The sequence below is a fragment of the Sphingobacterium sp. HJSM2_6 genome, assembly GCF_049316305.1.
GTDB lineage: Bacteria > Bacteroidota > Bacteroidia > Sphingobacteriales > Sphingobacteriaceae > Sphingobacterium.
Genome location: NZ_JBMOXB010000007.1, coordinates 57,672 through 115,342 on the forward strand (window position 1 = coordinate 57,672; position 57,671 = coordinate 115,342).

Sequence of the window (57,671 nt, forward strand, 5' to 3'; positions counted from 1 at the left end):
TTCGAAGGTTTTCAACGGTACCTATTGAGCGACCAACCAGAAGCACCCTATTATTTTGCCATGATGAAGAAATGGAATAAGGTGGATAGACCGTTATTGCTACATGTTCCTCATCATCCGAATATAGATTTGACGACCTTAGAACTTGTAGAAGGATATACTTTGGTAGATACGCGAAGTAAGTCCGAATTCGCTAAAGGTCATGTGAAAAACTCCATAAATATTCAGCACAATAATGGACTGGCGAATTGGGCAGGATGGATGCTCTCCTATGATGAAAAGTTGATTCTGTTGGTAGAGGATGGTGAGCAAGAAGCTGTAACTAGAAAGTTGATGCGTATTGGGATGGATAATATCGTGGGTTTTGTAACGTCTATTGCTGCGGTAAAGGATTTGGAAATGAGTCAATTGTTGGATGCTGATAGAGTGGAAGAGTGGAAAAAAGACCCTGACACAATGCTGCTGGACGTGCGAAGTGTATCTGAATTTAAGAATAATCATATTCTAGGAGCTAAACATCAATTTGTTGGTTCGCTAGTCAAGAATCTGCCAGCGGAATGGAGAAATAAACGAATTATAGTATACTGTCAATCTGGAGATCGTGCTACGATAGCCTACTCATATTTGAAAAAACATGGTTTTCATAATCTCTATAATTATTCAGAAAGTTTTACGGATTGGTTGAATAAGGGGAAAGCCATAGCAAATTAATTGCTGTTTTTTTTAAGGATATTGTGCGAAGAATCATGAACGCATGATATCCTAATTGGTTTCTTATTCCCTTAATTTAAAATGCTGTATAGGATGGGGTGGCTACCTAATAGAAACGCAATCTGATAATAGGAGATGTTTTTCTTTTGGAAAGCTTCTTTTAAAGCAGATATTGCTTTGGATTTGGCGAAATAAACGGTGCTGGCTGTTGTTCCTAATTCTTCACATATTTCATGTGTTTCTTTGCCTTCAAAAAAAGATAGTTCAAATATTTTTGCTTGCTGCGCAGGTAGTCTTTCAATTTCTATGGCGATTAATTCGATTAATTCGGTATAGATGATTTTCGTAAGAATATCTGTTTCTTTCCATTCTAATTCTTCTAAATGTAAATCATCGTGAGCGAGGCGATTTCTACTTTGTTTCAGAAAATCTATGGATTTATGTTTGCAGACTACGTATAGAAATGATTTAATAGCATCTGCTTGCAGCATATCAGTTCGCTTTTCCCAAAGTTTAACAAAAGCATCTGAAACAATTTCTGTAGCAATTTGGTTGTCTTTCACTATTTTAAATGTAAAAAAGTGTAAGGCTTGGCTATGTACTTTCATGAAGAAGCATAATGCTTTTTCATTTCCTGCCTTCAAATCGACAACTTGTGAAGCTAACAAATCTGCAGTAATAGCCATAAGTAAATGCTAATTGGTTAACGTAAATTTAATATTAATTAAATGAATTAGGAAGTGTTTCTTGTTTTATTTTAGCTTAATTGATTATTAAAAATCAATTTTTTTAATATTTAATGGAAAGCTGAAATTTCTTTGTATTTATTGTCATTTTCAATCACTTAGCTTCCAATAATTGTTTACTGTTTATACCGTTTGATTTTGCAATTTATTTAAGAAAAATTAAAGAAAGCGTTTAGGGAAACCCTAAACGCTTTCATGTTCTTTTTTAAAATTAATCGGTAGAACGGAATGCCCAAAACCAGGCAGTACCCCAAGCACCGACACCAGTTTCTGGATAGGCTAATACTAACTCATTGCCGTTTATTACAATGATATCGTAAGCGTATACAGGCCCATTTCCTTCATTTGGCGATTTTCCGCATAATACAGTTACACCTTTTGTTGTCAATTTACCTATAGACCATTGGTCACCATTTTCCATATTTAGCTTTTTGGTCATATCAAAAGAAAATGTCCCCACTTCCGTAGTTCCGTCTGCTTTGATCTTCGTTAATTTAGCTCCTCTAAGTGAAAGCGTCATTTTAGCGCCCACACCTTCATTGGCAGCTTGGCCATGAATATCATTTTCCTTTAAGGTCCACCATGCAGGACCTAAACTTCCCAAGTAGCCTCCATTACCCCATACAGCAGGTTTTGTTTCATCCCATTTCCATGTTCTTTCGGACCCATTGGTAAGAAATCCCCATTCAGGTGGTACTGGAAAGGTAAGTTCATCAATAGTGACTTTGACACTTTTGCTGATTTTACTACCATCTGCATTTAAGCCAGTGAAAATAATTTCATTTTCACCCGTTGATACCATGAGTACGGTGTCGGATTTGCGTTGAGAAACCCCAACACCATAATCCCAGGAAGATAATACCTGACTTTTGTTATCAACAATAATTTTATTACTTCGTTTTCCATTAACCATTAAAGGGGTCGCAGAAAGTTCTAATTGCTCTGCTGTAATGGCAGAACCTAACTCCATTCTATCTTCTATAGGTTCACAACCAAAGGAAAATAGGGAAGTAGCTATGACGATTAAATTAAATAACTTTTTCATTTCTAATGCTTTAATTACCAACCTGGATATTCATTAACTGGTTCACCCCATCCTTTATTTTGGGTTAACAATCCCGCTGAGAGTGCAATTTCAGATGCAGGAATAGGCCAAAAACCTCCGGTAGCTTCAAAACGTGCTTTGTAGCCTCCGCCGAATGCCTTCATTTTGGTGTCTAATCCTTTATTTTTTATAGAAACACCTTCTTGATTGGCTAAAGCGGTAGAAGCATCTCCCCAACGCATTAAATCAAAATAACGAACGCCTTCAAAAGCAAGCTCCCAACGTCTCTCCCGTTTTAATGCATTTAAGGAATAAGCTACTGGATTTAATTTTGCTCTTGAACGAACACGGGTCAAGTTTGTAGCAGTTTCTGTCAGTTCCGCATGCATTAATAAAACATCTGCGAAACGAATTAACACTAAATCTTGGGTATGGGCTAGTTGATAATCTGCTGGTGCTTTATCAGTTAAAACAGCATAAGATGGAATCAATTTTCCTTCACTGTAAGCCGTGATAGGAATATACTTTTTCTGCCATAATCCAGTTTCTTCCATTTGGCTATCGGCGCCATATATATAACCGGTCAAATCCGTATCTGCATTTAGAATAGATCCAGTGCGTCGGATATCGGTAGGCTCAGCAGTACGCCATTCTTCCCAAAGGTTGCTATTTACAGGTCCTGCACCCCAGCCTTGTCCAAATGGGAAGGTGTTGTCTTGACCGTTATTGGATCTTAGTCCGGAATGCAAATTCATTTGATTGGTATAACCCAACATATATTGGTCTCCCCAATCGGCAAGTGTTCCGAATTTTACTGCAAATACTATTTCTTTATTGCCATCACCTGCCCATGATAAATTATTGTCCTTGGCATAGTCATAATCTTCCTTGGTATAGGTATTGCTGTATGGCCAAAGATTTCTGAAGTCTCCTATTAAATCATGACCACTATTTTGAATGCAATTTTCTAACGCTTGAACTACTTGGGCCTTGGTAAAGCTTCCACCAGAAGTTAAAGGCAATTCGGTCTTTTTATAGTAACCTGTGTAAAAAAGAAAAACCCTCGCTAATAAAGATTGCGCAGCCCATTTGGTCGCATGTCCAGAAGGTACCGATGAATAGGGGGTAGCAGGCATCAAATCGATAGCTGTTTTTAAATCCTCGGCTATCAATGCATAGGTTACGTCGGCAGGTGTTTTAGGCGTATTCACAACGATGGAACTCGTAATTAGTGGGACTTCTCCAAACATTTGCGATAACTCAAAATAATATAGGGCACGTAGGAAATGCACTTCGCCCAATAATTGATTTTTTTGTGCGTCTGAATCCCAGCCGCTTACTTTATTGAGGTTTTCTATCGCCGAATTTGCTCTATAAATACCTTTGTACCGCGCACTCCAAAATGGTAAAAATCGATCAGGTAAGGTGTTCATCAAATGATCTAGCCCTTGCATGTCTTTATCATTTTCGCCACCACCACCAAAACGGTCATCAGAAGCTAGTTCTGCCATATAGAAATGCGAATGCGGCGCATTGGTCATCGCTAAACTCAAGCTGTTATATATCCCTACCAGCATGGAGTTAGCATCTGCAACTGTTACTGGATAATTTCCTGTATTTTTTTTACTGAAACTTTCAGAATCTAAGAAGCTTTCGCAAGAACTTAGAAACCCAGCTGCCAATAATATTAATATCGTCTTTTTCATGTCGTCAACTAAAATTTAAGATTTAAACCAAACATTACCGTTCTAGGTTGAGGATAGAATCCTAAGTCAATTCCAGATACCCAGCTTTGATCATATCCATAGCCGATTTCTGGATCCATACCGCTATAATTCGTAAACGTGTATAAATTTTGTACTGTAGCATAAATACGCGTTTGACTAAATGGTGAGTTTTTCCACAATTTTTTGAGGTTATACCCAAGTGTAACATTCTGGATTTTTACAAAATTTCCATTTTCAATGTATAGGTCAGATATGTTTTGATAGTTACTGTGGCTACCATTGGTTAACCTAGGGTATTTATTTGAAGTACCTTCACCGTGCCAACGTTGAAAAACTTCAGTGGTATAATTTTGAAGCGGGCTATCGGCAAAGGAACGGTACGATTTTGCAATCTGATGCCCAAATGAGCCAATCGTGGTTACAGCTAAATCTATTCCTTTATACCCCAGACTAAAATTAAAACCTCCACTGAAATCAGGATGAGGATTTCCAATCATCACTTTGTCAGCATCTGTGATTGATCCATCGTTGTTTGTGTCTACAAATATGATGTCTCCAGGTTGTGCAGTTGCTAGTACTCCTACATTTCTACTTCTGTAATCATTGATTTGCTCTTGGTTTTGAAAGATTCCTTCCGTTTTATAACCGTAGAAATAACCAATTGGATATCCTTCTTGGGCACGGTACATTTCTTTTGTACCTTGACTTAAGACATCCGAAGCACCGTGAATAATGCCTTCCGAATTATCGATTTTCAGCACCTTGTTTTTATTATAGGCACCATTTAATCCAATGCTATAATCGAAATCACCTTTGGTATCCGCCCAATTAATCCCTAATTCAATACCCTTGTTTTCAACATCACCACCATTGATAAAAGGAGCACCAGTACCAAATATCGCTGGAATAGGAGCTACCACAAGCCAGTCTATGGTCGATTTTTTATACCAATCAAAAACTACCGCTAACTTATTATTGATGAATTTAGAATCAAAACCAATGTTTATTTGCTCGGATGTTTCCCATTTAATGTCTGGATTAGGCATAATATCAGGGTATCCACCTTTAATCAAGCTGTTTTTATTATTTCCAAAGTAATAACCTGCTTTATTACTGATATCAATCGTAGAAAGGTATTGGAATGGCTCGATGCTCGCATTACCATTTTGACCCCAGCTCGCTCTAACTTTCAAATAATTAATTTGAGGACTGCTTTTTAAGAATGATTCATTACTCAATACCCATCCTACGGAAGCTGAAGGGAAATAACCCCATCTATTTCCTTTAGCAAAGTTTGAGGAACCATCTGCTCTCAAGGTAACAGAAGCTAGGTAAGTTTCATTGTAATTGTAAATTGCACGACCGAAGAAAGAAGCTATAGACCCGATTGGCCAATGTACCCCATTCACTGTTTGATCTTTAGGGTCACCAGATCCATTGGATAACCAAGCTTTATCCCATTGATTTGGGAAAGTTGATAGGGTAGTCGATCCTCCAACACCTTCTCCTAATCCCCACTTTTCTACCGAATGACCCACCACTAAATCTAAGTTATGATTTGCCATAGGCTCTAATTGATAATTTAACGTATTTTCTAACACCCAGTTGTAGCCAAGGCTTTGATTTTGAGAAATATCATCAATAGCGTTGGTCACTGTAGTTGATAAATTATAAACAGGGGTATATTGCCTATACGAGGAAGCACTCAAGCGGTAACCGAAATTAGATTTAAAGATTAAATCTTTTATAGGTTGAATTTCAAGATAAGCATTCGCTGAAAGGTTATGATTTTTATTTAAGTTCAAACCTCTGCGGTAATTCATTTCAGCTAATGGGTTGGCGGTAGCACCGTCTAAATCCCAACCATCAGCAAGCTTACTTGGCTGATCATAGAAATCGCCAGCTTCGTTGTAGGCTGGTAACAATGGATTTCCAACCAGCATATTATGGATATCGTTCCAATAGATATTTCCAATACCTATACCTGATCGATTACCATAAGCATAAGAAAGGTTTTGTCCAAATTTGAGGATATTGAAGTCATCATTTTTCAAAATGATATGATCGGAGTTTAATCGGAAGGTATGTCTTTTAAAGTTTGGTTCAACAGGTACCCCGTAAATACCCTCTCTATTGGTAAAGGAATATCCCATTGAAAATTTGGAAATGTCTGATCCTCCCGTTAAATTCAATGAAGTATTATGTAGAATCGCATTATCATTATGTATTTCTTTTAACCAGTTGGTTCCATTCCAAGTACCATCCATTATTTGTTGGTATTGCTTCGGGATTTTTGTAGCCCAGTCATACGGCTGCGAACCTTCATTGAATAACCTTTCATCTTGAATCGCCATATATTCCTTGGCCGTTAATAAAGAAGGAAGTTTATAGGCATTTTGCACCCCTAAATAGCTGTCCAAGCTAAAAACCATTTTTCCAGATTTTCCTTGTTTAGTAGTAATCAACACGACACCATTAGCTGCGCGAGAACCGTAGATGGCTGAAGAGGCAGCATCTTTCAGGATGTCAATATTTTCGATATCCGCAGGATTTATCATGTTGATGTCTCCACCGGCGATTCCATCAATGACATAAAGCGGACTCGAATTACCAATTGTACCAAGCCCCCGAATAGTGACTTTAAAACTTTCACCAGGCATTCCTGAGCTTTGCGTAATTTGTACACCAGGAGCTTGACTTTGTAGTGCTTGTAACACATTTGGAGTACTCAATTTCTGTAAATCATCGCCTTTCACTTGGATAGTTGCACCTGTGCTTAGTTTTTTCTTTTGCGAACCGTATCCAATCACCACCACCTCATCCAAATCATCCAATCCTTGTTTTAAAATAACGGTAACATTATTTTGGCTGCCTACATAAACCTCCGATGCCTGATACCCGATATACGTAATATTCAGGGTCGGGTTTGCCACAGTAACAGCGATGCTGAAGTTTCCGTTTGTATCCGTAGAAGTTCCCGCATTGGTTCCTTTCACCTGTACGGATGCTCCTTGAATAGGTTCCCCATTGGCATCAGTCACTCGCCCCGTTATGGTGCGCGGTTGAATGGATTTTACCTCAACATTCATCAGCGTCCGCGTAGTTTTGGAGGTCGTTCTTTTTAAGATGATAGTCCCATCGGCAATCTCCCAAGTAATCGGCTTATCCACAAATAATGTTTCCAATGCCTTGGAAAGCGTTACATTTTTGATGTTTGCATTGATTTTCGTGTTTGCAATTTCCTTCCCAGTTAATAAAAAAGGAACTCCACTTTGTTTTTGAAGCGATTGCATAACCTTAACCAAGGGGGTATTGACCACTTGGACAGAAACCTGTTGTGCAAACCCATTAGCTGAAAGCTTTAGGATACTCAGGATGGTAAATAAAATGGTTAGTTTCATAATTAATACCCATTTTTTTAATTTAGGTATGACAGTTATACTGCCATAATCATTTTGTTGTATAAAAAACATAATTTTGTACAATTAGGATTTCATATTGATTAATGGTTCATTTTTAATAGTATGTCATTTGATTGACTTTGATCCTAATATATAGGCCGGACAGTAAGGTGAGAATTACTGTTCGGTTTTTTATTAGGATGTCCCGATTAGGTAGGGAATGCGTGTTTTAGTAAATGTTTCATAGCAGTTCATATTTAGTTTAGTTATGGTATAGCAATAAGTTGATTAGTGCCCTTTATGTTTTGAAGTTTAAATTTTATTCCGCTCTTCTCCAAAATTCGAAGAACTTCCCCTAAATTTTTATCTCGATCTATTTCACCATACAAATACGTTTTTGGGATATGCTGTTGTCGGTCAATCTCCAGATTGTACCATCTCGCCAAACTTTTCATCGCATCGTTCAGTGGAGTTTCAAAGAATAAAAACTTATTATCTTTCCAAGCCGTATACTGACTTACATCGACGGATTCTTGGGTTATTTTACCATCCTCATTGATCGATTGTTGATTGGGCTTTAAGCTGATACTTTGACCCGCCGTGTGTATATTAACAGAACCTTCTACGAGTGTCGTGATGGTTTTACTATCGTCTTGGTAAGCGGAAACATTAAATGCAGTACCTGTAACTTCTATATCTTGAAACTTATTGTGTACAATAAAAGGTACTTTTTTGTTTTTTAAAGTGCGTTTAGCCACCTCAAAATAAGCCTCTCCCTCTAAAGTGACTTCTCGTTTTTCTGCGTTGAACTGCAAAGGATAATCCAGTTTAGAAGCAGAATTTAACCATATTTGGCTACCATCTGCAAGGACGATATGATACTTACCGCCTTTAGGCACAACAATACTAGCGGTTAAATTTTTTAGTTCTTGTATATCCATATCCAAAACAGGGCTGCCATCAGCGTATGCTAATCCATCTTCTAGTGCAATACCATCTTGATCGGTTCTTAGCTGTATGGTTTTTCCATTGGAAAGTTTAAGATGCGCTTTATTACTTCCCGGTCGGATGGATGATAATTGGATAGCCTCATCCTGACTTACTAGCGGTTGTTTCAGCAAAAAGAAATAGGTTAACCCAGTCAATAGGATACATGCCGCACTGATGTATGGCCATCTGTATAATTTTTTAAATAGGGATTGTTTTTGTTGAAGTTTAAGTTTTTGAATAGTCTTACTTTCCAATTCATTTTGCCAAGCTTCGTTGGTATACCTTTTTTGTTCCAACCATTGCCAAGCATCTTCGAATACCTGATCCTTTTCAATTAGATTTTTGAAAAAGCTTTGGTTATCCGGATGTTCATCCAACCAACTATATAATTGAATACGTTGGTCGGGGTTTAATTTCCCCTCAATATATGCTTTAATAAGTTCAGCGACTTCTGTAGTAGATTTCATGCTGTTTATAATGGTCTTCGTGGAGTAAAACGATTGAAAATGGAAAACCTTAGTAAATTTTTAAAAATAATTTCGGGAGTATGAAATATGACACTAGATCAAATGCTTGGTTTGTTGCTGAGCTCTAGTGAATTACGGTTATTTAATGTTTAAACACGGTATTTTGAAGGTTAAACTATTTTTTTTCAATATACATGGGATAAAACAAAAATGTTAAAAAAATGTTAAATATTGCAGGATAGAGCAGGACAGTTTTCTCACATTCAAAAATTAGATTTGAATCATACCTTGTATAGACAATTAAATTATTTGCAGATCCCGAATATTATTTCTTAATAATTAACCGACATATTGCTTAGAAACTTAAACTATAAATAACCACATAACTTAACTAAATTTTTATGATTAGCATCAAATCAAGATTCATGCGAATGACTTGTTTGATGGGATTCCTTGCCTTAGTTTCTTTGGCTGTCAGTACGTCGTGTAAAGACGAATCTGATGAAGACAAAGTCTCTATTCCGCATGATTCTTCGAAGCCCGTCAAACTAGACCTAGTTTATCCAGATTCAGGAAAATATCTGGAAAAAGTGATGATTACAGGGAGCAATTTCGGAACAGATCCCAAACAAATTAGAGTATGGTTCAACGGCAGAAAAGCAGCGGTTGTTGGATCCACAGGAGATCGAATGTATGTATTAGCGCCAAGACTACCTGGTGATACCTGCAAGATTTCTGTCGCAGTAGGCAGTGATTCCATTGTTTATGACAAAGACTTTTATTACAAGACTTCAGTTACTGTAACCACTATAGCAGGGAATGGCAGTAGAGCAACCTATCGCGATGGCGATTTAACACAGTCTATTATTGCTGCACGCTACTTGTGTGTAGATAAGGAAGATAACGTGTTTATTATCAATCGTGTACCAGACATGTATCATGTTGCTCGTATAGATGAAGAAAATAATGAACTGATAACCGTTGCTAGGAATGTAGTCGCCAATGTGCCTGCAGCAGATCCAGAAACAGGAACCATCAGTTTTCCAACAGAAACGACAGTAGGATCCTATTATTCGTTAGATCCAAAAGAATTTTGGGGACCTAGAATCCGGGAGATGCGTTGGCCTGCAACTGGAGACCGACCTGAGCAAGGATGGAAACACTCCATGGTGTTCAACCCAACGGATGGATTTATTTATACCAGGTACTATTTTGGTCATATAGTTAAGATTAATCCAAGAACTTACGAGGTAGAGACCATCTACAAAACAGAGCAAGGAGATAGCTACGGTTTATCCTTTAATCCTAAAAATCCAAACGTATTGTACATTTCATTTTTTGGAAATTCCGGTGTTAATGCAAATAGCATAGCGAGTATAGACGTAACTGATCCGCAAAATACTTTTAAAAGATTGACCGGCTCAACCGCAGGTGGACATCGTGATGGAAAATTAGAAGTTGCTCAATTCCGCAATCCAGAACAAATATTCTGTGATGCAGATGGGAATATGTACATCGCTGATTCAGGAAACCATTGTATTCGCAGAGTTAATCCGGAAGGATTAGTGGAAACTGTCTTAGGAATGCCAGGAACAGCAGGATGGCGCGATGGAGGTAAAGAGGATGCCTTGTTTAATAACCCTTCAGGAATCGGAATTAGTTCGGATGGATCAGTCTATGTTGCTGACTTTGGGAATAACCGTATACGGAAGCTATCAATTAATTAATCATCCAAAAAACCTAAAAAATGAATTTAAAACGCAAGTTAATTGGGGTTCTATGGATGTTATTCATGGTGTTCTCAGTTTATGGACAAAATAATATTGAGGTTGCTGGTGTTGTTATCGATGAGGAGGAAAATCCAATTGCGAGTGTTACGATTTACATTCGCGATAAAGTGAGCATCGGTACAACCACAGGAGAAGACGGTAAATTTACCTTCAAAGCTTCTAAAGGCGATATGTTAATTTTTAAACATGTCGGCTACAAGGATATCGAATATTTAGTTACGGAAACAAAAACAGATCTAAGGGTACAATTTATAGAAAAGGCAGAAGCCATTGATGAAGTTGTAGTTGTAGGTTTGGGGCAGCAACGTAAAATTTCAAATGTTGCGGCCGTAACCAGTGTCGACGTTAAAACATTACAAACCCCTGCCGTGTCTATAGCCAATTTATTAGGTGGTCGTGCAGCGGGTGTGATATCGTTACAAGGGAGTGGTGAACCAGGAAAGAATATTTCTGAATTCTGGGTTCGCGGTATCGGAACCTTCGGGGCAAACTCCAGTGCATTGGTTTTAATTGATGGACTTGAGGGAAATATCAATTCCATTGACCCAGCAGATATCGAAAGTTTCTCGATTTTAAAAGATGCTTCTGCAACAGCCGTATACGGTGTGCGTGGTGCAAACGGTGTGGTATTAGTGACGACGAAACGCGGTCAATCGGGAAAATTGTCGATTACAGGTCGTGTAAACGCATCGGCGAATTTTTTACCGAGATTACCTAACTATTTACGTGCATTTGATTATGCCAACTTAGCGAATGAGGCACGTGAAGTAAGGGGAGAGTTACCCATATATTCCGGCGTTGAATTGGATATCATCAAAGATGGTTTAGATCCAGATATGTATCCGGATGTTTCTTGGCAAGACCAAGTGCTACGTGATAATGGACTTCGCAAAAGTTTCTATGCGAGTGCCAGAGGTGGAGCACAAATCGCCAGGTATTTCTTGAGTTTAGGGATGAGCGATGAAACTGCGGCTTATAATTTTGATAAAAACTCAGTGTATGCGAATAACGCTGGATATAAAACCTATAATTATCGTACAAATATTGACTTAGAATTATCGCCTACATCGACGTTATATTTCGGTACTGATGGCTATTTAGTGGTAAACAATTTACCAGGAGTGGCCAATACCGACTATATATGGTACGCACAGTCTAATATCAATCCATTATTGTTGCCTTTGCAGTATTCCAATGGACAGTTACCAGCTACTGCAAGTACTGGATCACTACGTTCACCATTGGTGATGATCAATCATATGGGTCGTCAATCCAACCAAGAGTTTAGAGGGAAATTTACATTGGCATTAGATCAAAAATTAGACTTCATCACCCCTGGACTAAAAATTAGAGGTCAAGGAGCTTATGACATAACCAGTTTTTTTTCAGAGCAACGTTTATTGAGCCCTGCGTTATTTCAAGCGGTTGGACGTGATCAAGAAGGCGAGTTAATTACAATTGAGCGTGCGCCTTCTACACCAACTTTTTACGGAAAAAACACCAGGCAATACCGTAAATACCATTTTGAAAGTACGTTAAACTATGAAAAGAAAATAGGTGAAGACCATCGTACTTCTGCTTTGGTATACTACTACTTAAGTGATTTGAAAGAATCTTGGAAAGCAATAAATAACCTATCCGCTATTCCAGTTCGCTACCAAGGGGTATCCAGTCGTGTTACTTATGGATTTAGAGATACTTACATGGTCGATGTGAACTTTGGGTATACAGGATCAGAAAACTTCCAACCAGGCAAGCAATATGGATTTTTCCCTTCTATTGCAGGAGGTTGGGTTCCGACCAATATGGATTTCTTTAAGGAAAATGTGCCTTGGGTAAGCTTCTTGAAATTCAGAGGATCTTATGGTATAGTAGGTAATGATCGTATTTCCAATGATCGTAGATTCCCATATTTAACCATGGTAAATAATTATGTCACTAGTCCATTTGGATCTACAGCACTTATGGAAGCTGTGAATGAGTATGTGATTGGTGCAGATAATTTGCAATGGGAGAAAGCGAAGAAAAGTAATATCGGTATGGAATTGAATCTGTTTAGTGACAAATTGAATTTTATTGTCGATTTATTTAATGATCAACGCGATGGAATTTTTATGCAACGAGTTCAGGTTCCAGAATATGCTGGATTAGTCACTATGCCTTTTGGAAATGTGGGCCGTATGAATAGTCGTGGAGCAGATGGAAGTGTTACTTTTAAACAAAAAGTTAATGAAGATGTGAATTTTACTTTAAGAGGAAATTTCACTTACTCTAAAAACAATGTTCAAAACTGGGAAGAAGCAAATCCAAAATATCCTTACCAAGAAGTTTCTGGATATCCATATGGATCAGTACGTGGTTATCAATCTTTAGGATTGTTTAAAAACTGGGATGATGTAAACAATAGCCCAGCACAGTTCGGTAAATTAATGCCTGGAGATATCAAATATCGTGATATCAATGGAGACGGGGTAATTAACACAGACGATCGTGTTCCATTATCCCAACGTTATTTTCCTTTGTTAATGTATGGATTTGGTGGAGAGGTGAATTACAAGAAATTTACGTTAGGTGTTTTATTTAAAGGTACTGGACAAACCGATTTCTATTATTCAGGAAATGGTATTGGAACAGGGTATGTGCCTTTTTACAATGGGGTAAATGGTAACGTATTGGATATTGTGAATGACCCAAGTAATCGTTGGATACCTAAGGAATATGCTATAGAGAAAGGTATAGACCCAAGTTTAGCTGAAAATCCAGATGCACGTTTTCCAAGGATGACGTATGGATTCAATACAAATAATGCTCAGTTATCTGATTTTTGGAGAGGGGATGCTCGTTATTTGCGTTTACAAGAAGTGAACTTAAACTATAATTTACGTTCAGATTTCCTTCAGCGATTAAAAATATCTTCTATAGATATGCAATTAGTTGCCAATAACCTCGTGATTTGGGACAAAGTGAAAATATTCGATCCAGAATTAGTGAATAGAAATGGGGAAGTTTATCCTGTGCCTACTTCGTTTATTTTCCAATTGTACCTTAATTTATAATAGCTGAAATCATGAAAAAATTTAATAAATATATATTTAGGGGAATATTATTCTCAGCAATAATAGGTTCCTTGAGCGTATCATCCTGTAAGAAGTTCCTGAGTGTGGATGATTATTTTAGTGATGAATTAAAACTTGATACTGTTTTTTCACAAACAAGACATGTAAAAGCATATTTATGGGGCACTACTGATTTATTGCCAGATGAAGGGGCAATGTATAAAGGAGGGAGTCCTGGGGTATTTGCTACGGATGAAGGGTTTACATCCTTCTTAACTTCAAGTAATTATCCAGGAATGAGCTTTGTATTAGGGGAGATTACTGCGGCAAATTTGTTAACATTGAATCGTTGGGGAAATTACTATCGTGTTATTCGCAAGTGTAATACCATCTTCAATCGAATCGACGAAGCAAAGGATATGGAAACTGCCGATCGATTTGAAATTTTGGGAAATGCCCGTTTCATTAGAGCATATGCATATTACAATATCCTAGTGGATTTCGGTCCGCCGATATTATTAGGCGATGAGATTATTGAGTCTAATGCAGCTCTAGAGGATTATGATCGTCCTAGAAGTACCTATGATGAAGCTGTAGAATATATTTGTAATGAATTGGAAGAAGCATCGAAATTCTTGCCTAGTTCTGTTTCATTAGTGGAGTTTGGATTACCTACCAAAGGTGCTGCCTATGGATTAATTGCACGTATTCGTTTATTACATGCGAGTCCATTGTACAATGGAGGAGATGCAGCTCGTTCATATTTTGGAACCTGGAAAAGATCTACGGATAATGTTAATTATGTTTCTCAAACATATGATGAGAAACGCTGGGCTGTAGCAGCTGCAGCGGCAAAGCGGATTATTGATTTAGGGGAAACTGGAATGTATAAATTACATACAGTTCCTGCAGATTCAGAGACACCAGCTTTACCTACAGGCGTAACTACAGATCCAGATTATTATAATTTATGGCCAAATGGTGCGGCTGGAATTGATCCCTTCCGCTCGTATTCAGAAATGTTCAATGGCGAATCGGTTTTACCGGTGAATCCTGAATATGTTTGGGGTAGAAGAAGTTCAGCTTTAGTAAGTGAAACTCAGGCTTCATTTCCGCAAAAGTTAGATGGTTGGAATGGTGCCAGTGTAACGCAAAAGGTTATTGATAATTATACAATGATTGATGGCCGTGATATCGCGAATTCAAGTCCTGATTATCCGTATACTGAAACAGGTTTTACTGGATCAGCAAAAATATTTTCAGGATATCGGTTGAATGCCAATGTGAGTAATATGTACAACAATAGAGAAGCTAGATTTTATGCATCTATTGGTTTCTCTGGTGCATTCTGGCCAATGACTTCCTCTACATCATCAGGCTATTACAATCAAACAATTGAATATTACTTTGATTCTCCAAATGGTAAGGGTTCGGTAAGTTCTCCAGTAGATTTCCCAATTACGGGTTATGTGATTAAGAAGTATATCCATCCTTCGGATGCATTTGGAGGAACGAATGCTAGACGTATGGATAAAGCGTTCCCTATCGTTCGTTACGCAGAAATTTTAATTTCCTATGCAGAAGCTTTAAACAATTTAACAGGTACGCATAGTGTAGAATTAGATGGTAACACCCATACATTTAGTCGGGATATGGTGCAGATAAGAAAAGCGTTTAACCCTATTCGTTATCGTGCTGGAATTCCAGGACTATCGGGTTCTGAAGATAAGGAAACAGTTCAACGTCTGATTGAAAAGGAACGTATGATCGAATTCTTATTTGAAAATAGAAGATATTATGATGTGCGTCGTTGGGGAATTATGGAGACGGTGGAAAGCGAACCTATTCGTGGTATGAATATAGAAGGATCGAGAGATGTATTTTTCAATCGCGTAATTCCAAATTCTTCGAGGATTGGTGCACGTATTGTCAATAAGCGTTTAGCCTTATTACCTATTCCACTTAATGAAGTTAGATTACTTCCTTCCTTAGATCAAAATCCAGGTTGGGACAATTAGAAACCATTTGAAAATTATCATGAAAAGAATAACAATAAATCAAATTCAGGTGAAAAAGTCTGTAATCTATACTTTGGGAATTCTCATTTCATCCCTGTCTTTTCAATCTTGTAAAGATGAAGAAGTATATGAGAAAGAACAATATAAAAATGTATTTGCCTTAATTAGTGAATCCGATAATGTAGCTCGAAAATTTCACAAATTAGGGTCGGAATCCATAGGTTATATATCGGCTTCTTTAGGAGGTACGGAACCTACAGATAAGGAAATCGTTGTCGATTTAATCGAGGATAACTCCTTGATAGATAGGTTCAATGTCACCAACTACGATACGGATGTCACTAAATATGTTAGGCCGATGCCAAGAGATAAATACGATATTGAAAGTTATCAGTTTAATATAGCTGCAGGTGAAATTGCAGGAAGATTACCAATTCGTATCCGTCCTGACGGATTGTCTCCAGATTCATCCTATTTTATCGCTTTACGCGTAAATTCCTTCTCGGCTTATGAGGCTAATCCTTTAAAAAGTTTCATTTTATATCGTATAAAAACTAAGAATTATTATGCCATATCCGATGGATCTACGATTTATGGAATGCGAGGAAAATATAGACAACAAGGATCTACCTCCGAATTGGAAATGCCTGGTAACAAAATTATGCATCCAATAACTGAAAATAGTATTCGTATTATGGCAGGAAATGAAGCGTACGCTTCAGATATCAATACCTTTAATCGTGCGGCAATTGAAGTAACGGTTGGAGAAGATAATAAGTTGACCATTACGCCATATAAAAATATTCAGGTTACGCAGATCAATGGAGATCCAGATTTTCCAAATGTGTTCAAAATAGAAGATGATGGCTTTAAAACGTATAAAACCTTTTTACTACGCTATAATTATGTGTCAGGGAATACAGTTGTAGAATTTAAAGAGGAATTAAGGTTAGAGTTTAAAGAGGAAGATGAAGTGGAAAATTAATTTTCCAAACTGTTCACAATCTAAAAAATATCGAATGAATAATTATATAATAAAGTACGGATTAGGAATCTTTCTCCTATTGACTTTGGTCAGTTGTGATGAATTTATTCGTACCGAGGTGGTTAAGGAGATTTATGTCAACAAATCCATCATTAATGGTTTTGTAGGCGATGAGGTAAATTTAGTAGCCAGTCCTACTGATGGGACGTATCAGTACACTTGGTCTTCTGAAGATCCAAGCGTAGCAACGGTAAGTGCAAATGGGCAAGTTAAAATAGTAGGTGAGGGATTTACCAATATTTTTGTTGCGTCTGAAGGGATTAGACAGAAAGTGGAAATATATGCAGTACATCGCATCGCGTTGACAGACATTATTTTGAGCGAAACGAAAGTAGAATTGATCCCTAATGCCAAAGCCATAATTAATGTGCAACGTGTCCCTGATAATGCAAACGATATTCCGAATGCATTGTGGACCTCGGATAATGCGAATGTGGCAACGGTAAATGAGAAAGGGGAGATAGTAGGCGTGTCTGAAGGAGTGACCAAAGTAAGGTATACGATTGGTGATATTGTTAAATTTATTGATGTACATGTATCTTACACGAAACCATTTAATGGACCTCACCTATTGAAAGAAGGAGGTGAAACGGTAATTGCAGCTGCAGATTTTGATATCGGTGGTCCAGGAAGAGCGTTTAATGATGATGCGGCAAATCCGATTAATGATGATAGCTACAGACGTAGTAAAGGTGATGCAGGCAGTTTTGCTGTAGAGATTGAAGGCAATGGTAATAATTTAGGGTTTGTAAACACTGGAGAGTGGTACCAATATACTATTCAAGTGGAAAATGCTGGGGTATATTTATACGATAGCCATTTATCTGCCAATGGCGTTGGTAGTTATTACATCGACGTGGATGGGGTAAATACAACAGGCTCAATTGATGTACCTAATAATGGCAGTTGGTCTAGTTGGCTATATAACCCTACTGCACCTAAAGAAATAAATTTGACAGCTGGTACACATAAAGTACGCTTTATGGTTACGGCATCAGGTTTTAATCTTAAGGCTCTAAGGTTCAGAAAAAAGTAACAGTAATTCCATAAATGATAAGAAGACGGACGCTTGAGGGTGTCCGTCTTTTTTTTTAAACTTTTCACAAAGCTATATATCTCCTTATATCAACCTTACTTTTCCATTATTTAACTAGGCTATATTTAGGTTTTAGTAGGCATATTGCTTGGATCTTGTTCGGAAGAATGCAAAAGAAATCCGTCGAATATCCAAGGCAGATCCAAAGGAGATCCGAAGGAGATGCTATCTTTTCTATACGAAATAAGGTATAGTCATTTAATTTCAAGTATGTTTAAGCGGTGATTGAAAAATGAATGTAAGGGTATGATAAACCTGTTTTTTAGTGTTGATTTGAACAGTCCCCATACAGGGAAGAATTCTTTAGCAATTAGGAGCGAAACCTTTTATGAAACTGTTAAACCATAATTTCACAAAACAAGAATTCTAATTTTATTGTTTAGTTAATATTAAATTGATGTAATATTAATGTAAAAATACAATTAAGCACATTGAGTTAATAATGTCTTAACATTGGGTTAATATTGTTTGGTGAATTTTGTCGATATGACAAAGAGCATATTTATACGATCATTTAAACTAAGTATTCTAGTCACATTACTATGCAGCTCTTGCAGTAGTAATAACAGCTCCATCAAGATGAAGGGCTCGGATACGGAAGTTAATTTAGCGGTTAATTTAGCCGAGCATTTTACCACTTTAGATCCTGCATTTAATATTGCTATTTCTGGTGGGGGTTCGGGATTAGGAATCACTTCCCTAATGAATGGACATGCAGATATCGCAAATTCCTCAAGACCATTATCGGAAGAAGAAAAACAACAGTTTAAGGATTTGGGGATTGCCATAAGAACCATTGTTTTTGCAGAAGATGCGACCGCATTTATCGTACATAAATCATTACCTATAGACGAGATTGATATCTTGACCTTAGCCAAAATTATGAAGGGGGAGTATAAAAACTGGTCAGAAATTACAGATATGGATCTACCTATCAATATCTATGGTCGTCAAAGTAGCTCAGGTACACATTCCTTTGTCAAGAAGAAATTAAAAATAGAATTTACGAATGCGGCCAAAGAAATGACTGGAAATGCGCAGATATTGGAAGGTGTGAAGGCCGATAAAACAGGTATTGGCTATGTTGGAGCGGGCTATGTAGCACATGATCCATCTGCCAGCCAAGGGGTAAAGGTGCTAAAAATTAAGTCTGATGATACCTTAGGATTTATTTCGCCCATGAATCAATCCGCCATCAATGCAGGAATTTATTTTTTTCAAAGACCATTATACCAATTTGTTTTGGAAAAATCCTGGGATAAAGTTCGTCCGTTTATCAATTTTGAGCGTAGCGAACTTGGTAAAACATTAATTCAAGATCATGGTTACTATATTTTAGAACAACATCAGAATGAAATATAAAACGAGACTAAGTTTAGATATTGTTTTTAAATATCTCTTTATGGGTACGGGATTATTAGTCTTGGCCTTATTGGGTGGTATATTGGCTATGCTAATCTATAATTCCTTTTCTTTTTTCTTGGACGTCAAACCATTGGATTTTATAACCGGATTGGAATGGAATCCAACGGGTAAAGATCCGAAATATGGTATGGTTCCTTTGATTATTAGTACTAGTATCGTCACTTTTGGCGCAATGATAATCGCCATTCCATTAGGTATAGGAACTGCGGCCTTTATTTCTGAATATGCTAGCCCAAAATTGAAAAATTTATTAAAACCAACTATAGAAATGCTTGCTGCAATACCTTCCGTAGTTATTGGATTTTTAGGTATTGTTTTAGTAAGTCCAGGCATTGCCAATCTTGCGGATTTATCCAATGGGTTGAATGCGTTGAATGGAGCTATTTTATTAGCAGTTATGGCCCTTCCTACGATCATTACCATTGCAGAAGATGCGATACATGCTGTGCCAAAAACCTATAAGGAAGCGAGTTATGCAGTCGGAGCTACCAAATGGCAAACTTTAATTAAAGTAATCATTCCAGCGGCAGCACCTGGTATCATCGCTGCGGTGATGTTGGGAGTAGGGCGTGCGATTGGGGAAACGATGACGGTCTTAATGGCTACCGGGAATGCATCCATATTACCTTCAGGAATGTTTGATTCGGTAAAAACGATGACAGCTACTATAGCAATTGAGATGGGAGAAGTTCCTTACCAAACCACTCATTACTTTGCATTATATGCAATAGCTACCGTTTTATTTATCATGACTTTAGTAGCGAATATGTTAGGGGAATACTTTATAAATAGATTCAGAAAATACCATGCGGCATAAGACCTTTAAATTAAGTAGTATCATTGAATGGGGAACCCTTCTGATCAGTACCTTGTTAGTTTGTTTTTTCCTGGTTGTGGTTTTATGGGAAATTTTTTCCAAAGGAGCGAGTGTCATCAATTGGAATTTTATTGTGGATGTTCCTAAAAATGGAATGACCCAAGGAGGAATCCTGACTCCAATCATTGGAACGGTGATGTTGACCATGATTACGGCTTTGTTTTCCATTCCATTTGGGGTATGCTGTGCTATCTATTTGCAAGAATATGCAGGTAATAATTGGTTAACTCGCATCATCAGAGCTTCCATACGTAACCTTTCGGGTGTACCTTCTATTATTTACGGTTTGTTCGGATTGGCATTGTTTGTTCAAGCGATGCAGTTTGGAACCTCCCTAGTAGCTGCAGGATTGACTTTAGGTTTATTATCCTTGCCATATATTATTACAACTACAGAAGAAGCCTTAATGCGCATTCCAAATAGTACCCGAGAGGCTGCATTAGCGGTGGGTGCCACGAAGTTTGAAACCATCAAAGATGTGTTACTGCCATCTGCCATGTCAGGAATTTTGACAGGTGTGGTATTGACCTTATCCAGAGCAGCTGGTGAAACGGCTCCCATATTATTTACGGGTGCGGCATTCTATATCAATGGAACTTCAGGTTATATCAATCAAGAATTTATGGCTTTGCCTTACCATTTGTATATGCTCTCTACACAACATCAATCGATCGATGAAGTTCGACCAATTGCCTATGGTACAGCATTAGTATTAATTACGGTAGTTTTCTTATTAAACCTCACCGCATTTTATATTCGTTATAAGTATAGAAAGAATGAAAATTAAGTTATCAGCAGAACATTTAAATATTAGTTTTGGCACAAAACAGGTCCTAAAAAACATTAACGTTTCCTTTCAAGAGCATGAAATTACAGCGCTAATTGGGCCGTCTGGTTGCGGGAAAAGTACCTTGTTGAGATCATTCAATAGAATGCATGATTTATCACCAGATGCTAAGATTGATGGTTCTATCAAGTTAGAAGGACTGGATTTATACGATAAAAGATTCCCAGTAACGGAGATCAGGAAACGTATAGGGATGGTTTTTCAAAAAGCAAACCCATTCCCTAAAAGTATTTATGAAAATATTACCTACGGATTGAAAATTAATAATTTACCTTATGACAAGGGGGTTGTTGAAAAGGCTTTGCGCGAAGCATTTTTATGGGATGAAGTAAAAAATGATCTCAAAATGCCTGCTACTCGCTTATCTGGTGGACAACAACAGCGTTTGTGTATTGCAAGAGCAGTAGCATTACGTCCGGAAGTTATCTTAATGGATGAGCCATGTTCCGCATTGGATCCGATTAGTACATTGAAAATTGAAGAATTAATAACCCATTTAAAAGAGAAATATACTATACTAATTGTTACGCATAATATGCAGCAAGCACAGCGTATTGCGGATAAAACAGTATTTATGTATTTAGGTGAGATTAAAGAAGAAGGGCTTACTGACCAAATCTTTAATCATCCAGTAAATGAGGTTACAGCAAATTATATAAACGGAAAATTCGGTTAGGAATACGCAAGGTATTCCTAACTTTTTGGCATAACCTTGTAGGTAGGATCTTCTTGGATGTTGACTTCAATAATGCCTTTAGCATTTTGTAAAAGTTGAATGGAATCTTTGCTTAAATGCCTCAAGATTACTGTTTTGTTTAAGCTTGCATACTTTTGTGTCAATTTGTTTAAACTGTCTATCGCAGACATATCCACCACTCGCGATTCTTTAAAATCGATGATGATTCGATTGGGATCTTCAGTAGGGTTAAATTTTTCCATAAAATGACCACTGGATCCGAAAAATAAAGGACCATATATTTCGTATACTTTATTACCGAACTCGTCTTCCGTTTTTCGGGCACGTATACGCACTGCATTATCCCATGCAAATACCAAGGCAGAAACGATTACCCCTGCAAAAACAGCTAAGGCTAGGTTATGCAGAATTACGGTAATAGCGGTAACCAATAATCCTACAAAAATATCAGATTTGGGCATTTTATTGATCATCCGTAAGGAACTCCATTTAAAAGTGCTGATTGCCACCATCATCATTACACCTACTAATGCGGCCATGGGTATGTTTTCAATGAAAGGGGCTGCAACTAGGATGACAAAGAGGATGGTTAATGAACCAATAATTGCGGAGAGTTTCGTTCTTGCTCCAGCGGAAACATTGACTAAAGTTTGAGCCACCATAGCACAACCGCCCATACCTCCAAAAAATCCATTAACCATATTGCCCGTACCTTGTGCTATCGCTTCTTTATTGGAACTTCCTTTGGTACCTGTAATTTCATCAACCATACTTAAAGTCAATAAGGATTCTATAAGACCTACAGAAGCCATGACTAATGCATAGGGGAAAATAATTGTGAATGTTTCCCAAGTAAATGGAATGCTAGGAATATGAAAGGATGGGAATTCGCCACTTACACTAGCTATATCAATTACTTTTTTAGTATCCCATCCAGTAACCTGAACGATAAAAAAAACAATCAGAATGGCCAAAAGGGATGCAGGTATGGCTTTCGTAACTTTTGGGATAATAAGAATGAGCCCGATGGTAAATAAGGTAAATCCCAGCATGCTGTATAATTCGATTCCAGTTAACCAAGTATTGATGCCGTTGATGGGCGATTTAAATTGTTCAACTTGAGCCATAAAAATAATGATGGCTAATCCATTTAAGAATCCAAACATGACGGGTTGTGGAATTAATCGGACAAATTTTCCTAATTTGAAAGCACCTACTGAGATCTGTATAATACCAGCTAAAATGACGGCGGCAAATAAATAGTTTACTCCATGAGAAATAACAAGTGCGATTAAAACGATGACTGTAGCGCCTGCACCTCCAGAAACCATGGCTGGTCTTCCTCCCAATATGGCGGTGACTAATCCCATAAGAAAAGCCGCATAAAGTCCAGTGATAGGGCTTAAACCAGCCAGAATAGCAAATGAAAGTGACTCTGGAATCATGGTCATGGCTACAGTTAAACCTGCAAGGATTTCTGTTTTATAATTAATCTTTTTTAAATCTTCGAAAGAGTTTAACCACATATATGCGAAAGTAAGTGTGCAAAGATACTTTAATCATGGATACGAGTGGAAAATTTATGGTTAAAGGCCTTGTGATTTAAAGCGTAGAAAAGAAAACAAGGAAATATATAAATTGAAAAACTGTTGCTAGGAGCGTATGTTTGATAGGTTAAAAAAATCCTATGGATACATTAATTCCTTTTAATTGAAATATTTTTTCTTATTTTTTAGTTTTTATAATTTTAAAATTAAAAAATGATTATATTTAGACGTTAAAAATAATCAGTTATGAAAAGAAATTTATTAATTTTATTAGGCGCACTATTGGTATTCCTGAGTTGTGATTTTAAAGGTAAAAAAATTCAAGCGGAAGCTGAAAAAGCGAAAAGAATCGTTTCTGTGAATTTAATCCATGATGATTACCATGAAATTGTAAATTCCATAGGTAAAGCTTTTTTATATGTGTATCCTTCAAATCTAACCGATATATCGGCATCCAAATTGGCAGAAGTTTCTTTTGATACCAAAGAAGTGCCTTTTTCAATTAACTTTGAATTCCCTAAAAATCATCGAAATTTGTTGGAAGGAAAAATTGATGGACGGGATAGTTTAATATACTATGTTAGTTTAGCGTGGGACTCCAATGGGGATGGTAAAATTGATTCATTGGACATCGGTATTGATTATGATAAACAATTTCCTCATCTAGATTTAGATAAAATTGATCACCAAATATATTTAAAATAACTACTCTTTTATTATAAATAAACCCCATTGTATGTTTATTATCCTTGTGGATTCATACTTTGGGGTTTTGCATGATTTAATATTGATGTAGCAATTTAAATGGATTAAATCTTAGCTTTCGCCTTTTCAATTTCATATAGTTTCCTGAATTTTTCCAATAATTTTTGCTGTTTTGGTTGGCTTGCTAAATTATTAAGCTCTAAAGGATCTTTTTTGCAATTAAACAGGAATTCATAATTATGTTCAGGATATTTCAAATATTTCCATTCGGAAGAAACTATGCCTTCTACCTTTGGTAGTTGTGGAGAGCCAAGAATAGAATGTTCATAAAAGAAATAGGAATTTTTTGAACGCTGATTGTTGTTATTATTCCACAAATTAATGCCCTGCATAGTGCTTGGGATGTTAACCCCCGCATAGGACAATATGGTAGGTCCAAAATCAATATTTAATGCTAAAGCATCAGTTCTGGATTTTTTGGCAGCTTTAGCTCTGAAATCTCTAATAATTAAAGGTACATGAATCGCTTCCTGAAAACCAGTCCATTTACCTATGAATCCATGTTCACCTAATGAAAACCCATGGTCACTGGTATAAATAACGACGGTGTTTTCATCCAAACCTAAGCTTTTTAACTTGGCTACGATTTTACCAACGGCATCGTCTATGCCTGTGATTAACCTGTAATAGTTTCTGGAATTTTCTTGATGTAATTCCTGTGAGGAGAAAAACCCATGCCATCTTGTTCTTGGGATATTCTGTTCTGATCTTAAAAATGCTGGTAGCAATTCAAAAGCTTCTTTTTCAATGCTTTTTGGACTAGGCATCACTTGGTCTTTATACAAGTCTTTGTACCTGTCTTGCACTAAATACGTAGCCGGGTTTCCATTTTTCCCATCTATTTCATGGGCGGCTTCAAAGGATACGGCTAGGTAAAATGGCTCGTCCTTTTGTTGTTTCGTTAAGAACTGGGTAACTTTATCACTGATGATATCAATTTGATGTTTGCCTTGCTGGTCTTTCCATGGAATTTTGGTGTCCCAATGGTCAAATTTTTGTTCAGGATTGTTTACTCCTACACCAAGCGTACCAATTTGGGCTATCCGATAGCCATTGTTTTTTAATTGCATGGGATAGGTATTTCGGAAGGTTTCATCTGTAAATTTATCACCGAAACTGTTGATCTTATGTTTGGCTACATGCTGACCCGTTAATATACTTGCTCTACTTACGACACAAATTGCTGTAGCAACATAAGCCTGATTAAATTGAACACCTTCTTTAGCTAATTGATCTAAGTGTGGTGTTTGAACAACTGGATGCTTATTAATACTTAAGGCGGATGCCCTATGACTGTCGGAGGTAATAAAAATAATGTTAGGTTTTTTATTGACTTCTTGCTTGCTTTGAGCATGAAGAGGGGTCGATAGAACCAATACAGATACAATAGAATATAAAATAGATATAGTTTTCATATGTTTTGGATGATAGCTAGTTTCGAAGATATTGTATTTTCATCATTAAACTGTCCTGTACCTAAGGATACGAATTTGCTAAGTTTGGAATTGATTGAAATAGCGTTATAGTTTCCTGAAAAACATAAAATATCTTTATATTTATTCGATCAACCTGATGAAGAATTAAATAGTTATAATCCAGCCATGAAGAAACAAGCCATTCCATTCCTTGTATTTGTATTCATTTTTCTAATTAATCAAACGTATTCCAGCGCTCAAGAGAAAATAAAAATTTTGTCTTATAATGTTTTGTATGGATTGCAAAAAGATTCTGTAGCCAATATTGATCGGTATGTATCCTTACTGAACGAATTGGATCCTGATATTGTAGCGACTCAGGAAATGAATGGCTGGACTCAAAAGACTTTAGAAAATCTTGCTCGACGGTATCAACATCCCTATGCTTTACAGTCTAAGGAAGATGGATTTCCTACAGCCATCACTTCTAAATATCCCCTGGTAAATTTTAAAAAAGTCACAGAAAATATGTGGCATAGCTATGTTTATGCAAAAGTAAAAGGTATCCATATTTTTGTGATTCATTTCTCGCCATTTAGCTATCAAAAACGGCTTGAAGAGGTAGCACATATCATCGCACAAGCGCAGGAAATACCTAAGAAAGAACCTATTTTAATTATGGGTGACTTTAATTCAATGTCTGATGAGGATGCATCTCAATATGGTGATGAGGTACTTAAAGCAATGATTGCTCAGGAAGAAAAGCATAGTCATATACGCAATTTGAATGAAGGTAAAATAGACTATACTGTTATAAATAGCTTGAAAAAAGCTGGATTTAAAGATACTTTTACGTTAATGGGCAATGGTTTTGAATCTTCTATACCTAGCTTTAAAAGTGGCGAATCTAAAATAAAGACCACAAATTCAGGGAATGGGAAACGCATTGATTTTTTATTTTGCAATGAATATGCAGCTCCATTAATAAAGAAAAGTGTAATCGTAAAAAATGAAAAGACACATATTATTTCCGACCATTACCCGGTGTATGTGGAACTGGAATTAAAAAAATAATTGCCTATCGGCTACAAATTATAGTTGCAAACAAACATGAACTTTACAATTTTTCTGCTTTTTACTTTATTTTCTAGCAGCGATACAGCTGCTATCTTGGAATCTTCGGCTGAATTTAAGGTGCAAAAGACTAATTCTACTTCAGGCATCAAGGAGCCAATGCAGAAAAAGAAAAAGGAGCATCCTGGTAAGACTTTATTTATATCAAGTTCTTGTGTTAATTGTCATGGAATAGATCAAAAAGGAATCGGTACAAATCCACCTTTGTTAAAATTGGCTAAGAAATACAAACCCGCTGATATTGAGGGTTTCATTAAAAACGGGAAGGGTGGAATGCCTCCGAATTATGAACTGTCGGATGAGGAAGTCGAATTAATCAGTTTATACTTGTTAGATAAATCTGTTCCAACCAAAAAGAAAGTTGGAACAGTAAAGAAATGATTTTGATTACTTGCCTAAATTCTCCAATAAAACTACTCGTTTACTGTCGTTTGTACTAAAGTGTTCAAACTGATATCCGACATAGCTCACAACTGGATGACAAAGGCCAATTACAATTTTTGAAGGGTGGTAGTTTTCTCCTTCAAAATGAATATCCTGCTTAAATTTAAACCACTTATCGTCTGTGAAATGCTCGGTATTGTAATTTGCTACAAATAAATTGTGCCCAGGATGAAACAGTAGTGAATAATTGCAACACTCCACTTCGAGGGTTTGAATAGAACTGCTATGATGGCTCTTCTCTACAATAGCGCCAACATTGCAACAAACGAGTTGAATGTCTTTTCCTACAAAATGTTCTGAGAATATCAATCCAGTGGCATATCCGGCAATTCGGACAAGACCTACACTAATCATCGCATGATTATTAACTTCTGGAGTAATTAATCCGATACTTTTACCTGATTCTGGATTTTTAGAAATACTTAATGGGCAGTTGGTATCTATCAGCACATTATCAATATAACATTTTGAGGCATATCTTAAGTTAATGCCTCCTAAGCTGTTCATAATGGGTTCCCCATTTTTTAATGTAGTCGTTCGAATGCCTAAATCTTTGAAACTTGGAGTATTGTAATTCCATTGGCTCCAAGGTCCTTCTGGGCCTTTTACCATGGCTATCACAAATTCATTAGCTTCTTGCGAGACGATGGTTGAATGCAGGATCGCACCGAAGGTAGATGGATTGATTTCTACAATACCTTGTAACTCAAATTCTGGTGCTGTTTCTCCTTGAAAAACAATGTTTTTATTGGTTTTAGGATCGCAGTATGGAATATATAATTGAGCATGACAAGGACTGCCATTGACTTCTTTATGTACTGGGCCAGCGATGTTGTAAATTCCATTGGGGAAATAGACCACGCCTCCTGCTAATGCTGCTGCATTAATCGCGGCTTGAATATGCTTAGTGTCATCAGTTTTTCCGTCGCCCTTGGCACCATAGGTTTTTACGTTAAAATAATCAGTATTGGCTAAGCGCGCGTTGTTGTTTTCTGCTGATTTAGCTAAGGATAAGTTTAGTAATGCTGGGGATAAAAAAAACAAAATTAAACATAGCCAATTGCTATAAGAATTGATTTGCATAGGTTAGATTTATGTGAGGTTATTAGATGAATTGAAAATAGCCAAAATAATTGACATCTCAAAAAAACAATCGGAGGGTAAACATCGAAAATTATTTAATATTTATCGATTAAATCTCTACTTTAGAGCCTAATATTAAGGGAAATTTATGGCATCAGGGATTTTTGCAGTATTGGATGATATTGCAGCATTAATGGACGACGTAGCAGTAGCTAGTAAAATAGCGACTAAAAAAACAGCAGGTATTTTAGGGGATGATTTAGCGGTAAATGCGGAAAAGGCAACAGGCTTTTTAGCCTCTCGAGAAATTCCAGTTTTATGGGCTATTACCAAGGGTTCGTTTTTAAATAAACTAATTATTGTTCCTATTGCCTTACTGTTAAATTCTTTTCTTCCTGTCGCCATCCAATACATATTGATTTTAGGCGGTTTTTATTTAGCGTATGAAGGCGCTGAAAAAATTATACATTACCTATTCCATCGACCTAAAAAAGGGGAGGAGGTGATCAAAGAACAAGAGGAAACCGGGGAGGTTGCTGAGAATGCAAAAATAAAATCGGCCATAACTACCGATTTTATTTTATCGGTGGAAATTGTCATTATAGCGTTAGGTACGGTACTTACAGAGGGTTTATATATTCAGATTTTGACGGTTTCTGTGGTTGCATTGGTAGCTACCATCGGCGTTTATGGTATTGTTGCGATCATCGTAAGGATGGATGATGCGGGTCACAGTATGGTCAAACGAGCAAATGGAAAAGGTATTATTGCATGGATTGGAAATGGTTTAGTCAAATTGCTTCCGATTGTTATTAAAAGTTTAGCTGTCATAGGTACTATCGCTTTATTATTAGTATCTGGTGGTATATTTGTTCATAATATTGATTTTTTTCATCATCTTTTTCCAAGCATTCCTGCTGTTATTAAGGAGTTTGGTTTTGGCTTGGTTGCAGGTGCCTTGGTCGTAGGTTTAGCGACTTTGATAAAGGCTATTATTCCTAAATCTAAGTCGACAAACTAGATTTACTAAAAATGAATGTGCAAATAACCCAGAAATGCTGTGTGTAGAGCACCAATTGTTCCTGCAAATGGGGTATTGCATTGCTGCTAATATTAGATTGAACATTGCTTATTTAAGGGTACTTAAAAAATAGCACTAATTTTAATGATATAAAAAGGGCTTATGATTGGAATATTCATAAGCCCTTTTTATGGATAGGTTTACAGTACTAGCTCAAAAAGCATGGCTGTTTTGTTTGGAATATCGAATCATCAGGATGTTAAAGAGTAGGATTTTCTAAGAAAACGTTCTCGAATTGGAGAAAGGTTCTATTTGCAATTTCCGAGGCTAATACATAGTCTGCACTCTCTTTGCCATAATCATTTAATACGTTGATGAAAGAAGTCCACATCATGGAACTTTGTTCTCCATACCCTTCGAAAAAAGAAAATCCTCGGGTAATTCCTTGTTTTTTGAGTAGCTGTACTATATAGGGTCCACCTAAAATGGAACCTTCTAATACGTATAGTGAACTTAATGCTTCTAGCGTGGATTGCACAGGTACAGCTGCAGCACTGGGAAGACTATGGACATTGCCCCCTAAGGAATCAATATCATTTTTGATATAACTTGCATTCCTTCTACGATGAATGTCGGGTAATACACTGATGCTAATGTATTTAGAGGTTTCAGTTTCTACCGCTTTAAAATAGGCATAGAAACTTTTTAAAAACTGTTCATAGTCTTCTTCTGTGCTTATCTTTTTTAATTTTCGCAGGATAGTTCCTTCCACCTTTTGGTGCGATTCTTTCGTGTTATCTTTGAGGTATTGACTGAGCATTATCTGTATTCTTAGTGCTAATTTACATGACAATTTCTATAGCATATTTTTTACCTTGTTTTAAGGCTACTATATAGTTTTCATGATTCACAATCTTTCCATTAATTTTAATTTTCATATAAGAAACTTGTGGGAGCACAAAATCAGCATCCATTTCTTTTGGAAGTGTAATACTGTAGTTGTGTGTATTTCCGTTCTTTTTATAAGTAGCTAAAATATTTCCTTTTATGGTTGGTAAATTTAATTCTGTAGAGGTTAAGGAGCTTAGTTGAGGATGAATTCTTGCTTTGGTAAATCCAGGCTTCGCAGGGGTAATGCCCCACATATATCTCCCGATAATATTCAAAGGTGCTGTACCCCAAGCATGGTTCCAATCTTGATTTGGTTTATATTTAATATCCCAAGCTTCCCAAGCGATAGTAGAACCCTGTTTTATCATATTCCACCAATTACGATCTCCTTGTTGATTTACAATCAGTTTGTAAGCATAATCTGCCTCACCATATTCATATAGACCTTCCAATAAAAATTGAGCGGCATAGACACTACATGCCATACCCCTAGATTTGATGTAATCGATGACACTCTTTTTGTGTACGTCAGAAACCAATCCAAATGCCAATGCAAATAAATTGGAATGAATAGAGGAATGTTTGGAGAGTTCTCCATCGATGTAAATTCCTTTGGCTGAATCAAAAAGTTTTTGATTGAACACATGCTTCACCTTTAAAGCTTCCTTGCGGAAATTGGTGGCATCTTCACTTTTGTTAAGCACTTTGGCAATTTCAGCCATCAATTGTAGATTGCGGTAATAAAAGGCATTGACTACCGTATTGACACGCATCATCTCATGCCCATCACGTTCATTCATAGGCCAATCTACTAAATCGGCCATTTTGCTGTTTTCATTTTTAAAACCAACGGATTTCATCATTTCTGGAGTGATTCTATCTTTATGGGTATCTAATAGCCCGTCCTCTCTTTTTAAGAAATGCAAGGTTTTATCTTTTAATTTCTCATAATACTTTTCAAGAACTTCTTTATCGCCAGTATACATATAATCATTGTAGAATAACAATACCGTATGCAATAACCATTCGGTAGGCCAGGTTGGAGTTTCGATAAAGTATTCATTGGTGCGACGTGCTAAAGTATACTCATTATCGACTACATAATGACTTAACTGATTGATGTAAGCATCTCCTTCGTAGGGAATCCTTTCTCGGTCACCATCAATATAAAGTCCTGCAAAGCTCGTTGCCTTGATGCTGTGTTTAAACATATCCCATAATTGGTTTAACACCGTGTCTGAACTATTGAATTGGCTTGCTTGGTCGTTGAATTTATAATTGAATACTTTTTGATTGATTTGTAAATCAGAAATTGGAACTTTAAGATTTTCAATTTCTACGTATCTAAATGGTAATACCCGTCCAAAAGTATCTGGTAATATAATGGCTGGAGGGTTTTCATTTCTTTTATTCGGTTTGAATATGACATCGATATTTTGATGAGCTGAAATATCTTTATAAGTAAAGTGTTGATAGATGATTGAACCACCTGGTTTTCGATCAATGTTTTTTTGATCCTTAAGTTTCTCACCTAAATGGATAATTAGGGAGTCTTTATGATTGGATTTTAGGGAAAAAGATAAAGATCCGAAGGCTGCTTTACCGAAATCGATGAGGTAATGTCCATTTCCTTTTTCTACAATTTTACTTGGTTTTAAAACTTTAGATTCAAAGGTAGGTGGGATGCTTAGGGTATTTTGTGCAAAGCTGTATGGTAATGTGACTACAGAAATACAGGAAATTAATATTGCTAATCTAGCCATAAAATTCATGTTAAATATGGTTTTAAGGGTTTAGTTTGTTATTTACGACGAAATTAGTGATTTATTGTTATACTTCACAGGTTGATGCACTATCACTAAAGAATCTCTATATCCTAAGGATAAAAAAACTGGGGATCTATTTTCATAAATCCCCAGTTCATTTTTTATCGAATTATTTTTTAAAAACCATAGGCTTCAAATTCCATGAAACTAACATATGGATTTGTAGTGCTTGTATTTTTAAATAAAATAGCTACATATCGTCCAGTTTGAGGAGTAGGGAAAGCTATTTTTAAAGATTCTCCACCTGTGTATTGAACTTTTGCAGCAGGTGTTCCCCAACTCGCTAGAGGTATACCCGAGGCATTAGGGTCCATAGGCTCATCAGATACATAGATTTCTACGTCTTTCAAGTATCTCCAATTGGTTGGAGCGGGTGGATAAATTAGTAGGTTGTCCAAAACATGTGGAGATTTCATATCTACAACCACACATTGTGGAAGCGCAGTACTTACATGTGAATGCCATCCAGTAGCTCTATTACCATCAAATAATAAACTTGGTTGACCACCTCCACCATCTCCCCAATCATGGTTACCACCTTTAGCGACTGCGGTCCAAGTATCTCTTGCAAATTTTACCATAAATGGCATATCAGAGGTTTTCCAATTTCTATAAATTGTGTCTATCCCATTGCGAGGCAGAAATATAGAACGGTATTCGAATGTTTCACCCTGCTTTACTTCTGGGATTACAAGTTCTCTGTCTGTAGCATACGACCTTAGTGTTATAATTTCTCCATTATTGTGGACATATTTTATTTCTGTATAGACTAAATCGGAAGTTCGAGGTCCCCAATTAATAGTTCCAACAAATTCTGCATTTCTTGTTGCTGATGCATATGTTCGATCATTGGCGCTTATGAAATAGTTGTCTCCATAAGGAGTACCAGAACCTTCAGCAGGAATAGATACATTACCATCAACATCAAAATTCTTGATATAAAATGTATATGTAGTTTCTGCTAAATCTAGAATGTCAATACTTATCGTATCAATATCTGGATTATACTCTACCTTCAAAGAATCAGTATAGTTATTCCAATATACCCAGGAATGAAGAATTCTAGGTGATTTTGGTTTTAACCATTTTAATCTTAATCGATTCTCACCTGGATAAATTTTTAAAGAATCTGCTTTTTGTGGGTAAATATGTCCATTTGGGACAATGAATTCTTTGTAGTTTGTATCCATTTCTTTACAAGCAGACAAACTGATTAGTAGGGTAATTATATATAAAAAATATTTTTTCATGTTCTTTTATTTAAATGAAATGGGTTTTTAATTAACCATTTGTCCCCAGAATGCCAATTGGCCTATAATGATTTGGCTTTTATCCGCTTCAGTTCCAAATGTTTGGAACGTAGATAATACACGAATCCTTATATGTGTTGCAGGACGATAAGGATCTGGTGCTTTTTCAGTAGGAACAACATCAAATTCTGTTTTATTGTACCAGTAATCTCGATCTTCTGGAGAGACTGGACCAACTTCTCTACCTTCCCCATATCCTGAAGGTTTAAATTGTTCAAATTCTCCTATTAGGAACCAACTATCATCCCATGCACCCGAAGGATTTGGATTTTCACTTCCCCAAACCTCGAAAATTCTAGGTGCAGTACTGGAATATAACTCATAATCAGGTCTAGGCCATTTTTGAATACGACTTAACTTTACTTTACGGCCTAAATCTATAGTAAACCATTGAGGCATTGGAGCAGAGTGGGATGTTGCATAAAATGTTCCATCTGAAGCATCGGCACCTAACCAAAGATGTTCTAAGCGATATCCTGTAGAACCTTCTGCAGGTAAATAGTAATCGGTAGGTAGACTTGCATTTCTAAATAAATCACTTGGAATTTTTATTTCTTCAATAGGAGTTAATTCTTTAAAAATGGTGTCTGATTTATTATTCCAACGATCTCTTAGGTAAATTCCAAATTTGGTAGGTCTTATTTTTAAACCTCGTCTAGGAAATTTTATCTCCTTTGATTTTGTGTGGAAGGTTTGTACATCTGCAAATTTTCCGTTTCCAGCAGTATCCGCCATTAAGACTAAAGCTAAATCTGCCTCCGAAAAGTTTTTTTGTAGATTGATTACAACACCACCAAAGCCTGATTCAACATCGAAGCTCACAGATTGTACAGGTGGCAATAAGGGATTAATTTGAACAACGACAGGTTCCGAGAGTTTCTCATTACGCCCAATACTAAATATATTGATTTCTTGGGTATTCATGGTTCCAAATCCTTCCACGACTAATGTATCAATGAAAAGAGAAGCTTTAGTTTCCACAATTTCTCCATTTCTTTCATATACAGCTTTAACTCCTAATAAGTTTTCATCGTCTGGTAATTGAAATTTAATGATGGCACCACCTGAAGTGTTTTTTACTTCTTTTACAACCACCTGTTCTGGAGCTGGTGCACTCTGGTCCACATGTTCTATTCGTCCTAATTCTTTACATCCCAGGATTAAGAAAAGAACAGCGATATATAATATTAATTTTTTCATAATTCTTGATGCTTTAATTACCACCCAATATTTTGAACTAGATTAGGATTTTGCTCGATCATACCAATGCTCAATGGCCAGAAATAATCTTTCTGAGAAAAGCGCTGATTTGCAATTAATACCCTCTGATAATATTCATCAGGTTTACTTGCCGTAATTTTATAACCATATATTCCTTTATCATATTCTATTGGTGCTTTTTTCCATCTTCTTAAATCCCAAAAACGATGTCCTTCAAATGATAATTCAATCAATCGCTCTCTTTGAATAATATCCCGCATACCTAATTGAGTATTGTATTTTCCTGGGCTATTGCTATAAGCATCCCAAGCTTCTCTAATATCTGGAACTCCCGCTCTTTCTCTAATCTCATCTAAGTAAAGAAACATTTCTTCACTTTTAGCACCATTTGGTCCTTCAGCTTCATTAATCGCTTCGGCATATAATAAATATAAATCGGCTAAGCGAATCATTGGCCAAGGATAAACGATAGCATCATATCCAGTTGCCGATGTTTGTCTACTTTGAGGATGAATAACTTTTTTCAAATAATAACCTGTTACAGGTCCCCAATCATAACCTTTCTTTTGCTGATTACCTCCAGCTCGTGCAGCTACCCAAAATAAATCTGCAGGCAGTGGATTATTTACCTCTACTGATTGACCATACCATTGTCCACCATCAAATCCTAACCAAGCATAAAATCTTGGCTCTCTATTAAAATTGACTGCTGCAGTAATATAATCCTTTCTGATATACCATTTTTCGGCATCTGTTCCTGATCTTAAGTCGTACTTAAATATATCACCCCATTGTACATCATTTTCTATAGGTAATCCTTTATCGGTATAAAACATTTCTGCTACTTTTAAAGGTGCTTGAAGGTGATTATATAAACCGGGCATATCTGGATATTGAATCCATTGTAAATTAGGAGAAGCGGCCATTTGTAGATTCCTATTCGCGCCTAATGAAGTGTGGGTATTTGCCCATACAACTTCTTCATTCCATTTTTCCGTAATTGCATTTCTTAAATCCATCTCTTTCATTAATGTATCGCTAATTCTCACCCTACTTTGGTGATAGTAAAGTTTATGATCTGCCTCATGCGCCAAATCAATAGCTTCTTTACAAGCAATAACTGCATCATCCCATCTTTTCTTAACTTCTTCAGGAGTTTTATCTGTTTTAAATAATTTTGTTCCTTTTTTATCAATTAAGGTGGCTTGGTCTTGATTATTATTGAATAAAGGGCTTGCTGCATAAACCATTACCTTAGCTTTGACTGCTGCGGCAATTGGTTTGGTAATACGGCCTAACTCTTCACGTGTTTGAACTTTTAATGGTAAATCTGTTAATGATTCGTCTAAAAGCTCAATTACATAATCGAAACATTCTTCCATGGGATCACGATATACACGCACCTGTTCTACACTGGCGTTGATATCTAAATTTTCACGAATAATTGGAATAGGTCCCCATTTTTTCATCAAATGAAAATGGAAATAAGCCTTTAAAAATTTGGTTTCCGATATCCATTGCAATTTTTCCCATTCTGGTAAATCAGGTACTTTATCTATATTTTCCAAAAGTATATTACAAGCACGTATACCTTCGTATATACCTCCCCAGTCATTCGCAATAGGTCCTGAAGCATTTTGCAAACCTCTTGCAATATTGAAAATGCCACCACCCCATACACCACCACTCTCTCTACGATCGATGATAGTCCATAACTCATCACCAGACATATAGCCTTGATCACCATCAAGATTTCCTTCTGAGGTAAGAAATCCATAACAGGTGTATAAATATCTGATTGCAGTAGCCCGCATACTAAATGCACTCTCCAAAGTTGCTAATCCATCATCAGGAACTATATCCAGGTATTTATTACAGGACATAGAGAAAGAGGTGAAGGTGATTAGCAATAAAAATTTAATTCTTATATTTTTCAAAAATAATTTCATAGCTTCTTCAATTAAATTAATTAAATGACATGTTTAAACCTAGGTTAAACACTTTTTGCAGGGGATAACCTAAACCATTTCCACCCATTTCAACATCCCATAATTTGAAATTGCTAAACAATAGTAGGTTAGTTCCACTAAAGTAAAAACGAAGGTTGTTTAATTTAAATTTATCCTTCCATTTACCCGGAACTGTATATCCTAATTCCGCTTGTTTTAATCTGATAAATGATCCATCACGCATGAACCAAGTACTTGATTGCATATTGTTCCAATTCAATGTGCTACTTAATCTCGGCCATAATGCGTGCATATCTTGATTATCTTCAGACCAGTGACTATCAGCGTAAGCTTTGATTAATTGTGTTTGATTTTGAAAAGGAGCTGTTTCAACTGGATTAATCCAGAATGACTCATTTGCTAAACCTTGGAAGAATACAGAGGCATCAAAACCTTTATATCCAACGGATACACCAAATCCATAAATAATTTCTGGTGAAGTGGGGTTTCCGATAGGCACTTGATCCGCACCTGTAATTTGACCATCTTTATTGACGTCTAAGTATTTAATATCTCCACCACCATACTCACTACCGAATTGTTGAGCAGGAGAGTTGTTTGCTTCTGAATCATCCATAAACAAGCGTTCCGCTATATATCCCCAATTTTGTTGTAAGGAATGTCCAACTCTGCTGCGGTAATTTTCTCTATATTCAGGCTCCTCATATACTTTAAACTTGCTGGTAGCATAGGTGAAATTAGCACGAGCTGAAGTCCAAAAATGTTCATTCCAGGAATGTTGGAAATCAGATTGTACTTCAAAACCTTTTGCAGCAGCCTCTCCTATATTTGCTCTAACTTGTGCTTGAAGACCCATTGTTGCTGGAATAGCAGCACGTGTCATTAAAATATTTTTACGATTCTCATTAAAATATTCTAAGGTTATTTTGCCTTTGTTGAATAAACCTATATCAACAGCCATATTTTGTTTGGTCGATGTTTCCCAAGTAATTTCTGAATTGGCATAACGGTTAATACGTATTCCACTCCTCCAATTTTCTAAATTCTCCCCAAACGTTGCACCTCTAGAACCATCGTTCATATTCACTTGAGAAAGATAGAAGAAACGATCCCAACGGTCACCAATTTGGTCATTACCAACTAAACCATACGTATAGCGTACTTTTAAGTTGCTAACAACATCTCTATAATTTTCCCAAAACTTCTCATTCGAGATGGTCCATGCTGCTCCTGCAGACGGGAAAAATCCCCAACGATTGTTTGCAGCAAAACGTTCGGAACCATTATATCCAAAGTTGAATTCGAAGAAATATTTTTGATCGTAATTATAAGTTGCTCTACCCGCTAAACCAACATTTCTTGAAGGAAGTGAAAGTTGTAGGTTACCTTGATTGGCTGCAATCCATTGTCTAGTCGTAAATACGGCTAAAGCACTAATTCCATGTTTATTAAATGTGTTGTTGTAGTTTAATCTCGTTTCTGAATAGGTAGTAGCTTCCACATCCTTACCACTTTCCCCATACCCTAAATATTCTGTACCTGAGTTTTCATTAGTACGTTCTAAATGGTATTCTCCGGTAAAGCTGTCGTAACCTCCTCTTAGTTGATAAAAATATGGGTTATACATACGATATACACTAAACTCAGATAATCTAGATAGGTTTAACATCGTCATTAATTTTAAACCTTTCGTGATAAATTCTAAATCTTGATTGACTTCAACAGAGGCTAGGATTTGTGATCTAGAACGATCCTTGTATCCTCTAACCATTTCCGCATAGGGATTTCGGTAAGCATTATTTCTAGCATTTCCGAACATGATGTGCTTGGTAAATTGGAAATCGTCATCAATCGGATAATATGGTGCAAATTGAACCGGATTACTGTGCATAACCATGTAATACATGTCTTGTCCAGAAGAATGTGGACCTGTATAATCGTCAAAGTTACCAGCTAACCTAACCGCTAATTGCGTAATAGGGGTGATGTTAATGTCAACATTCGCTCTCAAGTTATAGTTTTTAAAATCGATATTATTATTAAAACTATTTCTTTTGTCGACTTTCAATATACCATTATCTTTCATAAAGGCAGATGAAACAAAGTATCTCGCTACTTTACCACCACCAGTTACACTTAAATTTCCGCGTTGAGATGTAGCATAATCATTAAATAACATTTTATGCCAATCATTTGCAGGATAGATATATGGACTTGATCCAGGCTTTAACGTATTTTCAATTTTATCTTGAGAATATTGAATATCCGCTAATGGATTTCGAGTTAAAATGGACTCATTTTCTAATCTCATATATGTTATAGGATCTGCCAATTCAATATTATTGGTAGGTCTATTGACAGAATACTCACTTCTGAATGATATTTTTGCAGGCCCTTCAGCTCCTCGTTTCGTAGTGACTAATATTACCCCATTTGCTCCCCTCGCGCCATAAAGTGCGGTTGCGGTAGCATCTTTCATTATGGAGAAGCTTTCTATATCATCGGGTTGTAACCTTGCTAAATCCGTTGTAGTCAACTCGATATTGTCAATTAAAATTAAAGGTCTTGTATTTGCACCAAAGGTAGTAATACCCCTTACAAAGAAATCTGCATTATCTGCACCGGGTTCACCACTACGTTGATATGCAATCATACCGGCTACATTACCAGCAAATGCTGCTGTTAAATTACTTGCGGGAATTTTTAAGTCTTTAGGTCTTACGGAAGTTACAGAACCTACAACTTCGGTCTTTCGTTGGGTACCAAATCCAACGACTACGACTTCTTCTAAAGTACTTGAGTCTACTAATAAGGTGATGTTTAATTCTTTTTCATTGTTAATAGCAACTTCTTTGGTTAAATAACCGACGTTGCTAAAAACTAGTGTTGCAGGCCTAGCATTCAAATCAATAATGTAATTACCATTTTGATCGGTTTGAGTACCCAATTTTTGAACTCCTTTTACTTGTACTGTAACTCCAGATAAGTTGCCATCCTTATCTTTTACATTACCTGTTAGTCGCAAATCTTGTGCAAATAAGAGATGCTGTCCTAAGAAGATAAACGATGCAAGTAAAGCGGTTTTCATACAGAGGTATTTCGCTTTTATCATAAATTTAGTTTATAGGTGATTAATGTTATTCTTCGAAAGACGACATAAAAAAGTCATGTCATTACCTTTTAAGGTGATGAATTTCTTTTTAAACATGTTATTAAACGCATGCTGAAATTGTTGCAATGCCTTTAATAGTAATGCTTTAATCGTTTAATCTAATTATTGCTTTAAGTTTATGTTGTCGGAAAGCATGTTTAACTATCCTTTTATTTATATCTGGTTAAAAATGGATACGATTTCGGTTAATAAAATAATATCCGTAGTTCAAATCTAACGAACATGATATAAGTTAGCATCCTGTGCTGTCCTGTGATTTAGAATAAGTTCAGAAAAATAGACCTATATCGTTTTACCTATTTGATTTTTGGGTAAATTATTTTCCTTTCTACGGTATGAATCAAGCTTTTTAGTTTTATTCCTTAATGCTAAAATTTAACAGTTAAGAATTATTTATTTCTTCTTCAAAACTTTCGATGTTTTTTTTATGAAATATCCAAACGGTTAATAGTTGATTGAATTTAAATAGCGACTCTGTAATCTTCTGTTATAAAATGAAAGTTATATTTTAAATCTGTTCATATTCCTGATACAGATAGTTTGTTTTTTTTAGTTTACGAATATTAAATACGGATAACTAAATAAAATAAAAATTATCACTTAATATTAACTATTAGATAATAGGAGTCTTAATAATATAACAAAGATTGGTTTGTCATCATATTGTCATAAGATATTTAGCAGTCTTCTATTTCCCAGCATCAGTAGGCTTTCCTCTCCTAATTTTTTTGGGGTAACCTAGTGCTAAGTGTTTGAAAAATATGCAGTAATCTATAATAAAGCTTTAATAAGTCCTTTTTTGATTTTTTTTATTTTTTAATCCAAATCAAAAATCAAAAAATATGTGTTTACACATTAAGTAATAATTGGAAGATTTATTAACTTCATATAAATAGACAATTTTGTAGTCAAATAATTACATTTACCAATAATTGATACAAAACACGCATAAAAACGCAAATTAATTCATTTACTTTGTGTGATATAATTTACATTATAGGAAATCAATTAATAACGATTATACTCTATTAAATTATAGCTACTTAGAAGAACATAACCCCAAGTATGAAAAAAATTTTGATAACAGAGGATAATGAAATCCTTTTAAATATGATGAGAGTATTTCTAGAGCGTGATGGATACCAAGTTTTTATTTGTCGATCTGGAAAAGAGGCTGTTGAATCTATCAAAAATGGACAATTCGATTTATTTCTTGTAGATATTATGCTTCCCTATTTGAATGGGATGGAGGTAATCAATCAAATCAGAAAAAGCCCGCAAAATTTAAATGCTCGTATAATAATAGTTTCAGACTTTACGGATGAAAACTATGTTCGTGAGGGTTTTGAATTAGGAGCAAATGATTTCTTGAAAAAACCTGTTTCGCCTGCTGAATTAGTGACTAGAGTTCGTCATCATTTGAATGAAGTTTTTTATTAATGAACTTTGAATTTAATCTATTCGATAGCGAAATCTGGAGGGTTTTAATATATATCGCTATATTCTTTTGGATTTTGGTATGGATACTAGTAATCTTCATTATAGCCTCATTTCAATACCGCACCTATCGTTATCAAAAATCGTTAGAAAAGATTGAGCCTATTTTAAGTGAAATAATCGAAGGAACCCTTTATATGGAAAATGCGAATTTCGATCAAGATGTTCGTTTAAATCTTCGAGGAATTCATGTCGAGGATACTGCGGATCGAAGGGCATTGAGATTTGTTTTAAAACAATATTATCAATTGTTGGCCGGCGATTACCGAGAATTCATTATTCGTATTTTTAGGGTAAATAATTTAAATAAACTTTCTTTAAAGAAGCTTCAAAAATCATTTATTTATAATACTGAAATCATTGCTACGCTCAATGATTTAACCATTATGCAAGAGCCTATTTCAGATGAAATGGCTGTAAAATTTTTAGAATCTAAAAATGGGCAAGTTGTCCGATCCACCCGTGATCATTTAATTAAGTTAAAAGGATTAGAAGCATTGCCTTTAATATTTGGGAAGATAAATGCGATTAATAAACTTGATGTCATAGAATTATACGAAAGTATCCGAAAAATAAAAAATTCCAACAGCTTTAAATTTCATCCCTTTTTGAAAGCCACAAATCATTACAATCTAAACGCCATTTTATTGGATTTGATTGTGAACTATCAAGAATATGATTCGAAGGAAACGTTATTAAAACTGTTCGAAGTAGGAGACAATGCATTGAAGGTGAAAGTGGTAAATAGCATTGGCAAGTTGATGCTATATGAAGAGGAGTCGTTCTTAATTGAAAAATACGAACACGAATCAGAAGAAGTTAGGTTAGAGATATTGAAAGCATTAGGTCGACTATCTGTAGGAGGAGCGATTCCATTTTTAAAAACCCAGTTTGAGAATATTGCACTGCCGATATCTTACCGTAAACATAGTTTAAGATCCATCTATTCACTAAGAAAAACGGCTCCAGGAATCCTAGATGAATTGGAACAACATGCTGAAGAAGAAAATTTGAAGTTGATAAAATTTATTAAAAACCCATTAATTAAATATATATAGTTGTGATTCATACCTTAGAATATTTTTTTGGGTCTTATTCCCTGGCATTATTCATCGTATACGTTGTATTATTTGTAAGTTCTTTAATTGCCATATTGAAATTTATATCGATAGGTAGGTACTGGAGCGATTCCAAGTTAAGACAATCCGATAATGCGCCAGGTATTAGCATTATAGCCGCAGCTTTTAATGAATCGGTAACTATCATTGATAATGTACGTTCACTACTCACCCTGCACTATTCAAGGTATGAAATTATCGTTGTGGATGATGGGAGTACAGACAATACCTTAGAGAAACTAATAAAAGAATTTGAGCTGGTAGAAATTCCTGAATATTACATTGAGTATAAAGTAATATCCTCACCGATATTACGGATCTATCGATCCACCAATATATCATTCCGGAAATTAACTATTATTACGAAAATCAATGGCGGTTGTAAAGCGGATGCCGTCAATGCGGGATTAAATGTCGCGATATTTCCTTATATCCTTAATACCGACGTTGATTCTGTACTGGCTAGTCAAACCTTAAGTGATCTAATTCAACCGGTTCTTTCTTCGCGCAAACGTGTCATTGCGGTAGGTGCCACGTTACGCATGTCCAATTCGTGTATTGTCGAATCTGGAAAAATTGAAAAAATTAATTTGCCATCCAATTATGTTGTTCGATTTCAAGAAATGGAATATATACGGGCTTATTTATTTGGAAAAATGGGTTGGTCTAGCTTTAATGCGGTATCCAATGTTTCTGGCGGATTGGGTTTGTTTGATAAAGAAATATTATTGAAAACAGGTGGATACGATATCAAGTCTTTGGGCGAGGATATGGAGATTCTTATCCGTATGTGTGCTTATTGCTGCGAGGAAAAAATTGATTATGCGGTAAAATACATTCCCAAAACATTGTGTTGGACTGAAGGCCCCGACAATTTGAAAACCTTTGTAAGGCAACGGATTCGTTGGTCTAGAGGCTTGTTTCAAATCATTAAAGATCATCGTAGATTGATATTCAATGCAAAATATAAAAAACTGGGTACCGTAGTGATGCCTTATAATTTGCTGTTTGAATTTTTTGCCCCAATTGTTGAACTATTGGGTCTCATTTTCTTCATATTTATGGCTTCGATTGGTGCAATCAATTGGGATATGGCTGCGCTTATCCTGCTGATGGTTTATAGCTTTTCCGTCTTTATGACCACCTATTCCATTTTACTCGACCACTTGATCAGTAAATATTATGATAACTGGTTTGAAGTAGGAAGATTGTGTATGATTGCCTTTTTTGAACCATTTATTTATCATCCAATCATTGTATTCTGTAGTTTGAAGGGCTATGTGCAAGAATTACGTGGAAAGAAACATGTGTGGGGAGAAATGGTCAGAAAAGGTACAGTAAAAAAAGCAGAATTAATTGATTAACATGAAGACATTGAAGATACTATACGTATTACTCCTTATATTTTCTATACAACCTAGTTTTGCGCAAGTAAAGTGGGAAGGAAAAGATCAAAATCCAGATGATTTAGTAAAAACGGGACTAAAATATGTCGAACAGAATCAGCTGAATGAGGCGATCCAACTAGCCAAAACAGTGCTTAATAAATATCCTTCTTATTTAGATTTTACCTATATCATGGGTATAAGCTATCTAAAAATGGGCAATTATGATTGGTCAGCACAGTATTTTCGCCAAATTATAGCGAGTAATCCAAATTACTTAGATGCTTATAGTGGATTAGCAAGATCACTTTGGAAATTGGGAAATTATCAAGAGGCTGATGCCATCTGGACTACCTCAAATTTTCTGGAAAAGGATCAAAATTATGTTCATCAGCTAAAGAAAGAATACGATGAGGAAACCTTAGCACAGAGGAACACATTGAAATTAGAACAAACCCTAAAAGGGATTGCTCAAAAAAACTCCTTGGCGGATATGCAACTCTTGGATTCTATTCTTTTAGCACATCCAGATCGCTTAGACGTGCTGCAATTAAAGGCCAACATAACTCATTTCAATAATCCTGACCTATCTATCGGATTATATAGACAATTAATCCTAGAAAAGTACGAGGCGGAATCTAATTTAAATAAGATAGCCGCTTGGTACGCTTCGAAAAAGGAATATCATCAGGCAGCAGAGATTATGGACTCTTTGATCATACTTAATCCAAAAGAAACAGCTTATACGGAATTGAAAAGTGTATATGAGGATAACAAGACCTATACCTATTACTTGATTTTAGATCAATCCTTTGTAAGTTACGATAGACCTGTAGGAACTTATTTCATGAGTGGCCTAGGATTGGGTGCAAAACTAAATCCTAAAATATCCTTGTCTGGTCAGGTTAATTGGGCCAATTTGAGAAATGGAGAGGGTTTTCAGTATTTGCTGGAATCATGGATGAATTATTCCAAAACCGTATATTCCTACAACAGTGTGGCTTATTCTACAAGCTTAGCCTTTCCTACTTGGCGGGCTGCATATACGATTTATAAAGAATTTCCTACTTGGCAGGTTGACCTTGGGTTAAGGTATATGAAACCGCAAATAGGGGAGGGAAATTATTCAGGTGTTGCCTCGATAGGAAAATATATTGGCGCTAACTTTTTTTACTTAAGAAGTTTCTTAACCTTCGACCAAGACCGCATAGAGACCTCCTTTGCAGGATCTTGGAGGTATTATTACAATGAAAATAAACCTGAAACTTTCTTTACCATACTCGGGAATTTAGGAACATCTCCGGATGATAGGGAACGTTATTTATTTTATAACAATCCTTCCGTATTCAAATCATATGCTATTGGAATGGGAATACAGCATAAATTTGGTAAATATATTGTTGGTTCAAATGGGAATTGGTCGATTTACAAAATCACAGATATTAACTATTTAAATCAATTTAATTTAAATTTGAGCCTAAAACGTTATTTTTAATATGTTAAGGTGGTTGATTTTTATAGCTATGAATTTGTTGGTTTCGAGTACTTACGCGCAGAAAAGTATTCAATTCATGAAGAGTGGAAAAAGTGATTATGTTATTTTACTACCTTCAAAAGATAGATACGCTGAAAAAGCGGCTGTCATCTTGCAGTCTTACATTAGAAAATCTACTGATTTTGAATTGCCAATACATCATACAAAGACGAGCAAACAGCCCAGTATAATTTTTTCCAATACAGCTAATCCCGCTCTGAAGGATGAATTTCACATAAGCGTACAAGGGAAAAATATCCATATCAAAGCATCTGGTGAAACCATCCTATTTGCTACCTATCAATTGATCGAAAATCTCTTAGGAGCAAGAAAATGGTATATTGGGGAAGAGGGTACCCATATTCCTAAACATCAACAACTCAGTTTACCTAGCACCTTTCATTTATCTGCGAAACCTTCTTTTGACTTCCGAGAAGTTTACTTTCCAACGGAATTGGATGAGGAATATTTAGATTGGCATGGGCTACACAATTTGGAGAAATTGTGGGGCTTATGGGGGCATAGTTTCAATAAACTAATTCCAGCAGCTGAATATTTTCAAGAGCATCCGGAATATTTTTCATATTATCGAGGAAAACGACAACCCAATCAATTGTGCCTGTCAAATCCAGCGGTTTTTCAGTTGGTTAAAGATAAATTTCAACACCTGATCGCCGATCAACCGGATGCGACCTATTGGTCTATCAGTCCTAATGATGATCTTGGATATTGCGAATGCGATGAGTGTAAAGCAATTGATCAAGAAGAAGGTGGCCCACAAGGATCATTAATGAGATTTGTGAATCAAGTAGCTCAAGAATTTCCAAAGCAGAAATTTACTACGCTAGCCTATACCTACAGTGCCAATCCACCACTTAAAGAAAAAGCTCTGCCTAATGTGTACGTCATGTTAAGTAGTATAGATGCTTACCGTAGCAATCCTTTAAGTAAAGAGCCTAGTGCTCAGGCATTCCGCTCTCAACTCAATCGATGGAAAGAAAAAGCATCCCATATTTTCGTTTGGGATTATTATACCCAATTTACCAATTACCTTGCGCCATTTCCACAATGGGGAACTATAGGAGATAATATTCGATATTTTAAGAATAATCAAGTTCAGGGGGTTTTTGCTCAAGGGAGTGGCCATACCTATTCAGATTTCGCAGAATTAAAAGCCTATTTATTGGCAAAATTATTATGGAATCCTGATTTAAAAGAAGAGGATTTGATTGCCGAATTTGTTCAAGGATATTATGGAAAAGCAGCTCAAGAGATCTTACGGTATATAAAAACTATTCGTGAAGATTTAATAAGCAAGCAAGCCAAATTGGATATTTATGGCAATCCCATCGATAATCATCGAGACTTTCTATCCCCAGAAGCTATAGACCTATACAGCAGCATATTGGATCGTGCAGAAGATGCAGTAGCGGATAATCCTTTATTCGCAAAAAGGATAGCAAAAATTAGGTTGTCGTTTGAATACGTGGTTTTCCAACAAGCCAAATTTTTTGGAATTGATAAGCATGGGATTTACGACTTTGAAGAGGGACAATGGAAAGTGAAACCAAAATTTGAAGAAAAACTTCAACGATTCATTCATTCCTTGAATACTTCGGATATTAAAGAATTATCGGAAGACGGAATGACGGATTCGCTGTACGCGGCAGAATGGAGAAAAATACTGCAGAGTGAAGTGAGACCAAATTTGGCAGCAAAAGCTCACGTTACTTTGGCACATCCTTTTGTTCCTGATTTTCCTGCCAAAGGATTAAAGACTTTAATAGATCAAAATCCAGGATATTTAGATTTTAGTTATAACTGGCTTATTTTCAATGGCAAGCCTTTGGATGCAACAATTCATTTTGATAAAGCCGAAGAGATCCAATACATTGAAACACAATTTCTAGATGATGCTCGTCACTGGATATTTAAGCCTCGTCGTGTGCGGTTTTTCATTTCTAAAGATGCCGTAAATTTTGAAGAAGTTTTATCGCAAACCATTCCAGACCTGGACGAGGATTATGAAAAAGGAAAGTTTACGGTAAAACTCAATTTGGAGAAACAAGTGGTGAAATCGATACGAATACTTGCAGAACCTTTTGATCAATTGCCCGAGTGGCGCTTTCATCCAAATAAGAAACCAAATTTAGCTATAGACGAAATTTGGGTTCAATAGTTTGTTAAAAGAATGCGTAGTGCCTATCTATTCAATCGACCAACTGGGCAAGTGTCGGATGAAGGACATAACCTTTTCTTTGTACAAATCTTTGTTTATTCGAAAATAATAGGCGCCCCTTTTGGAATTTTCCTTGTCTTTTTCATTTAGTTTGATCAATATCCCAGAAGCATTAAGTTTTCTACTAAAATTCCGTTTATCAAAGGTGATTTGATAAACATTTTCATAGATGGTAGCAATTTGAGGTATGGTGAATTTTTCCGGCAATAATTTAAATAAAATAGGGTATAAGGCAGCCTTACTTTGCAATTCTCGGATCGCTTGGTCTATCATGTCATGGTGATCGAAAATAAGTTTAGGGATTTCTTTAAGTGGAAACCATTGCGATTCATATCGATCATTTTGAGTATTTTGATATTTTTGTTTATCCACTAAAGCATAATAGACTATACTGATTACTCTTTCTCCAGTCTCTCTGTTGGGCTTTCCAAAAACACCACATTGATCCATAAAGATATTTTCTAATCCCGTTAACTCTTTTAAGACTCGTGAAGCAGATCGTTCTGGAGATTCGTCCGGTTGAACGAATCCTCCCATTAAACTCCATTTGCCAATTTCTGGTTCAAAACCTCTCTTAATTAATAAAATATCAATGGTTTCACCGTTAAATCCAAAAATTATGCAATCTACCGCTACAAGTAATTTGCTTTCTTTTTTATAATACTGCATGAGATTGCGTATCTACTTCGTTTGTAAGAATATATATGTTGTAATTAATTTATAAACAAAAAGTATTGTTTTGAGATTAATTATTTTACAAAAGTAGTTTATTTTATAGGTTTAAACCAAAATTTTTCTGATAAAACATACAATCTATTTAATAATAAGTTGCATTTATTGAAAAAAACGATTCCTGATAAGCCATAGGAGGAAAGGATAGATGTACTAATAATTTGTTTAGGAATCGATTTTTGGATGTATCCTTTCTTGTTTTTTTACGGATTAATTATTCATGGATGGAATCATTCCGGTAATCATAGGTTTAGGAACTTGCAGGCTATTCTATTCAAGTTTTTTAGGTTAACATTTTACTGGATTATTTTGTTATTGCTGGGACAAATAAGAGGAGTGAACTATGGAATAGCAATGGATATGAAACGGATCTTGTTCGAAATTTTTCGAAGGAATTCCGCATAAGATCCGATGAAGATCCAAGCAAGATCCTTGAAAGTATTGGGTTCAGACTAAATTTTATCTTCGGAAATAGCCTGTGCTGATTTAGTATATTGCTAAAATACATGTATATTAGACATTTAAACCGAAGTCAACATACAACCTATGAAACCCATAAGCTTATCTTTTCTGATTTATCTATTTATGTTCGTTATTGGCATAAATCATGTTCATAGTCAAGCGCTGATAAAGACGGAAGACTTACCTATACGTGATCCATTCGTCATTACCGATAAAAAAGAAAACAGGTATCTTTTGTACAAATCGCAGTCTGTGAAACTCGATAATGGTAAAATCGTAGGGGGTGTTGCTGCCTATGAAAGCACCGATATGCAAAACTGGAAAGGTCCTATTCAGGTATTGCAAATTCCTGAAGAAAACACCCTAAATGGTGGGATTTGGGCGCCTGAGGTTCATGAGTATCAAGGTCATTATTATATTTTTGCAACTATAAATACAGACAAGACTTGGAAAGCAGCAAAAGCAGACTGGCCGCCTTACCAATACCGATCAGTGCAGATATTTAAAGCAGATAATCCTTTGGGACCTTTTAAATCTTTTGCTAAAGATCCACATTTGGACATGAAAGATATGACCTTAGACGGTACACTATGGGTTGAAAAAGGAATCCCATATATGATTTATTGCCATGAATGGGTACAAATCAATGATGGCACCATGGAATTAATTGCCTTGGAAAAAGATTTGTCCAAAACCAAGGGTAAATCTAAAACATTATTTAAAGCCTCCGAAGCAAAATGGTCTACTGGCACAAGGCATAAGGATCAAACGAGGAGCTATGTAACCGATGGCTGTTATGTTTATCAAAGCAAAACCGGAGAACTTTTGATGATTTGGTCTAGTTTATGAATGGAAATTATGCGGTAGGGGTAGCGCGGTCGACCACAGGTAGCATTCATGGCCCTTGGGAGCAAGAAGTTAATCCCATATTTGAAAAAAATGGTGGGCATGGAATGATCTTTAAAGATTTAAAAGGAAATTTATTTTTGGTTTTACATGGTCCAAATTCACCAGCGGGCAAGGAACGTGCACAGTTTTTCCCTATTCAAGATATGGGTAATACGTTAACGATAAATCAGACTCAGGTCAATTAAGGGTTTTATTTTGACTAAATTAGGCAGTGTTGAAATTCTAAATTAATCTTGTTTTTCGACTAAATATTTCCAATACCGTTTTGGTACATGTTGAATATGCAATTTTAAATTTTTCCGAGATTCAATGTTGGTCGATTTAAAATATGTTTTCCATAATAACTGATACAACGGTTCTTTGGCATCTAAATCGATAGGAACAGCTAAAGCTTGCTCTTGATTTATCGAACTGGACGGGATGATTTCATGTACCTGTCGTAAATCATAATGGTATCCATAGTTCCGCTTTACATCAAATATGATCCATTGTTGATCTGCATATCTGTTTTGAAAAAATCGAACAATTAAAGGTAACACGTTAAAATCTGGGTCAATTATCGCGGAATACAGGTCATGCTCATCTTTTTGAAAACGAATAAATGCTTTCATGCGATGTCTTTCCCGACTTACCTTTTTTAGTATGTCTGAAAAATATAAACTATCTGCATGGCCATAGTTTTTTAATATAAAATGATTTCCTTTAAAAATTTGAATCATCAGTCTAAAACTGATCAACCAAGCCTTACGGTCTTCAGAAAGGAAATTGTTGAAAAACAAGGCTGTTGTATGCTTGCCTAATATTTTTTCTAATGACTTTATTATCCGTGCTGCTTTTTGTGGATCTGTGTGAATTGTTTTCTTTTGGCTAAATAACTCATTCCCCATATCTTCTTCAAGGCTAGGGATAGCATTAAATTCTTTGTTTTCGTACATCGCAAAAAAGGCGCTAAGATAGCCATTATAGGAACCATCGAAAATATAGTATATCATTAAAATAAGGAGAGCTGCTGTGGCGTTTTAATGGATGAATATTTGCTAGTTCCTAATGATAATATAGATTCTTTTACATTTGCCATGGGTAAGTCCCCCCAGGTGCTTTTTGTATCTGCACAACACATGAAAAATCGCGCTCGATTGTAGGCAATACCCATTTTTTTTACTTGATATTCATAAATTCTACCAAACTTTCTAGACTGCACTATCTTTCTTGCTGAATTTCTTCCAATTCCTGGAATTCTTAGGATAAGTTGATAATCGGCGGTATTAATATCGATAGGAAATACCTGTGGGTTTCTTAAAGCCCAACTTAATTTGGGATCAATATCGAGATCTAAATCCTGAAAGGTAGGATTTAAGATTTCTTCCAAATCAAACTTGTAAAAGCGCAATAACCAATCTGTTTGATATAGTCTATTTTCACGTATTAGTGGTGGGGAAGTTCCAATTTGTGGTAATAAGTTATTCTCGGCATTGATGGGGACATATCCACTGTAATACACTCTTTTTAATTGATATTTTTGGTAAAATTCTGAAGAAATCTTCATGATTTCATAATCATTTTCTGGGGTTGCGCCCACGACCATTTGTGTGCTTTGGCCAGCAGGTACAAATGATGGAACATGTTTTAATACCGCTTTTTCTTCCTGGAACATCTTTTTTTGGCTATTTACATAAGCCAATGGTTTTCGGACAGAATCATGGTCTTTCTCTGGTGCCACGAGCTTTAATCCTTCCTCTGTAGGGATTTCTAAATTAATACTCATGCGGTCTACGTATAGTCCCGCTTCTTTAATGAGTTCTTCACTTGCTCCGGGAATAGTTTTTAAATGAATATATCCATAAAAGCGTTCCTCTGTTCTTAGTTTTTTTACAATGCGCATCAATCTTTCCATCGTAAAATCTGCAGACTTGAAAATACCTGAACTTAAAAACAGCCCTTCAATGTAATTTCTACGGTAAAAGTTCATTGTCAATTCGACGACTTCGTTCACTGAAAATGCCGTTCGCTGAATATCATTGCTTCGACGACTTACACAAAATGCACAATCGTATATGCAATAATTAGTTAAAAGAATTTTCAGTAAGGAGACACATCGACCATCTTCGGTATACGTATGGCATATTCCAGAACTCGAGGAATCACCTATTCCACCTTTGTTTTTGCGATTGCCTCCGCTAGAACTACAACTTACATCATATTTGGCGGCATCAGCGAGTATATTAAGCTTTTCTGCTAGTGTTATCATATTATTAATATTGAAATCACATAACAAATTTACTAATTTAATTAGTAAATTAACTTAATAAATGTAATTTTAACATATAATAATATAAATTTTTTAGTTTTATTAGTATAGCGGAGTTATGGATATTGTCTTAATAAATGGGAGATTTAACCTATGTTCAGGTTTCCATCTCTTCCAATATCAAAATCTTGTCCAGCTATTGCATTTGCTGCTACTTTAAATAGGGTTACTATTTTGTTGGATTTTGAATCCCAGTAGTAAACATCCTCTGGGTTAATACAAAGTAATTGAATTTTAGGGTCATTTTGACCTTCATTAAACCAGGCTTCCATCATTTTATTCCAATATTTGTCTATTTGAGCTTGATTTCTTAATAATTTCCCCGTGCCACTTATCGTTAGAAAGCAGTAGTTTTTTGGATCAGCATAAGTAATGGTGAGTTTATTGTTTTTCTGCAAATTTTGATAGGTTTTACTTTCTGAAGATAACATAATCCAAATTTGCCCTTGATCATCGACCTCTTGTCTACTCATAGGAACAATATAAGGATAGGGTTCATCTTTTTGAAAGGTACTCAGCATACCTATATCTATGCTATTGACAATAGATTGTAGTTTTTCAATTGCCTCTTGATTGCTTAAATTTTCTGTGCTCATAATTGCATGTTTTTTTGTGCTGTGTAGTTATTAGATTTTAAACACCTCATTTCACGGAATTGTTCAAAATATTTTTCGTTAAGCGATTCCACGTTACATTTAAGGATTTGAAAAATTCAATCGAATGCAGGTTCCGCGATTGATTTCACTCTGAATATGAATCTGAATATTCAATTTGTCGATTATTCTTTTTACAATCGACATACCTATACCTGAGCCTTCAAATTGTTGGGCATTATCCATTCGTTTAAAGATTTCAAATATGGAACTCAAATCAGATGCTTCCATCCCAATTCCATTATCCGTAATATAATATGCGACGGAGTCATCTTCTTCTTTTGCATGGATGAGTACATGAGGAACTTCTTTTTTGGAAGAGTATTTAATCGCATTGCCAATGAGGTTCAGAAATAACTGATAGATTAATGTTTTCTCTCCATATATAGGCAGGATGTTTTTGGTCTCTATCTGAGTTTCTGCTCGTCCATACTGTGCTTTACATTGATAAATGATATCTTCGATCATATCCTTTAATTCCAATTTCTCTTTTTGAAACGTGATGGAATTTGCGGAGGCTAAATCATGAATTCTATCCAGCATGGAACACATTTGATCTACAGAATGCGTTATTCTTTCTGTAAACTTGACTAGGGTATCTTTATCTGTTAAGGGTCTTTGTTGTATAAATTGCGCAGAAAGTTTTATTGCTGTAAGTGGATTTTTCAAATCATGACTTACGGTATAGGCATAAGTGTCTAACGCATTATTTCGCTCAATTAACTTTTTGTTTAGACTTTCAATTTCTTGAGATTTTTGGATTAATGCATTCAGAACGATATGCTTTATTCGTGTTAAAAAATATGTTTGCCTTTCATTCCAAGGAATTGCTTTCCCTTGTACATCTTCTACCCATAATTCAAAAGATTTTCTTGGAGAAATGGAGCTTTGGGTGCTGCCGACACGATGGCTGTATAGCTTCGTTGGATTTCCTGCCCATTTGCGTTTAAAAATTAGTTCTTTTCTAAACCAAACAATGGAAAGATCACGGTTTTCACCTACAATGAAAGTAGCAATACCGGGAAAGTTTCGGTAAGATGCCGGTACTTCAGGTATCAGGGATTGTATATTTGGACTAGTGACTAAGGTTTGGCCTTCACGAGCATGGATTAATACCGTCATTAATTGCTGGATATCTTCTTCAGCCGGTGTTTCCCCATGCAAATGAATCTTATTTTGGTGAATCAATGCGAGGCCATCGCTTCTCATAAACCACATTAAATCATTCGCGAGGTTATTTAATTCTCCAATGGGGTCTTGTTTTAGGAGTAACTTTTCTTTCAGTAATAATTCAAACTCTTGAACTTTTTCTTTAAATAGCAGTAATTTAATATTTCTTTGTTCTTGAAATTTTGCAGCTGCGGAATATGTCAAGGCTAAGGCCAAGTTTCGATTGGCTAGGTCAATATGCTTTGCTTGTATAGACTGGCAACACACTAAACCCCAAAGTACATTATTGATGATGATAGAAAAACTTATCGATGATTTAAATCCAGCATTTTTTAAATATTCTAAATGTATAGGCGCTAAGGATCGGATATTAATCGAAGATAAATTAATTACTGCAGGGGAAATTCCTGAAATTTTAATGCTAGGGAGGTCAATATCAGTTACAAATCGGCAATGTTTTTTCAAATAAAAGGTTCTTGCTTGAATAGGAATGTCAAATTCAGGATAATGATATCCCAAAAAAGATTCGAGTGACGTATCGGTTAAACTTTCAGCAATGACAACTCCACTTTGATCTTCATTAAATTGGTAAATCATGACCCTGTCCATTGCGATAACATCCTGAATATAACCGCATAACAATTGCCAAACATTGGTTTTCACCTGTTGTATGCCTAATATTTTTGAATTAATGCGGTGCATACTCATCACAGGCTCGGCCACTTTAAATTCAAATTCGAAATAGAAAATATCTTGATATTCATGAATGGATAAGTGAAATGGCTTGCCATGAATACTTAATTCCAAAGATTCCAATAATTCCTGTTCTTCAATAAGCTTACGCAGCCCTGTAACTTGACTATTGGAGATAATTTTATGATGATGTAATTCCTTTAATAAATTCTTATGCAAACTATTGTTCCATGCGGATCCTAAATACGCTAAATAATTATCACTAAAGGATATAATGTTTAGCGATTGGTCTGCAAGAATTAAAAAGCCTAAATTTTGGATTTCGCCTAGAAAAGAAAGGTTGATCTCTTCACAAGATTGACGTATTGATGTCATAAGGGTATTGTTAGTGTTTTTATCTTTCTTTCTTTAACAACAACGAATTAGTAATGCGGCCTAATCAACAGCATTTTGAATCAAGTATTGCATTTATTAGGAAGTTAAACCCCATAATTAGAAAGGCAATCTATCGTACACCATAAACAATTATTGGAGGCAATTGTTTCGGGTCAAGGAGAATTCTTAATGAGGCTGGCTATCAAACATTTTGGTTGTTTTTAGGTTAAATTTGATATGGATGTACTTGCGTTTAGAAAAGAAGGGATTTATTGTATTCCCGGTAAATTCTATATTGACCCTTGGTTACCTGTAGATTATGCGTTAATTACGCATGGTCACTCGGATCATGCAAGAGTGGGGATGAAAAAATACTTATGTCATCATCATTCCGTGTTGATCTTAAAAAGCCGTTTAGGAGCTAATATTTCAATTCAATCAGTTGCTTATCAGGAGCCTATCCAAATCAATGGCGTCAAAGTATCATTTCATCCAGCAGGACATATCTTGGGTTCTGCACAAATACGAATGGAATATAAAGGCAAAATAGTGGTAGTCTCTGGAGATTATAAGTTGCAAGATGATCATTTATCTACTGCCTTTGAGCCTGTTAAATGCCATGAATTTGTGACTGAAAGCACTTTTGGCCTGCCCATCTACCAATGGCCATCGATAGCTCAGTTGAATAAGCAACTACAAGATTGGGTGCTACAAAATAAAAGCTATGGCAAGACTTCGGTCTTTATAGGCTATTCATTAGGGAAAGCTCAGCGTATTTTACAGGCCATAGGAGATAGTTCAGCGACCTATGTGCATTATTCTATTCATAAAATGAATCAAGCCTATTTAGAGGTCGGAATCCCGCTGGCTGATTATCAATTGGTTGATTTTCGGGAAGATGTTAAATTTTTGGATCAGCAAGTGGTCATTCTTCCACCTGCATTATTAGATACAAATATCATCAAGAAGATCCCCAATATGGCATATGCCATGTGTTCAGGATGGATGGCTGTAAGAGGGGCTAGACGTTGGCGTAGTGCAGATGCAGGGTTTGCGATGAGTGATCATGCGGATTGGAAGGACTTACTATTGGCAGTACGCTCATGCGAAGCAGAGAAAGTATTCGTCACCCATGGAAAGACTGCCGTATTTGCTAAATATTTGAATGAATTAGGGATAGCAGCGGAGGAGGTGAAAACCGCTTTTTCTAATGATGATGAAGAAACGCAGTTGATGGAAGGAATGGAAGAATGAGAGCTTTTGCAAAATTAATTAATCGTTTAGATAGCACGAATAAAACCAATCAAAAATTAGAAGCTATCCGTGAATTTTTAAGCGATGGGAATGATCAGGATAAACTTTGGTTTTTAGCGCTGTTTACTGGAAAAAGGCCTAAAAGAATGGTGAATACCAAATTGATGAAATCGTGGTTATTGGAACTTGTGGATATTCCGGAATGGCTTTTTTTAGAGAGTTATGCTTCGGTAGGAGATTTAAGTGAAACTATATCATTAATGCTTCCTGCTCCTACAGGTTATACGGATTACTCCCTTTCAGAATGGATGGAAAAAATCGTAGGGTTAAAAAATCAAACGGAGGAGGAGAAGAAAGAATTTGTCAAGAACACTTGGGGCGCCTTGCCTCATTTGGAACGGTTTATATTTAACAAATTGTTAGGAGGTAGCTTTCGTGTAGGAATATCTAGTCAGAGTTTAATTAACGCGATTGCAAGTTATTATCAATTGGAACCCAGCGCTGTTTCCCATAGCATTATGGGGGATTGGTCGATGGAAGATACCTCCTTTGAAAAACTCATTCAAGGAGACTATAGTAATACCAATTTGTCAAAACCATATCCGTTTTGTTTAGCTCATCCTATTGGATCCATAGAAGAAACCTTGACTGATTTAAGCAGTTGGAGTGCTGAATATAAATGGGATGGGATTCGAGGGCAAATCATCAAACGAAAAGGTGAAGTGTTTATTTGGTCTAGAGGGGAAGAATTGGTCAGTAAGCAATTTCCTGAATTGCTAGAAGTTTTTCTGCGTTGGGAAGGGGATTTTGTGCTGGATGGTGAAATTCTAGCTTTTAAGGATCAGCAAATACTTAATTTCGCTATGTTGCAAAAACGCTTGAATCGGAAAGTATTAAGCCCTAAAATTTTGGAGGAGGTACCCATAGGTATATTCCTATATGATTTGTTGGAGTTGAATGCGGTCGATTGGAGAGATCGAGGTTTTTTGGAAAGGAGAGCCGCTTTAACGCAATTGTATCATCAGCAAAAAACTAACCCAAGGATTAAAATGTCAGAGCTAATCCCATTTCAGAGTTTTGATGATTTGAAACGTATACGTTCTGCCTCTAGAGAAATGAATAGTGAAGGTCTGATGTTAAAGCAGAATTCTTCTTTGTACCATGTAGGCAGGAAAAGAGGCGATTGGTGGAAGTGGAAGGTTGATCCCTTACGTATTGATGCCGTGTTAATCTATGCTCAAAAAGGAAGTGGTAGAAGGAGTAGCTATTTTACAGATTATACATTTGCTGTTCGAGATGGTGAACAATTAGTCACGATAGCCAAGGCCTATTCCGGTTTAACAGATCAAGAAATTAAGGAAGTCAGTAAGTTCGTCAATGCCAATAGTTTGGAGAAATTTGGACCTGTGCGTACTGTAAAAGCAGAATTAGTTTTTGAAATTGCTTTTGAGGGAATTTCTTGGAGTAAAAGGCATAAAGCAGGTGTGGCGCTTCGATTTCCAAGAATTGCGCGTTGGCGGCGAGATAAGGATGTTTCGGAAATTGATGATTTATCGACTTTGAAGGAGTTGATCGATTGAAAAGCTTGTAGATTCCATGTTTTTT

The 57,671-nt window shown here is 36.0% G+C and carries 42 protein-coding genes (1 of these 42 only partly in view); 23 read left to right on the forward strand and 19 right to left on the reverse strand.

Features of this window, described 5'->3' with window-relative positions:
• Positions 1-711 carry the 3' portion of an MBL fold metallo-hydrolase gene (locus tag ACFRAE_RS08045; protein ID WP_422796624.1) on the forward strand. 672 nt of this gene lie to the left of the window's left edge, so only the last 711 of its 1,383 coding nucleotides appear in the window; its start codon lies off the left edge, out of view; the stop codon is at positions 709-711.
• A gap of 71 nt (positions 712-782) precedes the next feature.
• Here the strand turns inward: ACFRAE_RS08045 and ACFRAE_RS08050 are convergent, their stop codons facing one another.
• The 5 genes from ACFRAE_RS08050 to ACFRAE_RS08070 form a co-directional block, all read right to left on the reverse strand.
• Positions 783-1,397, reverse strand: a complete 615-nt coding sequence (locus ACFRAE_RS08050; RefSeq protein WP_422796625.1) for a sigma-70 family RNA polymerase sigma factor — start codon at positions 1,395-1,397, stop codon at positions 783-785.
• Between the two features lie 271 nt (positions 1,398-1,668).
• Entirely contained in the window at positions 1,669-2,502 is an 834-nt protein-coding gene (locus ACFRAE_RS08055; protein WP_422796626.1) for a hypothetical protein, read from the reverse strand.
• A gap of 14 nt (positions 2,503-2,516) precedes the next feature.
• Positions 2,517-4,208 (reverse strand): RagB/SusD family nutrient uptake outer membrane protein, encoded by a 1,692-nt coding sequence (locus tag ACFRAE_RS08060; RefSeq protein ID WP_422796627.1) that lies wholly within the window; start codon positions 4,206-4,208, stop codon positions 2,517-2,519.
• Between the two features lie 8 nt (positions 4,209-4,216).
• Positions 4,217-7,630 (reverse strand): SusC/RagA family TonB-linked outer membrane protein, encoded by a 3,414-nt coding sequence (locus tag ACFRAE_RS08065; RefSeq protein WP_422796628.1) that lies wholly within the window; start codon positions 7,628-7,630, stop codon positions 4,217-4,219.
• A gap of 266 nt (positions 7,631-7,896) precedes the next feature.
• A complete protein-coding gene (locus ACFRAE_RS08070; RefSeq protein ID WP_422796629.1) occupies positions 7,897-9,087 on the reverse strand; it encodes a FecR family protein in 1,191 nt (396 codons plus the stop codon).
• Positions 9,088-9,488: 401 nt separating this feature from the next.
• Between ACFRAE_RS08070 and ACFRAE_RS08075 the strand changes: the two genes are divergently transcribed.
• From ACFRAE_RS08075 to pstB, 9 genes are all read left to right on the forward strand, one after another.
• On the forward strand, positions 9,489-10,814 hold the full coding sequence (locus ACFRAE_RS08075; protein WP_422796630.1) for an IPT/TIG domain-containing protein: 1,326 nt from the start codon (positions 9,489-9,491) through the stop codon (positions 10,812-10,814).
• A 20-nt stretch (positions 10,815-10,834) separates the two neighbouring features.
• On the forward strand, positions 10,835-13,933 hold the full coding sequence (locus ACFRAE_RS08080) for a SusC/RagA family TonB-linked outer membrane protein (RefSeq protein WP_422796631.1): 3,099 nt from the start codon (positions 10,835-10,837) through the stop codon (positions 13,931-13,933).
• Positions 13,934-13,944: 11 nt separating this feature from the next.
• Entirely contained in the window at positions 13,945-15,951 is a 2,007-nt protein-coding gene (locus ACFRAE_RS08085; protein WP_422796632.1) for a RagB/SusD family nutrient uptake outer membrane protein, read from the forward strand.
• A 19-nt stretch (positions 15,952-15,970) separates the two neighbouring features.
• Positions 15,971-16,936, forward strand: a complete 966-nt coding sequence (locus tag ACFRAE_RS08090) for a BT_3044 domain-containing protein (RefSeq protein WP_422796633.1) — start codon at positions 15,971-15,973, stop codon at positions 16,934-16,936.
• Positions 16,937-16,970: 34 nt separating this feature from the next.
• A complete protein-coding gene (locus ACFRAE_RS08095; RefSeq protein WP_422796634.1) occupies positions 16,971-18,032 on the forward strand; it encodes a carbohydrate-binding protein in 1,062 nt (353 codons plus the stop codon).
• 546 nt (positions 18,033-18,578) lie between these two features.
• Positions 18,579-19,454 carry a PstS family phosphate ABC transporter substrate-binding protein gene (locus ACFRAE_RS08100; protein ID WP_422796635.1) on the forward strand — a complete coding sequence of 292 codons (876 nt, stop codon included), beginning with the start codon at positions 18,579-18,581 and terminating at the stop codon, positions 19,452-19,454.
• Positions 19,444-20,334, forward strand: coding sequence for a phosphate ABC transporter permease subunit PstC (gene pstC / locus ACFRAE_RS08105; RefSeq protein ID WP_422796636.1), 891 nt, complete (start codon positions 19,444-19,446; stop codon positions 20,332-20,334). The genes ACFRAE_RS08100 and pstC overlap by 11 nt, the downstream gene beginning before the upstream one ends.
• Positions 20,324-21,181 carry a phosphate ABC transporter permease PstA gene (pstA, locus tag ACFRAE_RS08110; protein WP_422796637.1) on the forward strand — a complete coding sequence of 286 codons (858 nt, stop codon included), beginning with the start codon at positions 20,324-20,326 and terminating at the stop codon, positions 21,179-21,181. Before pstC ends, pstA begins: the two co-directional genes overlap by 11 nt.
• On the forward strand, positions 21,171-21,917 hold the full coding sequence (pstB, locus tag ACFRAE_RS08115; protein ID WP_422796638.1) for a phosphate ABC transporter ATP-binding protein PstB: 747 nt from the start codon (positions 21,171-21,173) through the stop codon (positions 21,915-21,917). The genes pstA and pstB overlap by 11 nt, the downstream gene beginning before the upstream one ends.
• A gap of 17 nt (positions 21,918-21,934) precedes the next feature.
• Here pstB and ACFRAE_RS08120 read toward each other — a convergent pair whose 3' ends face one another.
• The gene (locus tag ACFRAE_RS08120) at positions 21,935-23,464 is read right to left on the reverse strand and encodes a SulP family inorganic anion transporter (protein WP_422796639.1); all 1,530 of its coding nucleotides are present in this window, start codon (positions 23,462-23,464) and stop codon (positions 21,935-21,937) included.
• Between the two features lie 267 nt (positions 23,465-23,731).
• Between ACFRAE_RS08120 and ACFRAE_RS08125 the strand changes: the two genes are divergently transcribed.
• Positions 23,732-24,190 carry a hypothetical protein gene (locus ACFRAE_RS08125; protein WP_422796640.1) on the forward strand — a complete coding sequence of 153 codons (459 nt, stop codon included), beginning with the start codon at positions 23,732-23,734 and terminating at the stop codon, positions 24,188-24,190.
• A gap of 104 nt (positions 24,191-24,294) precedes the next feature.
• Here ACFRAE_RS08125 and ACFRAE_RS08130 read toward each other — a convergent pair whose 3' ends face one another.
• Positions 24,295-25,665, reverse strand: coding sequence for a sulfatase-like hydrolase/transferase (locus ACFRAE_RS08130; protein ID WP_422796641.1), 1,371 nt, complete (start codon positions 25,663-25,665; stop codon positions 24,295-24,297).
• Between the two features lie 186 nt (positions 25,666-25,851).
• On the opposite strand from ACFRAE_RS08130, the gene ACFRAE_RS08135 reads away from it, so the two are divergent.
• The gene (locus tag ACFRAE_RS08135; protein ID WP_422796642.1) at positions 25,852-26,739 is read left to right on the forward strand and encodes an endonuclease/exonuclease/phosphatase family protein; all 888 of its coding nucleotides are present in this window, start codon (positions 25,852-25,854) and stop codon (positions 26,737-26,739) included.
• Positions 26,740-26,775: 36 nt separating this feature from the next.
• Positions 26,776-27,180: a c-type cytochrome gene (locus tag ACFRAE_RS08140; RefSeq protein WP_422796643.1), complete on the forward strand. Its 405-nt coding sequence runs from the start codon at positions 26,776-26,778 to the stop codon at positions 27,178-27,180.
• A 6-nt stretch (positions 27,181-27,186) separates the two neighbouring features.
• Here ACFRAE_RS08140 and ACFRAE_RS08145 read toward each other — a convergent pair whose 3' ends face one another.
• On the reverse strand, positions 27,187-28,326 hold the full coding sequence (locus ACFRAE_RS08145) for a glycosyl hydrolase family 28-related protein (protein WP_422796644.1): 1,140 nt from the start codon (positions 28,324-28,326) through the stop codon (positions 27,187-27,189).
• A 148-nt stretch (positions 28,327-28,474) separates the two neighbouring features.
• Between ACFRAE_RS08145 and ACFRAE_RS08150 the strand changes: the two genes are divergently transcribed.
• On the forward strand, positions 28,475-29,347 hold the full coding sequence (locus ACFRAE_RS08150) for a DUF808 domain-containing protein (protein WP_422796645.1): 873 nt from the start codon (positions 28,475-28,477) through the stop codon (positions 29,345-29,347).
• Between the two features lie 259 nt (positions 29,348-29,606).
• Here ACFRAE_RS08150 and ACFRAE_RS08155 read toward each other — a convergent pair whose 3' ends face one another.
• The 6 genes from ACFRAE_RS08155 to ACFRAE_RS08180 all read right to left on the reverse strand — a co-directional run bounded on the left by ACFRAE_RS08155 (position 29,607) and on the right by ACFRAE_RS08180 (position 39,653).
• Positions 29,607-30,167: a biliverdin-producing heme oxygenase gene (locus tag ACFRAE_RS08155; protein WP_422796646.1), complete on the reverse strand. Its 561-nt coding sequence runs from the start codon at positions 30,165-30,167 to the stop codon at positions 29,607-29,609.
• 22 nt (positions 30,168-30,189) lie between these two features.
• Positions 30,190-32,001: an alpha-L-rhamnosidase C-terminal domain-containing protein gene (locus ACFRAE_RS08160; protein WP_422796647.1), complete on the reverse strand. Its 1,812-nt coding sequence runs from the start codon at positions 31,999-32,001 to the stop codon at positions 30,190-30,192.
• 179 nt (positions 32,002-32,180) lie between these two features.
• Complete coding sequence (locus ACFRAE_RS08165; protein WP_422796648.1) at positions 32,181-33,314, reverse strand: DUF4998 domain-containing protein; 1,134 nt, start codon at positions 33,312-33,314, stop codon at positions 32,181-32,183.
• Positions 33,315-33,341: 27 nt separating this feature from the next.
• Positions 33,342-34,574 carry a DUF4959 domain-containing protein gene (locus ACFRAE_RS08170; protein WP_422796649.1) on the reverse strand — a complete coding sequence of 411 codons (1,233 nt, stop codon included), beginning with the start codon at positions 34,572-34,574 and terminating at the stop codon, positions 33,342-33,344.
• Between the two features lie 17 nt (positions 34,575-34,591).
• Positions 34,592-36,478 carry a RagB/SusD family nutrient uptake outer membrane protein gene (locus tag ACFRAE_RS08175; protein ID WP_422796650.1) on the reverse strand — a complete coding sequence of 629 codons (1,887 nt, stop codon included), beginning with the start codon at positions 36,476-36,478 and terminating at the stop codon, positions 34,592-34,594.
• Between the two features lie 82 nt (positions 36,479-36,560).
• A complete protein-coding gene (locus tag ACFRAE_RS08180) occupies positions 36,561-39,653 on the reverse strand; it encodes a SusC/RagA family TonB-linked outer membrane protein (protein WP_422796651.1) in 3,093 nt (1,030 codons plus the stop codon).
• A 1,149-nt stretch (positions 39,654-40,802) separates the two neighbouring features.
• Between ACFRAE_RS08180 and ACFRAE_RS08185 the strand changes: the two genes are divergently transcribed.
• The 5 genes from ACFRAE_RS08185 (at position 40,803) to ACFRAE_RS08205 (ending at position 47,450) form a co-directional block, all read left to right on the forward strand.
• Entirely contained in the window at positions 40,803-41,177 is a 375-nt protein-coding gene (locus ACFRAE_RS08185; RefSeq protein WP_422796652.1) for a response regulator transcription factor, read from the forward strand.
• A complete protein-coding gene (locus tag ACFRAE_RS08190; RefSeq protein WP_422796653.1) occupies positions 41,177-42,292 on the forward strand; it encodes a hypothetical protein in 1,116 nt (371 codons plus the stop codon). The genes ACFRAE_RS08185 and ACFRAE_RS08190 overlap by 1 nt, the downstream gene beginning before the upstream one ends.
• Positions 42,293-42,294: 2 nt before the next feature.
• Positions 42,295-43,716, forward strand: coding sequence for a glycosyltransferase family 2 protein (locus tag ACFRAE_RS08195; RefSeq protein WP_422796654.1), 1,422 nt, complete (start codon positions 42,295-42,297; stop codon positions 43,714-43,716).
• A 1-nt stretch (position 43,717) separates the two neighbouring features.
• Positions 43,718-45,232, forward strand: coding sequence for a YaiO family outer membrane beta-barrel protein (locus ACFRAE_RS08200; protein WP_422796655.1), 1,515 nt, complete (start codon positions 43,718-43,720; stop codon positions 45,230-45,232).
• Between the two features lie 76 nt (positions 45,233-45,308).
• Positions 45,309-47,450 carry a DUF4838 domain-containing protein gene (locus ACFRAE_RS08205; RefSeq protein ID WP_422796656.1) on the forward strand — a complete coding sequence of 714 codons (2,142 nt, stop codon included), beginning with the start codon at positions 45,309-45,311 and terminating at the stop codon, positions 47,448-47,450.
• Positions 47,451-47,477: 27 nt separating this feature from the next.
• Here ACFRAE_RS08205 and ACFRAE_RS08210 read toward each other — a convergent pair whose 3' ends face one another.
• Positions 47,478-48,179 carry an NUDIX hydrolase gene (locus ACFRAE_RS08210; protein ID WP_422796657.1) on the reverse strand — a complete coding sequence of 234 codons (702 nt, stop codon included), beginning with the start codon at positions 48,177-48,179 and terminating at the stop codon, positions 47,478-47,480.
• Between the two features lie 609 nt (positions 48,180-48,788).
• On the opposite strand from ACFRAE_RS08210, the gene ACFRAE_RS08215 reads away from it, so the two are divergent.
• On the forward strand, positions 48,789-49,553 hold the full coding sequence (locus ACFRAE_RS08215; RefSeq protein ID WP_422796658.1) for a family 43 glycosylhydrolase: 765 nt from the start codon (positions 48,789-48,791) through the stop codon (positions 49,551-49,553).
• Positions 49,550-49,798, forward strand: coding sequence for a hypothetical protein (locus ACFRAE_RS08220; protein ID WP_422796659.1), 249 nt, complete (start codon positions 49,550-49,552; stop codon positions 49,796-49,798). Before ACFRAE_RS08215 ends, ACFRAE_RS08220 begins: the two co-directional genes overlap by 4 nt.
• A gap of 42 nt (positions 49,799-49,840) precedes the next feature.
• Here the strand turns inward: ACFRAE_RS08220 and ACFRAE_RS08225 are convergent, their stop codons facing one another.
• The 4 genes from ACFRAE_RS08225 to ACFRAE_RS08240 form a co-directional block, all read right to left on the reverse strand.
• Positions 49,841-50,605 carry a TIGR03915 family putative DNA repair protein gene (locus ACFRAE_RS08225; protein ID WP_422796660.1) on the reverse strand — a complete coding sequence of 255 codons (765 nt, stop codon included), beginning with the start codon at positions 50,603-50,605 and terminating at the stop codon, positions 49,841-49,843.
• Complete coding sequence (locus tag ACFRAE_RS08230; protein ID WP_422796661.1) at positions 50,605-51,861, reverse strand: putative DNA modification/repair radical SAM protein; 1,257 nt, start codon at positions 51,859-51,861, stop codon at positions 50,605-50,607. Before ACFRAE_RS08230 ends, ACFRAE_RS08225 begins: the two co-directional genes overlap by 1 nt.
• Positions 51,862-52,007: 146 nt before the next feature.
• Complete coding sequence (locus ACFRAE_RS08235; RefSeq protein WP_422796662.1) at positions 52,008-52,517, reverse strand: pyridoxamine 5'-phosphate oxidase family protein; 510 nt, start codon at positions 52,515-52,517, stop codon at positions 52,008-52,010.
• Between the two features lie 99 nt (positions 52,518-52,616).
• Positions 52,617-54,812, reverse strand: a complete 2,196-nt coding sequence (locus ACFRAE_RS08240; protein WP_422796663.1) for a sensor histidine kinase — start codon at positions 54,810-54,812, stop codon at positions 52,617-52,619.
• Between the two features lie 237 nt (positions 54,813-55,049).
• Between ACFRAE_RS08240 and ACFRAE_RS08245 the strand changes: the two genes are divergently transcribed.
• Positions 55,050-56,066: a ligase-associated DNA damage response exonuclease gene (locus tag ACFRAE_RS08245; protein WP_422796664.1), complete on the forward strand. Its 1,017-nt coding sequence runs from the start codon at positions 55,050-55,052 to the stop codon at positions 56,064-56,066.
• Complete coding sequence (locus ACFRAE_RS08250; protein ID WP_422796665.1) at positions 56,063-57,646, forward strand: ATP-dependent DNA ligase; 1,584 nt, start codon at positions 56,063-56,065, stop codon at positions 57,644-57,646. Before ACFRAE_RS08245 ends, ACFRAE_RS08250 begins: the two co-directional genes overlap by 4 nt.
• Positions 57,647-57,671: the final 25 nt, after the last annotated feature.

Coding starts and splice junctions, on each gene's coding strand:
- ACFRAE_RS08205 (WP_422796656.1), top strand. CDS start 45,309: ATGAAGAGTGGAAAAAGTGATTATGTTATTTTACTACCTTCAAAAGAT.
- ACFRAE_RS08200 (WP_422796655.1), top strand. CDS start 43,718: ATGAAGACATTGAAGATACTATACGTATTACTCCTTATATTTTCTATA.
- ACFRAE_RS08125 (WP_422796640.1), top strand. CDS start 23,732: ATGAAAAGAAATTTATTAATTTTATTAGGCGCACTATTGGTATTCCTG.
- ACFRAE_RS08230 (WP_422796661.1), bottom strand. CDS start 51,861: ATGATAACACTAGCAGAAAAGCTTAATATACTCGCTGATGCCGCCAAA.
- ACFRAE_RS08075 (WP_422796630.1), top strand. CDS start 9,489: ATGATTAGCATCAAATCAAGATTCATGCGAATGACTTGTTTGATGGGA.
- ACFRAE_RS08055 (WP_422796626.1), bottom strand. CDS start 2,502: ATGAAAAAGTTATTTAATTTAATCGTCATAGCTACTTCCCTATTTTCC.
- ACFRAE_RS08185 (WP_422796652.1), top strand. CDS start 40,803: ATGAAAAAAATTTTGATAACAGAGGATAATGAAATCCTTTTAAATATG.
- ACFRAE_RS08165 (WP_422796648.1), bottom strand. CDS start 33,314: ATGAAAAAATATTTTTTATATATAATTACCCTACTAATCAGTTTGTCT.
- pstC (WP_422796636.1), top strand. CDS start 19,444: ATGAAATATAAAACGAGACTAAGTTTAGATATTGTTTTTAAATATCTC.
- ACFRAE_RS08085 (WP_422796632.1), top strand. CDS start 13,945: ATGAAAAAATTTAATAAATATATATTTAGGGGAATATTATTCTCAGCA.
- ACFRAE_RS08210 (WP_422796657.1), bottom strand. CDS start 48,179: ATGCAGTATTATAAAAAAGAAAGCAAATTACTTGTAGCGGTAGATTGC.
- pstA (WP_422796637.1), top strand. CDS start 20,324: ATGCGGCATAAGACCTTTAAATTAAGTAGTATCATTGAATGGGGAACC.
- ACFRAE_RS08215 (WP_422796658.1), top strand. CDS start 48,789: ATGAAACCCATAAGCTTATCTTTTCTGATTTATCTATTTATGTTCGTT.
- ACFRAE_RS08050 (WP_422796625.1), bottom strand. CDS start 1,397: ATGGCTATTACTGCAGATTTGTTAGCTTCACAAGTTGTCGATTTGAAG.
- ACFRAE_RS08235 (WP_422796662.1), bottom strand. CDS start 52,517: ATGAGCACAGAAAATTTAAGCAATCAAGAGGCAATTGAAAAACTACAA.
- ACFRAE_RS08095 (WP_422796634.1), top strand. CDS start 16,971: ATGAATAATTATATAATAAAGTACGGATTAGGAATCTTTCTCCTATTG.
- pstB (WP_422796638.1), top strand. CDS start 21,171: ATGAAAATTAAGTTATCAGCAGAACATTTAAATATTAGTTTTGGCACA.
- ACFRAE_RS08175 (WP_422796650.1), bottom strand. CDS start 36,478: ATGTCCTGTAATAAATACCTGGATATAGTTCCTGATGATGGATTAGCA.
- ACFRAE_RS08120 (WP_422796639.1), bottom strand. CDS start 23,464: ATGTGGTTAAACTCTTTCGAAGATTTAAAAAAGATTAATTATAAAACA.
- ACFRAE_RS08160 (WP_422796647.1), bottom strand. CDS start 32,001: ATGGCTAGATTAGCAATATTAATTTCCTGTATTTCTGTAGTCACATTA.
- ACFRAE_RS08060 (WP_422796627.1), bottom strand. CDS start 4,208: ATGAAAAAGACGATATTAATATTATTGGCAGCTGGGTTTCTAAGTTCT.
- ACFRAE_RS08080 (WP_422796631.1), top strand. CDS start 10,835: ATGAATTTAAAACGCAAGTTAATTGGGGTTCTATGGATGTTATTCATG.
- ACFRAE_RS08100 (WP_422796635.1), top strand. CDS start 18,579: ATGACAAAGAGCATATTTATACGATCATTTAAACTAAGTATTCTAGTC.
- ACFRAE_RS08145 (WP_422796644.1), bottom strand. CDS start 28,326: ATGCAAATCAATTCTTATAGCAATTGGCTATGTTTAATTTTGTTTTTT.
- ACFRAE_RS08240 (WP_422796663.1), bottom strand. CDS start 54,812: ATGACATCAATACGTCAATCTTGTGAAGAGATCAACCTTTCTTTTCTA.
- ACFRAE_RS08070 (WP_422796629.1), bottom strand. CDS start 9,087: ATGAAATCTACTACAGAAGTCGCTGAACTTATTAAAGCATATATTGAG.
- ACFRAE_RS08150 (WP_422796645.1), top strand. CDS start 28,475: ATGGCATCAGGGATTTTTGCAGTATTGGATGATATTGCAGCATTAATG.
- ACFRAE_RS08155 (WP_422796646.1), bottom strand. CDS start 30,167: ATGCTCAGTCAATACCTCAAAGATAACACGAAAGAATCGCACCAAAAG.
- ACFRAE_RS08245 (WP_422796664.1), top strand. CDS start 55,050: ATGGATGTACTTGCGTTTAGAAAAGAAGGGATTTATTGTATTCCCGGT.
- ACFRAE_RS08130 (WP_422796641.1), bottom strand. CDS start 25,665: ATGAAAACTATATCTATTTTATATTCTATTGTATCTGTATTGGTTCTA.
- ACFRAE_RS08180 (WP_422796651.1), bottom strand. CDS start 39,653: ATGAAAACCGCTTTACTTGCATCGTTTATCTTCTTAGGACAGCATCTC.
- ACFRAE_RS08220 (WP_422796659.1), top strand. CDS start 49,550: ATGAATGGAAATTATGCGGTAGGGGTAGCGCGGTCGACCACAGGTAGC.
- ACFRAE_RS08170 (WP_422796649.1), bottom strand. CDS start 34,574: ATGAAAAAATTAATATTATATATCGCTGTTCTTTTCTTAATCCTGGGA.
- ACFRAE_RS08250 (WP_422796665.1), top strand. CDS start 56,063: ATGAGAGCTTTTGCAAAATTAATTAATCGTTTAGATAGCACGAATAAA.
- ACFRAE_RS08065 (WP_422796628.1), bottom strand. CDS start 7,630: ATGAAACTAACCATTTTATTTACCATCCTGAGTATCCTAAAGCTTTCA.
- ACFRAE_RS08140 (WP_422796643.1), top strand. CDS start 26,776: ATGAACTTTACAATTTTTCTGCTTTTTACTTTATTTTCTAGCAGCGAT.
- ACFRAE_RS08135 (WP_422796642.1), top strand. CDS start 25,852: ATGAAGAAACAAGCCATTCCATTCCTTGTATTTGTATTCATTTTTCTA.
- ACFRAE_RS08225 (WP_422796660.1), bottom strand. CDS start 50,605: ATGATATACTATATTTTCGATGGTTCCTATAATGGCTATCTTAGCGCC.
- ACFRAE_RS08090 (WP_422796633.1), top strand. CDS start 15,971: ATGAAAAGAATAACAATAAATCAAATTCAGGTGAAAAAGTCTGTAATC.
- ACFRAE_RS08190 (WP_422796653.1), top strand. CDS start 41,177: ATGAACTTTGAATTTAATCTATTCGATAGCGAAATCTGGAGGGTTTTA.